This window comes from uncultured Ramlibacter sp. (assembly GCF_936925435.1).
Classification (GTDB): Bacteria; Pseudomonadota; Gammaproteobacteria; order Burkholderiales; family Burkholderiaceae_C; genus Ramlibacter.
Genome location: NZ_CAKZHQ010000035.1, coordinates 1 through 53,842 on the forward strand (window position 1 = coordinate 1; position 53,842 = coordinate 53,842).

Consider the following 53,842-nt stretch of genomic DNA (forward strand, 5'->3'; position numbering starts at 1 on the left):
GCATGCTAGCACCATCCACTTGGAATATCATCAGGCCGGACATCGTGGTCGGGCGCTGGGGGTGGCGACGAGTCCGGGTTCGGCGCGCTCAATCTCACCCATCACTTTCAGTGCAGTCGCCAAGTCCTTATTTTTGAACGTTTTTATTCCTGGCGACCGTGAGAAATGCCGCCTAAGTAGTTGATTTCATTGATTTTTTCTTACAACTTCGTTGACCGGGAAGGGGTCATCGGCTAAAGTGGCGCAAAGTGCACTTTAGTGGGATTTCGTGGCGAACATCGTGTTTCAGGGGCCCTCGGCCCTGACGCTGGACAACAAGGGCCGCATCGCGATGCCCGTGCGCCATCGCGATGTCCTCACGGCCATGGGTGCGAGCAAGGTCACGATCACGAAAAACCCGCCGGGCGGCCTGCTGGTGTTTCCGCCCGCGGCCTGGGAAGACTTCTCGGCCCGCGTGTCCGCGCTGCCGATGGAATCGTCGGGCTGGAAGCGGCTGTTCCTCGGCAATGCGGTGGAGGTCGAATTCGACGCCTCGTCGCGCCTGCTGATCGCGCCGGAGCTGCGCGAATTCGCCGACCTCTCGCGTGACGTGATGCTGCTGGGCATGGGCAACTTCCTCGAACTCTGGGACAAGCGCCGCTACGACGAGCACGAAGCGCAGGTAGTGGCGTCTGCCATGCCCGAATCGATCAAGAACTTCATCCTCTAGTCCGGATGAACAGCAACCAGGCATGGCAACACACCACTGTACTGCGGGCCGAGGCGATCGATCACCTCGTGACCACGCCGGACGGTGTGTACCTGGACGGCACCTTCGGCCGGGGTGGCCACACGCGCGAGCTGCTCTCGCGGTTGTCGGCGAAGGCGCGGGTGATCGCGATCGACCGCGACCCGCAGGCGGGGGAGGCGGCCCCCACCGGCGAAACGCGGCTCGACGATCCGCGTTTTTCCATTCACCACACCGCGTTCGCGCAGATGCTGCCGACGCTCGCCGCGATCGGCATCGCGCACGTGGACGGCCTGCTGCTCGACCTGGGCGTCTCGTCACCGCAGATCGACAACCCCGAGCGCGGGTTCAGCTTCCGTTTCGACGGCCCGCTGGACATGCGCATGGACACCACGCGCGGCCAGAGCGTCGCCCAATGGCTGGAGACGGCCGAAGTTTCCACCCTTGCGGAGGTCATTCGTGAATATGGCGAAGAACGGTTTGCTGGGCAGATTGCAAAGGCGATTGATCGTCGCCGACAGGAGCGGGGCCCTATTGGAACCACCGCTGAACTGGCCGAAGTCGTGGCTGGCGCGGTCAAAACCCGCGAGCCGGGCCAGGACCCTGCAACGCGCACATTTCAGGCTTTTCGGATTTTCATCAACGCCGAGCTTGAAGAGCTGCAACAGGCGCTAGAGGCCAGCTTGGACGTCCTGCAACCCCAAGGCCGGCTTGTCGTGATCAGCTTCCATTCGCTGGAAGACCGCATCGTCAAGCAGTTCATCGCCGCGAACTCACGCGAGGTCTTCGACCGCCGCGCGCCGTTCGCCCAGCCCAAGGCGATGAAGCTCAAGGCCCTGGACAGGACCAAGCCCTCGGAAGCCGAGATCAAGGCCAACCCCCGCTCGCGCAGCGCGATCATGCGCATTGCTGAAAGGACGGACGCATGACCAGGCTCAACCTGGTCCTGCTGCTGGCCGTGCTGGCCAGCGCGCTGTACCTGGTGCGCACCCAGTACGAGTCGCGCCGCCTGTTCACCGAGAACGACAAGGCGCTGAGCGAGTCGCGCCGGCTGGAGGTCGAGCACGAGCGCCTTCAGGCGGAAAAGCGTGCCCAGGCGACGCCCCTGCGGGTGGAGAAGCTGGCCAAGGAGCAGCTGCAGATGCGCAGCGCCACGCCGGCCATCACCCAGTACGCCACGCAGCGCGCCGCCTCGGCACCGGCGGGAGGCGCCTCGCGATGAGCGCTGCGCTGAACCGCTTCAAGCAAGCTCGCGCCCCCTTGGGGGGCAGCGCAGTACACGCAGTGACCAGCGTGGGGGCCCTATGACCCGTAGCGTCGCCTACACCTCCAGCCCGCTGCTGGCCAGCCGCACACCGGTCTGGCGCAGCAAGCTGATTGTCGCGGCCATCGCGCTGGGCTTCGCCGGCCTGGCTGCGCGCGCGGCCTGGGTGCAGGTGTTCGGCAACGCCTTCTTCCAGCGCCAGGGCGAGGTGCGCTTTGCCCGCACGCTGGAGCTGCCGGCCAACCGCGGCCGGGTGCTGGACCGCAATGGCCTGCTGCTGGCCACCAGCGTGCCTTCGCCCAGCATCTGGGCCATCCCGGAGGACGTCGAGGCCGACAAGGCCCAGTTGGCCCAGCTGGCCCGCCTGCTGGAGATGCCGCTGGCCGAGTTGAACAAGAAGCTGGCCGACGAGGACAAGACCTTCGTCTGGCTGCGCCGCCAGCTCGATGAGCCGGTGGCCCAGCAGATCGCCGCGCTGGGCATCAAGGGCGTCTACCAGCGCAAGGAATACAAGCGCCAGTACCCCGAGGGCGAGGCCGCGGCCCACGTGGTGGGCTTCACCAACGTGGAAGACCATGGCCAGGAAGGCGTGGAGCTGTCCTTCAACAAGGACCTGGCCGGCCGCGCCGGCTCGCGCCGCGTCATCAAGGACCGCCTGGGCCGCGTCGTCGAGGACGTGGGCGAGCAGGTGCCGCCTGTGGACGGCAAGGACCTGCAGTTGTCGATCGACTCCAAGGTGCAGTACTTCGCCTACCAGAAGCTGCGCGATGCGGTGGTGCAGAACAAGGCCAAGGCAGGCAGCGTGGTGGTGCTCGACGCCATCACCGGCGAGGTGTTGGCGCTGGCCAACTACCCCAGCTACAACCCGAACCGCCGCCACAACCTCAGCGGCGAGCAGCTGCGCAACCGCGCGCTCACCGACACCTTCGAGCCGGGCTCGACGATGAAGCCCATCACCGTGGCCGCGGCGCTGGAGCTGGGCCTGGTCAAGCACAACACCATCATCGACACCACGCCGGGCCGCTACAACATCGGCGGCTTCACCATCAACGACACGCACAACTACGGCGTGCTCGACGTCGACGGCGTGATCCAGAAGTCCAGCAACGTCGGCGCCCTCAAGATCGCCCTGAAGATGAGCCCGCAGGAGATGTGGGACGTGTTCGCGGCGCTGGGCTACGGCCAGAAGCCGCAGATCGCCTTCCCTGGCGCGGTCTCGGGCAAGCTGCGGCCCTGGAAGACCTGGAAGCCGGTCGAGCAGGCCACCATGTCCTATGGCTACGGGCTGTCGGCATCGCTGTTCCAGATGGCGCGCTCGTACACGGCCTTTGCGCACGACGGCCAGATCATCCCGGCCACCATGCTCAAGAGCGCCGAGCCCGCCGTCGGCACCCAGGTGTTCTCGGCCGAGAACGCGGCGCGCGTGCGCCACATGCTGTGGCTGGCCGCCGGCCCCGGCGGCACCGGCCAGAAGGCGCAGACCCTGGGCTATTCGGTCGGCGGCAAGTCGGGCACGGCCCGCAAGCAGGTCGGCAAGGGTTACGCGTCGGGCAAGTACCGCGCCTGGTTCACCGGCATGGCGCCCATCGACAAGCCGCGCATCATCGTGGCGGTGATGATCGACGAGCCCGGCGCCGGCGCTTACTACGGCGGCACGGTGGCCGGTCCGGTGTTCAGCGAAGTGGTGCAGCAGACCCTGCGCCTGCAGGGCGTGCAGCCCGACATGAGCGTCAAGCCGCAGATCGTCGTCAACGCGGTGGAGGAGTCGTTCTGATGCACGACCTTCACACCCCATCTGAGGCCGCCCAGTGGCTGCGTGGCCGCGTCACCGGCACGCTGCACTGCGACAGCCGCAAGGTCGGCGCCGGTGACGGCTTCATCGCCTGGCCCGGCGCGGCGACCGACGGCCGCAAGCATGTGCCCTCGGCTCTGGCCCAGGGCGCCGCGGCCTGCGTGGTCGAGCGCGAAGGCGTCCAGGCGTTCGGATTCGCCGCGCCGCAGATCGGCAGCTACGCGCAGCTCAAGGCGGCCACCGGCCTGATCGCCGCAGCCTACTTCGAGCAGCCCAGCGAGCGGCTCGACGTGCTGGCCGTCACCGGCACCAACGGCAAGACCTCGACGGCCTGGTGGCTCGCCCTGGCGCTATCGAAAGTAGAGCAGCCCGGGCCCATTCCATGCGCTCTGGTGGGTACTTTGGGCGTTGGCATGCCGCCGCAGGTGGAGTTCAACGGCCTGACCACACCGGACCCGGTGCTGCTGCAGCGGCATCTGCGCCAGTTCGCCGACGGCGGCATCAAGGCCTGCGCCATCGAGGCTTCCTCGATCGGCCTGGTCGAGCGCCGGCTGGCCGGCACCCACATCCGGGTGGCGGTGTTCACCAACTTCAGCCAGGACCACCTGGACTACCACGGCACGATGGATGCCTACTGGCAGGCCAAGGACGAATTGTTCCGCTGGCCCGGCCTGGGCGCGGCCGTGGTCAACATCGACGACCCCAAGGGCGAGCAGCTGGCCGGCCAGCTCGGTGGCGGCACGCTGGACCTGTGGACCGTCTCCTGCGAACGCGCCGCGCGGCTGCAGGCGCTGGAAATCGGCTACGGCGACCAGGGCCTGCGCTTCACGGTCGCCGAGGGTCAGGAGCGCCACCTGCTGGAGACCCAGGTGGTCGGCCAGTACAACGTGGCCAACCTGCTGGGCGTTGTTGGCGCCATGCGCGCCCTGGGTGTGCCGCTGGCGGCCGCGGTGCGCGCCTGCGCCGACCTGCTTCCCGTCCCGGGCCGGATGGAACGCCTGCACGTTGCGGGCCAACCTCTGGTCGCGGTGGACTACGCCCACACGCCCGACGCCCTGGACAAGGCCTTGCAGGCGCTGCGGCCGCTGGCCACGCAGCGCGGCGGCCAGCTGTGGTGCGTGTTCGGCTGCGGCGGCGACCGCGACGCCACCAAGCGCCCGCTGATGGCCGCGGTGGCTGAAAAGAACGCCGACCGGATTGTCGTGACCAGCGACAACCCGCGCAGCGAGAAGCCCGAGACCATCATCAGCCAGATCCTGCTGGGCCTGTCGCACAACGAGTGCGTGCAGGTGCAGGCCGACCGCGCGCAGGCGATCGCGCAGACGGTGGCAGCCGCCGCGCCGCAGGACGTGATCCTGCTGGCCGGCAAGGGCCACGAGGACTACCAGGACATCGCCGGCATCAAGCACCCCTTCGACGACAGGCTCCAGGCGCGCTTCGCGCTGGACGCAAGGAGGCAGCCATGACGATGTTCACGCTGGCGCAGGCATTGCAATGGATTCCCGGCGGCACCCTGGTGGGCGACGGCGGCACGCCCATAGAGCGCGTCCACAGCGACACCCGCAGCTTGCAGGCGGGCGACCTGTTCATCGCGCTCAAGGGCGAGCGCTTCGACGCCAACGACTTCCTGGCCGATGCCGTCGCCAAGGGCGCGGCGGCGGTGCTGGCGCAGCGCGGCCGCATCCCGCCGGGTCTGTCGGGCATCGAAGTCGACGACACCCGGCTGGGCCTGGGCCTGCTGGCCGGTGGCTGGCGTGCCCAGTTCGCCCTGCCGCTGATCGCGGTGACCGGCAGCAACGGCAAGACCACGGTGACGCAGATGATCGCCTCCATCCTGCGCGCCTGGCATGGCGACGCGGCGCTGGCCACCCAGGGCAACCTGAACAACGACATCGGCCTGCCGCTGACCCTGCTGCGCTTGCGTGAGAGCCACCGCATCGCCGTGCTGGAACTGGGCATGAACCATCCCGGCGAGATCGCCTACCTGGCGCAGATCACCCGGCCCACCGTGGCCATGGTCAACAACGCCCAGCGCGAGCACCTGGAGTTCATGGCCACGGTGCAGGCCGTGGCGCGCGAGAACGGTTCGGTGCTGGAGGCGCTGGCGCCCACCGGCGTGGCTGTGTTCCCGGCGGGTGAGGAGTTCAGCCCGCTGTGGACCCATCTGGCGGGCGTGCGCGCCTGCATGACTTTCGGCGGCGCCGCTGCGGGCGACGCCGACATCGGTTTGGCCGGGACTGAATGGCACGGGGGCCACTGGCAGGTGAGCGTGACAACGCCCGCCGGCCCGCTGGCTTTCCGACTCCATATCGCCGGCCGCCACAACGTGCGCAACGCACTGGCCGCCATCGCCTGCACCCTGGCCGCCGGCGTGCCGCTGGCCACCATCGCCAGGGGCCTGCAGGCCTTCGAGCCGGTCAAGGGCCGCTCGCGCGCGCTGGCCGTGGCGCTGGGCGGGCGCAGCCTGACCCTGGTGGACGACAGCTACAACGCCAACCCGGATTCGGTGCGCGCCGCCATCGACGTGCTGGCCGAACTGCCCGGCCCGCGCCTGCTGGTGCTGGGCGACATGGGCGAGGTCGGCGACCAGGGCCCGCAATTCCACGCCGAGGTCGGCGCCCATGCGCGCGAGCGCGGCATCGAGAACCTGTTCACGCTGGGCGAGCAGTCGCTGGCCATGCAGGGCCGCCACTTCGCCGGCATCGAGGCGCTCAATGCCGCCGTGCTGGCCCAGTTGCCGCAGGTGGCCAGCGTGCTGGTCAAGGGCTCGCGCTTCATGCAGATGGAACGGGTGGTCCAGGCCATCGCTGCGCAGGGACAACAACAAACAGAACAAGAGAAGGAGACATTCCATGCTGCTTAGCCTGGCCACCTGGCTGCAGACCCTGTCGCCGGAGTTCGGCTTCCTGCGCGTCTTCCAGTACCTGACCTTCCGCGCCGTGATGGCCGCCATGACGGCGCTGCTGCTGGGGCTGGCCGCCGGCCCCTTCGTGATCCGTCGCCTGGCCGAGCTCAAGATCGGTCAGCCGGTGCGCGGCTACGGCATGGAGAGCCACCTGTCCAAGAGCGGAACGCCCACCATGGGCGGCGTGCTGGTGCTGCTGTCCATCGCCATCTCCACCCTGCTGTGGTTCGACCTGTCCAACCGCTTCGTCTGGATCGTGCTGACGGTGACACTGGGCTTTGGCGCCATCGGCTGGGCCGACGACTGGCGCAAGGTGGTGCGCAAGGACCCCGAGGGCATGCGCTCGCGCGAAAAGTACTTCTGGCAGTCGGTGATCGGCCTGCTGGCCGCCCTGTACCTGGTGTTCAGCATCTCCGAGAGCTCCAACTTCAAGGTGGTGGAGCTGTTCTTCACCTGGGTGCGCTCAGGCTTTGACGTCAACCTGCCGCCCAAGGCCGGCCTGATGCTTCCCTTCTTCAAGGAAGTGAGCTACCCGCTGGGCGTGATCGGTTTCGTCGTCATGACCTACCTGGTCATCGTCGGCTCCAGCAACGCGGTGAACCTGACCGACGGCCTGGACGGTCTGGCCATCATGCCGGTGGTGATGGTGGGCTCGGCCCTGGGCGTGTTCGCCTATGTCACCGGCAGCGCGGTCTACTCCAAGTACCTGTTCTTCCCCTACATCCCCGGCTCGGGCGAGCTGCTGATCTTCTGCTCGGCGATGGCCGGCGCCGGCCTGGCCTTTCTGTGGTTCAACACCCATCCGGCCCAGGTCTTCATGGGCGACGTCGGCGCACTGGCGCTGGGCGGCGCGCTGGGCACCATCGCCGTGATCGTGCGCCAGGAGATCGTGCTGGCCATCATGGGCGGCATCTTCGTGGTCGAGGCGCTGTCGGTGATGGCCCAGGTGCTGTACTTCAAGTACACCAAGAAGAAATACGGCGAGGGCCGGCGCATCCTGAAGATGGCGCCGCTGCACCACCATTTTGAAAAGAGCGGCTGGAAGGAGACCCAGGTGGTCGTGCGCTTCTGGATCATCACCATGCTGCTGTGCCTGGTCGGCTTGTCGACCCTGAAACTGCGATGAACCCGAGCGACCCGCAAGACCTCAGCCCCGAAGATGGCATGGCCGACCAGCCTGTGCCGGAAGCGGTGCAGCCGCCCGTTGCAGCGCCCGCAGCCGCGACGGCTGCGACGGCTGCGACGGCTGCGATGGTGCCGCCGGCGTTGACCGCTGCCAAGGATGCCGCGGCCTTTGTCGCCCGCATCTTCATGGACAGCAGCGCCGAAGCGCCGGCCGCCGAGGAAGCGGCCACCCCCGGCGAGGGCCTCGTCGCAGTCCCCGTCGAAGCCGGCGTGACGCCCGTGCCTGCCGGCTGGCCGCTGGAGGGCGCAAAGACCTGGCAGGGCCAGAACGTGCTGGTGCTGGGCCTGGGCGCCTCCGGCCTGGCCATGGTGCGCTGGTGCGCGCGCTGCGGCGCGCAGGTGACCGTGGCCGACACCCGCGAGGTCCCGCCGCAGCTGGCGGCCTTGCAGGCCGAGCTGCCGCAGGTGCGTTTCGTTGCCGGCGCTTTCGGCGCCGCGTTGCTTGAAGGCCAGGCGCCGGCCGCGGTCTACCGCTCGCCGGGCCTGAGCCCGGCCGATGTCGCGACCGTGCTGGCGGCGGCCGCAGAGGCAGGCATCCCCGTGGGCAATGAGGTGGACCTGTACGCCAGCGCGCTGCAGGCTCTGCATGCGAACCATGGCTACGCGCCGGACGTGCTGGCTGTTACCGGCACCAACGGCAAGACCACGGTCACGGCCCTGGCCGGCCTGCTGGTGGAGCAGGGTGGCAAGAGCGTGGCGCTGGCCGGCAACATCGGCCCGGCGCTGCTGGACACGCTGGCTGCCCACATCGACGGCGGCACGCTGCCGCAGGTCTGGGTGCTGGAGCTGTCGAGCTTCCAGCTCGATGGCGTGAGCGGCTTCGAACCCACAGCGGCCGCCGTGCTGAACCTGACCCAGGACCACCTGGACTGGCACGGCGACATGGCGGCCTACGGCGCCGCCAAGCAGCGCGTCTTCGGCGCGCAGGGCCTGATGCTGCTCAACCGTGAAGACCCGCTGGTGATGAAGATGCTGCCTGAGCCCGTCAGACTCAAAGGCGGCAAGTACGAGCAGCGTGCCCATGCCACCTTCGGCGGCGACATGCCGCAGCGCCCGGGCGACTGGGGCATCGAGGTGGTCAATGGCATGGCCTGGCTGGTGCGGGCCCAGGAAGCCGACGAAACACAGAAAAAGCGCAAAGGCGAGGAAGAAGAGATCTTCATCCAGCGCCTGATTCCGGCCGACGCGCTGCGCATCCGCGGCCGCCACAACGCGGTCAACGCGCTGTCGGCGCTGGCGCTGGCCACGGCAGCGGGCTGCCCGCTGGGTCCCATGTTGTATGCCCTGCGCGAGTACAGGGGCGAGCCGCACCGGGTCGAGCCGGTGGGCATCGTCAATGGCATCGAGTACTTCGACGACAGCAAGGGCACGAACGTGGGCGCCACGGTGGCGGCCTTGCAAGGTTTGGGGGCCGAGCGCAAGCTGGTCGTCATTCTGGGCGGTGACGGCAAGGGCCAGGACTTCTCACCGCTGGCGCAGCCGGTGGCGCGCCACGCCCGCGCCGCCGTGCTGATCGGCCGCGACGCGCCGCTGATCCGCGCCGTGCTGGAGCCGGCCGGTGTTCCGCTGCTGGAGGCCGCCTCGATGGACGAGGCCGTCAAGCTGGCGACCCAGCGCGCCCATGCCGGTGACGCCGTGCTGATGTCGCCGGCCTGCGCCAGCTTCGACATGTTCCGCAACTACCCGCACCGCGCCGAGGTGTTCCGCGCCGCGGTGCAGGCCGTGGCGGACGACGCCGGCACGTCGCTGGAGGGCACGGAGTGAATTTCACAGCCACCATCGCCGGCTGGTTGCCGGGCCGCTCTGCCGAGGCCAAGCCGCTGCGCTCCACCGTGCCGGCCCGCGTGGCCGGCTTTGACCAGGCCCTGCTGTGGGTCACGGTGGCCCTGCTGGTTTTCGGCCTGGTGATGGTGTATTCGGCCTCCATCGCCATGCCCGACAACCCCAAATTCGCGCGCTACGCCCACACCTATTTCCTGACGCGCCATGCCATCTCCCTGTGTGTGGCCTTCGTGGCCGCGCTGCTGGCCTTCCAGGTGCCGGTGGCCACCTGGGAGAAGGCCGCACCCTGGCTGTTCGTGGCCTCGCTGATCCTGCTGATCGCGGTGCTGGTTCCGCACGTGGGCGTGGTGGTCAACGGCGCGCGCCGCTGGATCTCGCTGGGCTTCATGGGCTTCCAGCCCTCGGAGCTGGCCAAGTTCGCGGTGCTGCTCTATGCGGCCGACTACATGGTGCGCAAGATGGAGGTCAAGGAGCGCTTCTTTCGCGCCGTGCTGCCGATGGCGGTTGCGGTGGCGGTGGTGGGCTCGCTGCTGCTGGCCGAACCCGACATGGGCGCCTTCATGGTGATCGCGGTGATCGCCATGGGCATTCTGTTCCTGGGCGGCGTCAACGCCCGCATGTTCTTCCTCATCGCGGCGGTGATGACCATCGCCTTCATGCTGATGATCGCCCTGTCGGACTGGCGGCGCGAGCGCATCTTCGCCTACCTCGATCCCTGGAGCGAGAAGCACGCCCTGGGCAAGGGGTACCAGCTGTCGCACTCGTTGATCGCCATCGGCCGCGGCGAGATCTTCGGTGTCGGCCTGGGCGGCAGCGTGGAAAAACTGCACTGGCTGCCCGAGGCCCACACCGACTTCCTGCTGGCGGTGATCGGCGAGGAGTTCGGCCTGGTGGGCGTGCTCACCGTGATCGGCCTGTTCCTGTGGATGACCCGCCGCATCATGCACATCGGCCGCCAGGCGATCGCGCTGGACCGGGTCTTTGCCGGCCTGGTGGCGCAGGGCGTGGGCATCTGGATGGGGTTCCAGGCCTTCATCAACATGGGCGTGAACCTGGGTGCGCTGCCGACCAAGGGCCTGACCCTGCCGCTCATGAGTTATGGCGGCTCGGCCATCCTGATGAACCTGGTGGCGCTGGCCGTGGTGCTGCGCATCGACTTCGAGAATCGCCAGATGATGCGCGGAGGGCGCGCGTGATGGCCAAGACCGCACTCGTCATGGCAGGTGGTACCGGCGGCCATATCTTCCCCGGCCTGGCCGTGGCCGAAGAATTGCGCGCGCGCGGCTGGACGGTGCACTGGCTGGGCGCGCCCGAGAGCATGGAGAGCCGCCTGGTGCCGCCGCGCGGCTTTGCTTTCGAGACCATCGATTTCTCGGGTGTACGCGGCAAGGGCTTGCTGACCCTGGCCTTGCTGCCGCTGCGCCTGCTCAAGGCCTTCTGGCAAAGCATCCAGGTGCTGCGCCGTGTGCGGCCCGACGTGGTGGTCGGCCTGGGCGGCTACATCAGCTTCCCGGCCGGCCTGATGAGCGTGCTGCTGGGCAAGCCGCTGGTGCTGCACGAGCAGAACTCGGTGGCCGGCATGGCCAACAAGCTGCTGGCCAGTGTGGCCGACCGGGTCTTCACCGCCTTTCCCAACGTGATCCGCAAGGCCGTCTGGGTCGGCAACCCGCTGCGCGCCGGCTTCCTGCAGCAGCCCGGTCCGCAGCAGCGCTTTGCTGGCCGCGAAGGCCCGCTGAAGTTGCTGGTGGTGGGCGGCAGTCTGGGCGCGCGCGCCCTCAACCAGATCGTGCCCCAGGCCCTGGCCCTGATCCCACCCGATCAGCGGCCGCTGGTGGCCCACCAGAGCGGCGCCACTCAGCTCGAGGCGCTGGAGGCCAACTACGCGGCGGCCGGCGTCGAGGCCGACCTCACGCCCTTCATCGAGGACACGGCCCATGCCTTTGCCGAGGCCGACCTCATCGTCTGCCGCGCCGGTGCCAGCACGGTGACCGAGATCGCCGCCGTGGGCGCGGCCGCGGTTTTCGTGCCCTTCCCCTCGGCGGTGGACGACCACCAGACCAGCAACGCGAAGTTCCTGACCGATGCCGGTGGCGGCTGGCTGGTGCAGCAGAGCGATCTGCAGCCCCGGTGGCTGGCCAATTTGCTACAAAAAACAGAGCGCTCCGAGCTGATTCGGCGGGGGCTACAGGCCAAAACAATGGAAAAAACGAACGCGACGGCCGAAGTGGTCGCCGCCTGCGAGGAGTTGGCCCGATGAAGCACGCGGTCAAACACATCCACTTTGTGGGCATTGGCGGCGCCGGCATGTCGGGCATCGCCGAGGTGCTGCGCAACCAGGGCTATCTGATCTCGGGCTCCGACCTGAACGACAGTCCCACGCTGCAGCGCCTCAAGGGCCTGGGCATCAAGACCTGCCTGGGCCACCAGGCCAGCCACATCGTCGGCGCCGACGTGCTGGTCACCTCCACCGCCGTGCAGGCCGACAACCCGGAGGTGCTGGCGGCGCGCAAGCGCAAGATCCCGGTCGTGCCGCGGGCCATGATGCTGGCCGAGCTGATGCGCCTGAAGCAGGGCATCGCGATCGCCGGCACCCACGGCAAGACCACCACCACGTCCCTGGTGGCCAGCGTGCTGGCCGAGGGCGGCCTCGATCCCACCTTCGTCATCGGTGGGCGCCTCAACAGCGCCGGCGCCAACGCCAAGCTGGGTGCGGGCGACTACATCGTGGTGGAAGCCGATGAATCGGACGCCTCGTTCCTGAACCTGATGCCGGTGATGGCGGTGGTGACCAACATCGACGAAGACCACATGGAGACCTACGGCCATGACTTCGGCAAGCTCAAGGCCGCCTTCCTGGACTTCCTGCACCGCATGCCCTTTTACGGCACGGCCATCCTCTGCGTGGACGACCCCGAGGTGCGGGCCATCGTGCCCGACGTGCAGTGCCCGATCACCAGCTATGGCGTGAGCGAGGACGCCCAGGTGCGCGCCGTCAACATCCGCGCCGTCGGCGCCCAGATGCACTTCACGGTGCAGCGGCGCAACGGTGTCACCCTGCCGGACATGGATGTGGTGCTCAACCTGGCGGGCCACCACAACGTGCTCAACGCGCTGTCGGCGATCGCCGTGGCGGTTGAACTGAACGTGGCGGACGCGGCGGTGCAAAAGGCCCTGGCGGAGTTCACCGGCGTCGGCCGGCGCTTCCAGAGCTACGGCCAGGTGGCGGCGCGCCCGGCCAACGGCGGCGGCAGCTTCACCGTGATCGAGGACTACGGCCACCACCCGGTGGAGCTTGGCGTGACGCTGGAGGCGGCCCGCGGCGCCTTCCCGGGCCGGCGCCTGGTGCTGGCCTTCCAGCCGCACCGCTACACCCGCACGCGCGACTGCTTCGAGGATTTCGTCAAGGTGCTGGGCCATGCCGACGCCGTGCTGCTGGCCGAGGTCTATGCGGCCGGCGAGGAGCCCATCGTGGCCGCCGACGGCCGCTCGCTGGCGCGTGCCGTGCGCGTGGCGGGCAAGGTTGAGCCGGTCTTTGTCGACGCCATCCTCGCCATGCCCGAGGCCATCCTGGACATGGCCCGCGACGGCGACGTGGTGATGTGCATGGGCGCCGGCTCCATTGGCGGCGTGCCGGCCAAGCTGGTGGAACTGGGAGGCGTTGCATGAAGACGCAGAACGATTTCGGCAAAGTGGCCGTCCTCATGGGCGGCAAGTCCGCCGAGCGCGAGGTCTCGCTGATGTCGGGCGCGGGCGTGCTCAAGGCCTTGCAATCCAAGGGCGTCAACGCCCATGCCTTCGACCCGGCCGAGCGCGACCTGTCCGAACTCAAGCGCAAGGGCTTCAAGCGCTGCTTCATCGCCCTGCACGGCCGCTACGGCGAGGACGGCACCGTGCAAGGTGCCCTCGAACTGCTGGGCATTCCCTACACCGGCTCGGGCGTGATGGCCTCGAGCATCGCCATCGACAAGGTCATGACCAAGCGGGTCTGGCTGGCCGAGGGCGTGCCGACGCCGAAGTTCCAGCTGCTGCACCGCGGCAGCTACGACCGCCACGCCGTCATCGCCATCCCCGACGAACTGGGCCTGCCGGTGATCGTCAAGCCGGCGCGCGAGGGCTCGTCCATCGGCGTGGCCAAGGTCCAGGGCTACTCGCAGATGCAGGCCGCGGTCGACGCCGCGGCGGCACTGGACGCCGACGTGCTGTGCGAACAGTTCATCGCCGGCGACGAAGTCACCTGCCCGGTGCTGGGCACGGGCGCCGACGCCCGCGCGCTGCCAGTGATCCGCATCGTCGCGCCCGAGGGCAATTACGACTACCAGAACAAGTACTTCACCGACGACACCAAGTACCTCGTGCCCTGCGGCCTGCCCGAAGGCGAGGAGGCCGCCATCCAGGACATCGTGCTCAAGGCCTACCGGGTGCTGGGCTGCCGCGGCTGGGGCCGCATCGACGTGATGATCGACTCCGTCACCCGCAAGCCCTCGCTGCTGGAGATCAACACCTCGCCGGGCATGACGGGCCTTTCGGTGGTGCCCTTGTCGGCGCGCGCGGCTGGCATCAGCTACGAGGACCTGTGCGTCCAGCTGCTGGCTTCGGCCAGCCTGGACCATGCCCAGGAGGGTGCGGGCGCATGAACGCCACCATGCCAGCACCGTTGGACGTCAGGCTGATGAACATCACCGCCACGGTGCTGTTCGCCGCCTGCGCTGCCATGCTGCTGGCGGCGCTGTCCTGGTGGGCGCTGCGCCATCCGCTGTTCGCCGTCGGCGCCATCTCGGTGCAGGGCGAGGTCAGCCACAACAGCGCGGCCACGCTGCGCGCCAACGTGGCGCCGCGGGTCGCGGGCAACTTCTTCACCGTCAACCTCGATGCCGCGCGCAAGGCCTTCGAGGACGTGCCCTGGGTGCGCCAGGCCGTGGTGCGGCGCGAGTTTCCGAACCGCCTGCGCGTGCTGCTGCAGGAGCACCATGCCGCCGCCTACTGGGGCGCCGAGGGTGAGGCCCAGCGCCTGCTCAACACCTATGGCGAGGTCTTCGAGGCCAACGTGGGCGACGTCGAGCAGGACGAGCTGCCGCGCCTGAGCGGGCCCGATGGCGAGTCGGCCACGGTGCTGGCCATGTTCCAGGTGCTGCAGCCGCTGTTCGACGGCCTGGACCTGGGGCTCGAGCAACTGGCGCTGACCAGCCGCGGCAGCTGGCAGATCGCGCTGGACAACGGCGCCCAGGTGGAACTGGGCCGCGGCACACCCGACGAGGTGGCGCTGCGCGCCCAGCGTTTCGTGCAGACGCTGAGCCAGGCCGCTTCCAGGTACAGCCGCCGGCCGCAGGACCTGGTCTCGGCCGACCTGCGCCACAGCGATGGCTATGCGATCCGGTTGAGGGGCGTCAGTACCACGAGTGCGGACGCACAAAAGAAATAGAGGACACCAAATGGCAAAAGAATACAAGGACCTGGTCGTCGGCCTGGACATCGGCACCGCCAAGGTGATGGTGGTGGTGGCCGAGGTGATGCCCGGGGGCGAGCTCAAGCTCGCCGGCCTGGGCGTGGCGCCGTCCAACGGCCTCAAGCGCGGCGTGGTGGTCAACATCGACGCCACCGTGCAGAGCATCCAGCAGGCCCTCAAAGAGGCCGAGCTGATGGCCGACTGCAAGATCACCCGGGTCTACACCGGCATCACCGGCGCCCACATCCGTGGCATCAACTCCAGCGGGATGGTGGCGGTCAAGGACAAGGAAGTGACGCCGGCCGACGTGGCCCGCGTGGTGGAGACGGCGCGCGCCATCAACATCTCGACCGACCAGCGCCTGCTGCTGGTCGAGCCGCAGGAGTTCGTGATCGACGGCCAGGACGTCAAGGAGCCCATCGGCATGAGCGGCATCCGGCTGGAGGCCAAGGTCCACATCGTCACCGGCGCCCAGAGCGCGGCCGAGAACATCATCAAGTGCGTGCGCCGCTGCGGCCTGGAGGTGGACCAGCTGCTGCTCAACCCGCTGGCCTCCAGCCTGGCGGTGCTGACCGAAGACGAGCGCGAACTCGGTGTCGCCCTGGTCGACATCGGCGCCGGCACCACCGACGTGGCGATCTTCACCAACGGCGCGATCCGCCACACGGCGGTGATCCCGATCGCCGGCGACCTGATCACCAGCGACATCGCCATGGCGCTGCGCACGCCGACCAAGGACGCCGAGGACATCAAGGTCGAGAGCGGCTTTGCCAAGCAGCTGCTGGCCGACCCCGACCAGCAGGTCGAGGTGCCTGGCCTGGGCGACCGCGGTCCGCGCATGCTGAGCAAGCAGGCCCTGGCCGGCGTGATCGAGCCGCGCATCGAGGAGATCTATTCGCTGGTGCAGCAGGTGGTGCGCGAGTCGGGCTACGAGGAGGTGCTGTCCTCGGGCATCGTCATCACCGGCGGCAGCTCCATCATGCCGGGCATGGTGGAGCTGGGCGAGGACATCTTCCTCAAGCCCGTGCGCCGCGGCATTCCCAAGTACGCCAGCTCCCTGTCGGACATGGTGGCCCAGCCGCGCGCCGCCACCGTCATGGGCCTGCTGGAAGAAGCGCGCATGGCGCGCCTGCGCGGCTTCAAGGTGGCGCAGAAAAACGGTTCCATGAAGACGGCCTTCGGGCGCTTTCGCGACTTCATCGTGGGGAATTTCTGATGAAGACCTGTCTCTTGATGTTCGCGCGCGCCGGGCCGCGCAGAAAGGAGCGATGGCGGTGCACCGATCCGCCCTCGTGAACATCTCTGGTCAGCAACAACAAATCCAGCAATCGGCAACTGCAACACGAATTCAGGAGAAAGAACATGAGCATCGAAATGATTGAGGTCGAAGAGTTCCACCTGGGCACGCAGATCAAGGTGATCGGCGTCGGCGGTGGCGGCGGCAACGCGGTCGAGCACATGATCGAGCGCGCTGTGCAAGGCGTGGAGTTCATCTGCGCCAACACCGACGCGCAGTCGCTCTCGCGCAGCCCGGCGCACAAGACCATCCAGCTGGGCGGCAGCGGCCTGGGCGCCGGCAGCAAGCCCGAGAAGGGCCGAGAGGCGGCGGAGCTGGCGGTGGACGACATCCGCCAGGCGATCGCCGGCGCGCACATGCTGTTCATCACCGCCGGCATGGGCGGCGGCACCGGAACCGGCGCCGCGCCGGTGATCGCCCGCATCGCCAAGGAGATGGGCATTCTCACGGTGGGGGTTGTCACCAAGCCGTTCGACTGGGAAGGCGGGCGCCGCATGACCAACGCCGACAACGGCCTGGCCGAGCTGGAAGCCAACGTCGACTCGCTGATCGTGGTGCTCAACGAGAAGCTGCTGGAAGTGCTGGGCGACGACATCACCCAGGACGAGGCCTTCGCCCATGCCAACGACGTGCTCAAGAACGCCGTCGGCGGCATCGCCGAGATCATCAACGTGCCCGGCCATGTGAACGTCGACTTCGAGGACGTGCGCACCGTCATGGGCGAGCCCGGCAAGGCCATGATGGGCACGGCCGTGGCCAACGGCCCGGACCGCGCCCGCATCGCCGCGGAGCAGGCCGTGGCCTGCCCGCTGCTCGAGGGCATCGACCTGTCGGGCGCCAAGGGCGTGCTGGTGCTGATCACCGCGGCCAAGGGCAGCCTGAAGCTGTCGGAGTCCAAGCTGGCGATGAACACCATCCGCGCCTATGCCTCGCCCGACGCCCACGTGATCTACGGCACGGCCTACGACGACAGTCTGCAGGACGAAGTGCGCGTCACCGTGGTGGCCACCGGCCTGTCGCGCCAGGGCATGCGCCGCACGGCTCCGCCGCTGCAGGTGCTGCGCACCGGCACCGACAACGTGCCCTTCCACGTGCCGACGGTGAACAATGCCGTCGCCGGCCCGGGCGCCATCGTCACCAGCAACGGCCAGAGCAGCCAGCCCGACTACCACGGCATGACCGTGCCCAGCGTCTGGCGCACCAACCGCACCCAGGCCGCGGCCAAGGTCGACGCGCTGTCTTCGGGCGGCATGGACGACTTCGAGATCCCGGCTTTCCTGCGCAAGCAGGCGGACTGATTCTCCGGGTGTAGGCAAGGGGGCGGACGCCAGCCGGGTCCGCCCCCTTTTTTCTGAGGGGGCTGCATGAGAGTTGCGTTGTTCCTCGCGGCCGTGCTGGCCGCCGGCCTCGCCCAGGCGCAACAGGCCAGGCCCGAGCAGGCCGAGGCCGTCGGCTGGCCGAGCATGCTGTGCGCTGGCACGCCGGTGGTGTGCAACCGCCTTGAAGCACGCGGCTTCCTGTTCGCCACCCCTGGCGCGACCAGGGTGGTGATGATCTCTCACGGATCGCAGGGCATCGACAGCCGCATGTACGACTATGTCGACAGCCTGCAAAAAGACGGCTTCGCGGCCCTGGTGATCGACCACTGGAAGCCGCGCGGCATCGGTGTGACGCACGACGACTACCGGGCCGCCGGGCTTCGCGGCGGCAATGAGATCAACATGGCGGCCGACAGCCTGACGGCGGCCCAGTGGTTGCGCTCGCGCGGCTACCAGAAGGTCGGCAGCATCGGCGAGTCCCAGGGGGCCAGCGCGGCCATCACGCTGCAGCAGAAATGGGCCCACACCATGGTGGAGCGCAACATCCGGCGCATTCACGGCAGCGACTTTCGCGTCCAGCCGGCCGATGCCGTGGTGGCCATGTACGGCTTTTGCGGCTTTCGCCATGCCAGCCGCGACGCCTATGTGGACACGCCCTTCCTGTTCATCACCGGCGAGGTCGACGACGAGACGCCCAGCAGGTACTGCGAGCGCTACGTGCCCTGGATGAACGAACGCGGCGGCAGCGCCAGCATCGTGGTGCTCGAAGGCGAGGGCCACAGCTTCGACGCGCCCTACAAGCGCCAGCGCAACTTGTTCGGCCCGCATTACGCAAAGTGCGACATCCTGGTCGACGATTCCGGCGTGACCGAGTTGAACAGCGGCATGAAGGAGCCCGGTGCGACCAACATCAACGCCATGCTGACCCGCTGCGTCAGCAAGGTCTACCACTCGGGTTACTGGAAAGACCGTTTCATCGCCGTCCCCCACTGGATGGGGTTTTTCCGCAAGCACCTGTAGCCGCCGGCCATGCAACTTAAAATGCACACATGCTTCAGCAACGCACCCTCAAGTCCCTGACCAAGGCCGTCGGCGTCGGCCTGCACAGCGGCCAGCGGGTCGAGCTGACGCTGCGGCCGGCCCAGCCGGACACCGGCATCGTCTTTCGCCGGGTCGACCTGGCCCAGCCGGTGGACATCCCGGTCTCGGCCGAGGCCGTCACCGACACCCGCATGGCCTCGACCATCTCCAACGGCGGCGCCAAGGTCTACACGGTGGAGCACCTGATGTCGGCCTGTGCCGGCCTGGGCCTGGACAACCTGTACGTGGACATCACGGCCGAGGAAGTGCCCATCCTGGACGGCTCGTCGGCGTCCTTTGTCTTCCTGCTGCAAAGCGCCGGCATCGCGCTGCAGAACGCGCCGCGCCGCTTCATCCGCCTGCTCAAGCCGGTGGAGGTGCGCGAAGGCGAGGGCGATAACCTCAAGTGGGCCCGCCTGGACCCCTACCACGGCTACAAGCTCAGTTTCGAGATCGACTTCGCCCACCGGGTGGTCGACTCCACCGGCCAGAGCGTGGTGTTCGACCTGGGCACGGGCTCTTATGCGCGCGACATCGCACGGGCCCGCACCTTCGGCTTCACCAAGGACGTGGAGAACATGCGCGCCAGCGGCCTGGGCCTGGGCGCCGGCATGGACAACGCCATCGTGATGGACGACTACCGGGTGCTCAACTCGGACGGCCTGCGCTACGACGACGAGCTGGCCAAGCACAAGATCCTGGACGCCATGGGCGACCTGTACCTGGTGGGCAAGCCGCTGCTGGCCGCCTACAGCGCCTTCCGCTCCGGCCACGCCATGAACAACAAGCTGCTGCGCGAGCTGCTGGCCCAGCGCGATGCCTGGGACGTGGTGACATTCGAGGACGAAAAGCAGGCGCCTGTCGGCTTTGCCCAGCCTGCCAGGGCCTGGTAAAAGCACCGCATGCTGCTGTTTCGCTGGACCATCATGCTGCTGCTGCTCACGGCAGCGGTCTGCTTCGCTTTCTATGCGGGCACCGGCCAGCCGCGCTTCAAGCGCTTTGGCTTCATCACCCTGAAGTGGACGCTGATTGCGGCGTTCGCCTTCTTTGCCGTGTTGATTCTCGAGCGGCTGGCCTGAGCGTTCTTTCTCAGTTCGTCCTGCCCCGCTTGTACATGCTGCTGGTCGTGCGCGTCGTCGTGGTCGCAGCGGCAATCCGCGCAATGGCCGCGCCGGCGTGGGCATGGGTGATGGCCAGGCCCAGCGCATCGGCGGCATCCTTGCCGGGCAGGGCGGGCAGCTTCAAGAGGCGCTTGACCATCTCCTGCACCTCGGCCTTGCCGGCCTTGCCGTAGCCGGCCACGGCCTGCTTCATCTGCAGTGCCGTGTACTCGGCGACCGGCAGGTCGCAGGACACCAGGGCCGTGATGCAGGCGCCACGGGCCTGGCCCAGCAGCAGTGTGGCCTGCGGGTTGACGTTGACGAAGACGATCTCCACCGCCGACGTGTCCGGCTGGTAGCGGGCCTTGACCTCGCAGATGCCATCGAACAGTACCTTGAGCCGGGCCGGCAGGTCGCCGCGCGGCAGGTGGGTGGTGGTGATGGTGCCGCTGGCCACATAGCGCAGGGCCTGGCTGTCGACATCGATCACGCCAAAGCCCGTGGTCTGCAGGCCGGGGTCAATGCCGAGGATGCGCATTTGCTATCAATTCAAGAGCTGCTCAGGTCCGTTGGACGGGGGCTAGACCCCGAAATACCAGCGAACCGAGTGAAAGAAGATGGGCGCGGCAAAGCACAGGGCGTCGACCCTGTCCAACAGGCCGTTGGCGCCGGTGACCGAGACCCGCTTGCCCCAGCTGGTGATGCCGCGGTCGCGCTTGAGGGCTTTCATCACCAGGTGGCCCATGGAGCCGGCGACGCAGGCGATGAAGGCCATGGCCACCGCCTGGCCCGGCTTGAACGGCGTGATGAAGGACAGCAGGCCGCCCACCACGCTGCCCAGCAGCATGCCCAGGCTCCAGCTGGTCCAGTTGAAGCTGCGGCTGATGGCCGGCAGGCTGGGCGGGCGCTCCAGCCGCCGCGTCAGCAGGTGCTGCACCACCATGCAGGTCTGCACCACGAAGACCAGGAAGAACACCAGGAAGGCGCCCTTGCCCGCGTAGTGGGGGAAGTCCAGCAGCAGCAGGGCCGGTACATGGCTCATGCCATAGATGCACACCACGATGCCCCATTGCAGCTTGGCGTTGCGCTCCAGAAAGCGCTGGGTGTCGCCGGCCAGGGCGCTGGCCACGGGAATAGCGAAGAACACGTAGACCGGGATGAAGACGGTGAACAGGTCGAAGTGTTCGGTGCCCACCAGCCAGAACTGGATGGGCAGCACCACGAAGAAGGCCAGTACCAGGCTGCGGTGGTCGCCGCGCCGGGTCGGCGACAGGGTGATGAACTCGCGCAGGGCGAAGAACGAGATCAGCGCGAACAGCACGGTGGCCGCTGTCTCGCCGGCTGTCCACCCCATCCAGAACAGCACGGCCATCAGCCAGGAGGTGCCCAGCAGCTTGCGGAAGTCCTCCAGCTTCTCGTGTCGCGCCTCGTCGTCGGCATCGACGTTCTTGCGCAGGGTCAGCAGGAAGGCGACGGTGCTGATCACGGCCAGCAGGCCGAAGACGATCAGGAACAGGGCGCCGACCTGCTGGCCGGGCGTGAGGCTGCGCAAAAACTGGTTCATCGCGGTCTCAGACGTCGCGCAAGGCGATCACGGCCAGCCGGGCCCGGTCCAGGAAGGCGCGGCGCTCCTCGCCCTCCTGCAATTGCAGCGGCGCGCCGAAGGTCACCGAACACAGGATGGGCACGGGCACGACCTCGCCCTTGGGCATGACGCGCTGCACGTTGTCGATCCAGGCCGGCACCAGCACCACGTTGGGAAACTTCAGCGCCAGGCTGTACAGGCCCGACTTGAAGGGCTGGGGCTCCTCGGCGTGGCCGCGCGTGCCCTCTGGGAAGATGATGATGGAGTCGCCGCTGTCCAGCGCCTCGACCAGCGGCGCCAGCGGATCCGGCTCGTTCGCGCCTTCTTCGCCCTTGGGCCGGGCCCGCTCGACATAGACGGCGTTGAAGACCCGAGTGGTGATCCACTGTTTGAGCGGCGTCTTGGTCCAGTAGTCCCTGGCGGCAATGGGACGGGTGATGGAGCGCAGCTCCTGCGGCAGGGCCGCCCAGATCATCACCAGGTCGGCGTGGCTCTGGTGGTTGGCGAAATAGATGCGCTGTTCGGCCTTGGGCGGGCAGCCGTACCAGCGTGCCTGGGCGCCGGTGAGCAGGCGCACAAACCCCAGCAGAAACAGACCCATGGCCTTGGCAAGCATGGCCGCGATGATACGGCCAGCGGCGAGGCGGCCGGCGGCGCCTTCAGCTGGGGGCGTGCACGCCCGGCAGGGTGAAGAAGAAGGTCGCGCCCTTGCCCGGCGTGGCCTCGGCCCAGACCCGGCCGCCCTGGCGCGAGATGGCGCGCGCCACCGTCGCCAGGCCGACGCCGGTGCCGGGGAACTCGTCCTCGCGGTGCAGGCGCTGGAAGGTGCCGAACAGCTTGTCGGCGTAGGTCATGTCGAAGCCGGCGCCGTTGTCGCTGATGAAGAATTCACCGCGCTCGCTGTCGCAGCCGACGATGATCTCGGCGCGCTCCTGGCGGGCGGTGAACTTCCAGGCGTTGCCCAGCAGGTTTTCCAGCACCGAGCGCATCAGCCGGGCGTCGCCGGTGACGGCCAGGGCCGGCTGCACCTGCCAGGTCACGCGGCGCTGCGGCTGGTCGGCCTGCAGCTGGGCCAGGACGTCCTGGGCCATGGCGCTGATGTCGACCACGCTGCTGTCCATGGGCTGCTTGGACACCGTGGCCAGCGTCAGCAGGCCGTCGATCAGGTCGGACATGTGGCGCACGTTGGCCTGGATGCGCGACAGGTAGTGGCGCGCCTTGCTGTCGGGCGTTGGCTGGATCTCGCTTTCCAGCAACTGGGCGAAGGAGGCGACCCGCTGCACCGGCGAGCGCAGGTCGTGCGAGACCGAGTAGGAGAAGGACTCGAGCTGCTCGTTGGCCAGCCGCAGCGCGGCCTCGTTGGCCATGATGTCGGTGACGTCGCTGTCGATGCCGACCCAGAAGATCGCGCTGCCGGCGGTGTCGAGCACCGGGGTGGCCCGGTAGATGGTGGTGTGCCAGCTGCCGTCCTTGGCGCGCAGCCGCCGCGTGCCGCCAAAGCCGCTGTGCTTGTCGCGCGCATCGCGCCACCTGGCGCGTACGCCGGGGAGGTCGTCGGGGTGCACCAGCTCCATCCATTCGCGGCCGTACCACTGGCCGGGTACGCCGCCCACCAGCTCGTACCAGGCGCGGCTGAAGAAGGTGACCTTGCCGTCGGTGTCGATGGTGCGGATCGGCAGCGGGGCCTGTTCGGCCAGCGCCCGGAACAGCGCCTCCTGGCGCGCCAGCTCGCTGGTGCGCTGGTTGACTTTCTCTTCCAGGCCGGCGTTGAGGGCCTTGATCTCGGCCACCATCTGGACCCGGTCGGTGATGTCCTGTTGCGCCCCCTGGATGGCGATGATGCGGCCTTCGGCGTCGCGCACCGGCTCGCCGATGGAGCGCATCCAGATCCTGTGGCCGCGCGCGGTGAACATCTCGATCTCCACATCGAAGGGCGTGCCTTCCACCGCGCATTGTTCCAGCCGCAGCTGGCTGTAGGCCTTGGAATCGGGTGTGAACAGCTCCGAGATGCTGGCGCGCGGGTGGATGCCCGGCGCCAGGTCCAGCACGGCGGCGGCCTCGGGCGAGTATTCGACCACCTGGCGCACCAGGTCCAGCTTCCAGCCGCCCATGCGGGTCAGCCGGCCGGCCATGGCCAGCAGGTCGGCTTGGGCGTTCAGGCGCGTGTGGGCCTGCTTGAGCGCGTCGATCTCGGTGGCCGTGCCGTACCAGGACTGGACCTGGCCAAGCACGTCGTAGCTGGGCACGGCGCGCACCAGCTGCCAGCGGTAGCTGCCGTCGCGGTAGCGCAGGCGCGCCTCGTGCCGGGCCTCGGTGCCCGTCTGCACCGCGCTGCGCAGTGCCTGCGCGGTGGCGTCGCGGTCGTCGGGATGGACCTCGCGTAGCCAGCCCTTGCCCAGCGCATCGCGCACCGGCCGGCCGGTCGCTTCGCTCCAGTGCGTGTTCATGAATTCGACCGCGCCGTCGGGCCCGCAGACGAAGACGATCTGCGGCATGGCCTGGGCCAGCTGGCCCAGCCGCAGCTCGGTGGTCTGGCGTCTGCGCTGCTGGCGCTGCAGCTGCACGGCCAGGCCGGCGCCGCCGGCCACGGCGATCAGCCAGCAGATGGCGGCCAGGCCGGCGAAACGGGTCCAGTTGTCCAGCACGCTGTCGTAGGACACGCCCGTCGCGATCACCAGATCGGGGTAGGTCGGCAGGATGCGGAAGGCCGCCATCCGCTCCACGCCGTCGAGCGGGCTGCGCGAGCGGTAGACGCCATCGGAGGACCGGGACAGGTGTTCCTTGAACAGCGTCGAGCCGGCAAAACTCGAGCCCACGCTGCCCTCCCGCGCGGGCGCGCGCGCCAGCACCTGGGCCGTGCCCCGGTTGACCAGGGAGACAGCGTGCAGGGTGCCCATGCCCACCCCGCTCCACATGGTCTCGAAGTACGCCGGATCGATGATGGCGACGATGACGCCCTGGAAGCTGCCGTCGGCACCGTGCATGGGCTGCGAGGCGCTGATGGCCCAGGAGCCGGTGCGGCGCGTGCGCACCGCCGGGCCGACGTAGAAGCCGGTCTCGGGCGCGCGCTGGTAGACCTGGAAGTACTCGCGGTCGGCCACAGACTGGCCGGGGGCTTCAGCGTCCGAGCCCAGGGTGACCGTGCCGACGCGATCGGTCACCAGCAGGGCGCGCACATAGGGCAGGTGCTGCAGCTGCTCGCGCAGCATCAGCCGGCCGGAGTCGGCGTCCAGGCCGAGGCCGGAGCGCAGTGCCTGGAGGTGCGTTTCGGTGATTTCCAGCCGCTGGTCGATGGTCTGGAAGGTGCGGATGGTCTGCTCGGAGATGACGTGGGCCAGCGACTGGGTGCGCAGTTCGGCCACGCGCAGGGCTTCGTCGCGCAGAAATGACAGCGCCACGGCCAGCAGCGCAGCCGAGACCAGGGCAAACAGCAGGACCACGCGCAGCGCCGGTTGGCCCGCCGGCAGCGGGGCGGGCTGGAAACTGCTGTTGCGGAATGTCTGGCTATCGCCTTGGCCGGGCCAGCGCATGGTTCTCCTTGCAAGCACCTTCAGCCATGATGCACTGCCGGGCAGGAATCTGCGCAACTTTCGTGCTCAGGGTAATTCCGAATCGCGCATGCGCGCCACGATGGTGCCGGCGCGGCTGGCCAGGTAGCCCGAGTTGGGCAGCTTCTCGAAGTAGCGCGGGCGCGGCAGCATGACGGCCAGGCGGGCCGCCTCGTAAGGTGTCAGGCGCGAGGCCGGCTTGCGGTAGTAGTGCCAGGCCGCGGCTTCGGCGCCGAACACGCCCTCACCCCATTCCACGCTATTGAGGTAGATCTCCAGGATGCGTTGCTTGCCCAGCATCTTTTCCAGCGCAAAGGCCAGGACGATCTCCTGCCCCTTGCGCAGCAAGGTGCGCTCACCCGACAGCAGCAGGTTCTTGGCCAGTTGCTGGGTGATGGTGGAACCGCCGACGACCTTGGCCGGCCTGGCGTCGGGCCGCAGCTGGGCGCGCCGCGCCGCCTGTTCCTCGGCCTTGGCGTTGCGCGACCAGGCTTTTTCCAGCGCTTCCCAGTCCACGCCCTCGTGGTTGCTGAAGCTGCCGTCCTCCGAGGCGATCACCGCGCGCTTGAGATTGTCGGAAATGGCGCCGTAGTCCACCCATTGCTGGCGCCAGCGCAGCTGGCCGCTGGTGGTGCTGATGCGCCAGGCCTCGGAGCGCTGGAACGTGGTGGACTGCGGAGCCATGGCCGCCATCACGGCGATGCGCGCCAGGAAGAACAGCTGCAGCACGGCCGCAGCCACCAGCACCAGGGCGATCCAGCGCAGGACGGACTTCATGGTGGGCTCAGTCCAGGATGGCGCGCAACTCGGCCAGCACCTGGGCCGAGGGCGGGCGCACGCCGCGCCAGAACAGGAAGGCCTCGGCGGCCTGCTCCACCAGCATGCCCAGGCCGTCGCGCGGCTGCGCGCCGTGGGCGCGCGCCCAGTCCATGAAGCCCTGGGCCGCAGGCCCGTACATCATGTCCACCGCCAGCGCGCCGGGGCGCAGCACCGAGGCCGGCACGGGGATGCCGGCGCCGCCCAGGCTGCTGGCCGTGGCATTGATCACGAGCGCGTGGCTTTCCCGCACGGCATGCAGCTCGGGCGCTTCCAGCCGCACGCCGTGCTGCTGCGCCAGCGCCTCGTGGCGCGCCACCAGCACCGCGGCCTTGGCCTGGGTGCGGTTGGCCACCACGATGCGACGCGGCCGCGTTTCGATCAGCGGGCCCAGCACGCCGGCGGCGGCGCCGCCGGCACCGATCAGCAGCACGTCCAGCCCGGCCAGCGTGACGCTGGCATTGACCTGGATGTCGCTGACCAGGCCGATGCCATCGGTGTTGTCGGCGTGCACGGCATCGCCATCGAAGCGCAAGCAGTTGCAGGCGCCCGCCAGCTGGGCGCGCGCGCTCAGCTGCGTGGCCAGCGGCGCGGCTTCGAACTTGAAGGGCACGGTGATGTTGCAGCCCTTGCCGCCTTCCAGGCGAAAGGCCCGCACAGCCTCGGCGAAGCCGTCCAGCGGGATTAGGCGGCGGCCGTAGTGCAGGTCCTGGCCCGTGAGCTGGGCAAAGCGGGCATGGATCCAGGGCGAGCGGCTGTGCTCCACCGGGTTGCCCATCACACAGTAAGAGTCCATCAGCGATTGGTGAGTTTGGTTTCCAGGGTCTCGTCGCGCGTGAAGCGAAAGCGCGAGACCACCACGATCTGGTCGGCCTGGCGGCGCATCGCGTCGCTGAAGCGGCCGAAGGGCGCGGCCGCCAGGGCGATGGTCTGCGCCCGCCTGTCCAGCGTCAGGTTGCCCGAGGTTTCCACCACTTCGGTGGCCAGCACTTTGCCGTCGTGGTTGACGGTGACGATCATGGTCAGCTCGCCGTACAGCTTTCTGCCGGCCAGCTCGGGGAAATTGAGCGTGCCGCGGTCCTCGATCTTGCGGCGCAGCGTGTCGTAATAGACCGCATAGACCTCTTCACGCGTGGCCGGGCTGATGTAGCGCTTCTTGGGCCGCGCGTTTTCCTCGTTGATGCGCCGCTCGATCTCGGCCAGCAGCTTGATCAGCTGGCGGCGCCGGTCCTCGCGGGACTGGGCCTCGGGCGTGTTGCTCGGCTGCTTGGGGTCGGGCGGGGGCAGGGCGGCCAGCTGCTTGCGCAGCTGGGCCAGCATCACCATCTGCTGCTCCTGCATGGCCTCGATCTTCTTTTGCGAATCCTCCGAGGCGTCGCCCAGGTCGGTCAGGGCCGAGGGCGGCAGCGGCGAGGTGGCGCGGCCGGTGGCGGCCTCGCCGCCGCCGGCCAGCGAGCTCTGGGCGATGGCCTGGGCCTTCTCGGGCCGCTCGTTGGTTTTGGCGTTGACCAGCACCACCTCCAGCGGCGTGTCCTTGAAGACCCGGTTGAAGCCCTCGGGGTCGACGAAGCGCACCGTCAGCAGCACGGCATGGACGGCGACGGACACGCCGAGCGCGATCTGCAGGGTGCTGAAGGACTTCAGGTTCACGAGGGTTGATTATCGGCCGGCGCGCCGGCTTCGGCCTCGTTGACGTCGACCGCGATGGCGATCGGGCCGGCGGCTTCTTCGTCGTCGCCGCCTTCGTCTTCGGTCGCGGCTTCGGGTGCGGCGTCCAGCCGCTCAATCACCGTTCCGTGCACATCCAGCGTGATCTCGTCGATGGCGCCGAGCTTGACCCGCACCCGGGCGCCGCGCGGCAGCTCGTTGCCGCCCAGCACGCCCAGCACCAGCGGGAGCTCGTCGGCGCGCGCCAGGCCTTCGCGGAACATGGTGGCCGTCAGCTCGGTGATGCCCTGCTGGCGGATGTGCGTGAGCGTCCAGAAGCGCTCCATGCCGGCCTGGTAGCCGTTGTAGGCGGAGTAGGCCGCGTCGAAGCCCGAGATGATGGAAAACAGCTCGGCGTCCTTGGGCTTGAAGGGCGCGGCCAGCGCCGCGGTCTTGCCGTGGCGCGCGGCGGCGATGATCTGCCACTGGTTGACCAGGTCGGTGTAGCGGCGCAGGGGCGAGGTGCTCCAGGCATAGCTCTTGACGCCGATGCCGGCGTGCGGCGCGGCCTTGGTGCCCATGCGCACCTTGACGCCGGGCGCCAGGCTGGCCTGGCTGCGGTAGATGCCGGGCACGCCCAGCTCGTGCAGCCAGTTGCCCCAGCTGCTGTTGGCCAGGATCATGGCCTCGGCCACGATCAGGTCCAGCGGCGCGCCGCGCCGGCGCACGCTGATCTGCACCGTCTCGTTGCCCACAGGCTCGGCGCCGTCGTTGCCCACCAGGCGGAAGTTGTAGTCGGGCCGGTTGAAGTTCTCCGGCTTGCCGCGCACGATCTCGCGCTGGGCCTTCAGCTGGCGTGCCAGGCGGTATAAAAATGAGAGCGGCTCACGCAGACCGGAAGGGGGCTGCGGGCCTGTTTCGTTCTCAATCGAGGGATCGAGCAGCCAGTCTTCGGTGACCGCGCCATCGAGCTGGTCGTGGCGCAGGTTGTGGGCGATGGGCACGCGCTCGAGCCGGGTCTGCGTGTCTTTCAGGGCCAGCGTTTCCTCGTCGAAGCTGGCATAGAGCGACACCGCCGGGCAGTCGCGCCCTTCGAGCAGGGTGTAGGCCTGCACCACCTCGTCGGGCAGCATGGTGATCTTGTAGCCCGGCATGTAGACGGTCGACAGGCGCTGCCGCGCAACGTTGTCGATGGCCGTGGCCGGCTGCACCGCCAGGCCGGGCGCTGCGATGTGGATGCCCACCGTCACCGTGCCGGTGCCCAGGCCCTGCACCGACAGCGCGTCGTCGATCTCGGTGGTGCTGGAGTCGTCGATGGAGAAGGCCTGCACATCGGCCAGCGGCAGTTCGTCCCCGATGGCCGGCGCCTGCAGCGGCGGGAAGGCCGTGCCCTTGGGGAAATTCTCGAACAGGAAGCGCTTCCAGTGGAACTGGTAGGCCGAATCGATGGCGCCGGCCTTTTGCAGCAGGTCCAGCGGCGCGGCCTGGGCCTTGCGCGAGGCCTCGACCACGGCCTTGTATTCAGGCGCGTTCTTGTCCGGCTTGAACAGGATCTTGTACAGCTGCTCGCGGATGGCAGGCGGGCAGCTGCCGGCCACCAGGTCCGCCGCCCAGCCTTCGATCTGTGCCTGCACGGCCTTTTTCTTCTCGATGGCGGCCAGGGCCTGCTGCACGATCTCGGCCGGCGCCTTGCGAAAGCGCCCCTTGCCGGCGCGCCGGAAGTAGTGCGGCGCCTCGAACAGGCGAAACAGTGCGCCCGCCTGCTGGGCCAGCGTGGCCTTGTCGCTGAAATAGTCGCGCGCCAGGTCAGCGAAGCCGAACTCCTCCTCGGGCGCGAATTCCCAGGCCAGTTCCAGCTCGATGGACGATGCCAGCGCCTGGGCTTCGCGCACCAGGTCGGCCGGCGCCGGCTTGTCGAACTTCAGCAGGACGTTGGCGGCCTTGACCTTGACACGCTTGCCGCTGTCCAACTCGATCTGGGACGAGGCTTCTGCCTCCGACAGGACGCGGCCAGCCTGGAATTTCCCGGCCTCTTCAAACAATGCAAACATGGGGTGATTGTCCCATGCGTCCCGGCGGCGGCCGCCGGGCTGGGCTCCCTACAGCCCCAGGAAGCCCAGGACCTCGCCGATGTGGGCGTCGAAATCCGACAGGGCGTGGTCGCCGCCTTCGAGCAGCTTGTGGTGTGCGCCGGGGTAGCGGTCCGCCATCTCGCGCCAGTCCAGCACCTCGTCGCCTTTGGCGATGACGGCGAAATAGCGCTGCGGATCGGCCACCGGCCCGTGCTGCAGGGCGCGCAGTTCGTCGACGAAGGCCGGTGCGAAGAAAAAGCGCTCTTCGGGCGCGTGCCAGGAAGCCTGCTCGCCGATGTACTTGGCCAGGTCGCGCGCCGGGTCCACCGCCGGATTGAGCAGCACCGCCGGGCAGCCGGTGGTCTCGGCCACATGGGTGGCATAGAAGCCGCCCAGCGAGGAGCCGATCACGCCCATCGTGTGCTGCGGCCAGCCGGCGATGCCCTGCAGCATCAGCTGGGCGGCCGTCCGTGGCGAGGGCGGCAACTGGGGGCACCACCAGACCACCTCGGGATGGCGCTGCGCCATCCGCGCGGCCACCTGGCGGGCCTTGGCCGACTGGGGCGAGGAGCGGAAGCCGTGCAGGTAAAGAAGGTGGGTGACGGGCGTGCCGGAAGCCATGGGCCGCGATGCTACCGGAGATAATCGCCCGATGTCCGCCGTCTTCGAACAACCGTCGCTGCGCCGCCGCGTCGCCCCCATGCTGGAAGGCTTCGACGGGCCGCTGGCCTTTGCCGTCTTCCTGCTGGCCTGCGCCGGCCTGCTGACCATGTACTCCTCGGGCTTCGACCACGGCACGCGCTTCGTCGACCACTGCCGCAACATGCTGATCGCCGGCGCCATCATGTTCGTGGTGGCGCAGATCCCGCCGCAGCGCCTGATGACGTTTGCCGTGCCGCTGTACGTCCTGGGCGTCTCGCTGCTGATCGCGGTGGCGGTGTTCGGCATCACCAAGAAGGGCGCGCGCCGCTGGCTCAACCTGGGCGTCACCATCCAGCCCAGCGAGATGCTCAAGATCGCCATGCCGCTGATGCTGGCCTGGTGGTTCCAGAAGCGCGAAGGCCAGCTGCGGCCGCTGGACTTCATGGTTGCCGCAGCGCTGCTGGTGCTGCCGGTGGGCCTGATCATGAAGCAGCCCGACCTGGGCACCGCCATCCTGGTGCTCACGGCCGGCCTGGCGGTGATCTTCTTCGCCGGCCTGTCCTGGAAACTGATCGCGCCGCCGGTGATCGTCGGACTGGCGTGCGCGGTGCTGCTGGTGGTGTTCGAGTCGCAGCTGTGCGCCCAGGGCGTGCGCTGGCCCATCCTGCACGACTACCAGCAGCAACGCATCTGCACCCTGCTGGACCCCGGCAAGGATCCGCTGGGCAAGGGCTTCCACATCATCCAGGGCATGATCGCCATCGGCTCGGGCGGCCTGTTCGGCAAGGGCTTCATGCAGGGCACGCAGACCCACCTGGAGTTCATCCCCGAGCGCACCACCGACTTCATCTTCGCCGCCTACTCCGAGGAGTTCGGCCTGGCCGGCAACCTGTGCCTGATCGCCGCCTTCATCTTCCTGATCTTGCGCGGCCTGGCCATCGCATTGGATGCTTCCACCCTGTTCTCGCGCCTGCTGGCCGGCGCGGTGACCATGATTTTCTTCACCTATGCCTTCGTCAACATGGGCATGGTCAGCGGCATCCTGCCGGTGGTGGGCGTGCCCCTGCCCTTCATCAGCTATGGCGGCACGGCGATGGTGACGCTGGGTGCGGGCCTGGGCATCCTGATGTCCATCTCCAAGGCCAAGCGGCTGGTGCAATCCTAGATGACCGCCGCCCGCACGGTTGGGGTTGTGGGCGTCGGCAACATGGGCGGCGCCATGGCGCAGCGCCTGCTGGCGCAGGGCTGGCGCGTGCAGGTTTGCGACCTGGATCCAGCCAAGCTCGCCGAGTTTGAGGGATTTGGGGCTGTGGCCCGCTCCACACCGTCGCAGCTTGCTATTGATTCTGTAGCGATCATCGTCTGCGTGGTGGATGCGGACCAGGCCCGTGAGGTGCTTTTCGGCGAGCACGGCGCGGCCGCCGCGCTGCAGCCGGGCCAGGCCGTGCTGCTGTGCCCGACCATCGCGCCGCAGGATGTGGAAGACATCGCCGCGCGGCTGGCGCTGGGCGGCATCGCCACCATCGACGCGCCCATGTCGGGCGGTCCGGCACGCGCGCGCGACGGCTCCATGAGCCTGATGCTGGCCTGCGCCGACGCAGTGTTCGAGCGCCACCGCGCCCTGCTCGAGGCGCTGAGCAGCAAGATCTTTCGCATCAGCGAGCGGCCCGGCGATGGCGCCCGCACCAAGCTCGTGAACAACCTGCTGGCCGGCATCAACCTGGTGGGCGCGGCCGAGGCCATGGCCCTGGCCCAGCGGCTGGGGCTGGACCTGGGCCGCACGCTGGAAGTGATCGAGCAGTCCAGCGGCCAGAGCTGGATCGGCAGCGACCGCATGCGCCGGGCCATCGCCGGCGACTACGCGCCGCGCGCCCATGTGAGCCTGCTGCAAAAGGACACGCGGCTGGCGCTGGGCGCCGCCGAAGCGGCCGGTTTCAGCGGCCCGCTGGGCGCGGCGGCGCACGATGCCTTCGAGCGCGCCGCGCAGCAGGGCCTGGCCGGCCTGGACGACGCGGCCCTGTTCAAACTGCTGTCGCGCTCCTAGACTCGGCGGCATGACCGAGCCGCACCGCGCCATCGAGACAGCCGCCGAGTTGCTGCGTTACCGCACGATGGTGGAGCACGCGGCCGAGGGCATCTGCGTCGGCCAGGGAGGGCTGCTGCGCTTTGCCAACCAGCGCTGCCTGGCGTTGCTGGGCGCGACGCGCGAGACCATGGCCTTGCGCCAGATGATCGACTACGTGCACCCCCAGGATCGCGCCTTCGTCAGCCGCCAGCGAGAGCGGCGCGACCGCGGCGAGCAGGTGCCGGCCTTCGAGGCGCGTTTCCTGCGCCCGGGCGGCGAGGTCTCCTGGGTCGAAATCAGCGGCGTGGTGGTGGAGTGGGACGGCGCGCCGGCCAACCTGTTCCTGCTCAAGGACACGACCGAGCGGCACGCGCTCCATGAATCGCTCAAGAGCGCCCTGGCGCAGCGCGAGGCCATCCTGGAGACCGCCACCGTCGGCGTCACCTTCCTGGTCGAGCGACGCCACCAGTGGCTCAACCGCACGCTGGCGCGCATGCTCGGTTACGAGCCGGCCGAGCTGCTGGGCCAGGAGACCCGCATGCACTACGCCAGCGACGCCGACTTCGAGGCCGTGGGCAGGCGCGCCTACAGCGAGATCGACCTGAGTGGCCACTGTTCTTCCGAGGTGCAGATGAAGCGCAAGGACGGCAGCCTGCTGTGGGTGCAGGTCGACGGCACGGCCATCACCCAGGGGCCGATGCGCGGCACGGTCTGGACCTATGTCGATGTCACCCAGCGCCGGCTGGCCGAGCAGGAACTGAGCCGCGCGCTGGCGCGCGAGCGCGAGCTGGGCGAGCTCAAGTCGCGCCTGCTGTCGATGGCCTCGCACGAGTTCCGCACGCCGCTGGCCGCCATCCTGTCCTCGGCCGAACTGATCGGTCACTACGGCGACCGCATAGCGCCGGACGAGCAGCGCAGCATCATGGCCGACCTGGTGGCGGCGGCGCGCCGCATGCAGCTGATGCTCGAGGACACGCTCACCCTGAGCCAGGCCGAGGCCGGCCGGCTGGAATTCCAGGCGCGGCCGGTGGACGTCGAGGCGGCCTGCCGCCAGCTGCTGGGCGAGGTGCGCTCGGCGCAGCAGGGTCACGCGCTCAAGCTGGAAGTCCAGGGCATCGGCACGCGGCTGCTCGACGCCCGTCTGCTGCAGCACATCCTGGCCAACCTGGCGACCAATGCCTGCAAATACTCGCCGGCCGGCAGCCAGGTGCTGGTGCGCATCGAGGGCGATGCGCACAGCCTGACCCTGGAGGTGACCGACCAGGGGATCGGCATCGCGCCGGCCGATCTGCCGCGCCTGTTCGACAGCTTCCACCGTGGCGGCAACGCCGGCCAGCGGCCCGGCTCCGGCCTGGGCCTGGCGATCGCCATGCACTGCGCGCGCCTGCACGGCGGGCAGATCGACGTGGTCAGTAAACTCGGTGCCGGGAGCACCTTCCGCGCGACGCTGCCGGCGCCGCCGGCGGCCGCGCCCGCACCGCCGCCATGACCACCATCCTGATCGTCGAGGACGACGATGCCATCCGCAACAACATCACCCGCCTGCTCAAGCTGGAGGGCTATGACATCGTCTCCGCGGTCAACGGCCGCCAGGGCCTGGAGCGCCTGCGCGAGGTGCGGCCCGACCTGGTGATCTCCGACGTCGGCATGCCGGAGATGGACGGCTTCGAGCTGCTGGAGGCGGTGCGCGCCGAGCGCGGCCTGGCCGCCACCCCGGTCATGCTGCTGACGGCGCTGGACGACCGCGCCAGCATGCGCCGCGGCATGACGGCCGGCGCCGACGACTACCTGGCCAAGCCCTTCACCCGGGTCGAGCTGCTTGAGGCGCTGGCAGGCCTGTTGAAGAAAAAGGGCCGCATCGAGGACAGCATCGAGTCGGCCGTGGCCGAGCGCGAGGCGCATCTGCGGCGCGCCTTCGGCGAAAGCCTGGACGGCAAGGCCCTGTCCGACAAGTTCGCGCTGGCGGCGCCGGCCGGCGCGGTGCCCGACCAGGTGATCGAGGCCACGGTGCTGTTCTCCGACATCCGCAACTTCACCTCGCTGGCCGAAAAACTCGATTCGGCCGAGGTGGCGGAGCTGCTGACCGAATACTTCGAGCGCAGCTGCGAGCCGGTGCTCAAGAACGGCGGGCGCCACCTGAAATTCATCGGCGACGGCTTGATGGCGGTGTTCGCCGACACGCTCAGCGGCGGCTCGCCGCTGCCGGCGCCGCGCCGCGCCATCTCGGCGGCGCTGGCCATGGCGCTGGCCACCCACGAGTTTCGCGCCTGGCTGGACCAGCGCTTCGCCGACCGCGGCCTGCCGCCGTTTGCCATCGGCGTGGGCGTGCACAGCGGCGAGGTCACGATCTGCCGGCTGGGCTCGGCGCACAACAAGGAGACCACGCCGATTGGCGACACCGTCAACGTGGCGGCGCGGCTCGAAGGCGCCAGCAAGGAGCTGGGCTGGACCGTTGTGGCCAGCAATGCCGCGCTGCAGGGCGCCGGCGGTGGCATCCAGACCGGCGGCATGACGGCGCTGGCGGTGCGCGGCAAGAACGGCTTCATCGACGTGGCCGAGATCACCGGCCTGGTCACCGACCTGGAGGACAGGCGCCACGGCATGGCCACGCTGACCGAGCGTGCCGCCGAGGTGCGCGCCGCGGTGGAGATCAATTCGGCGATCACCGCCCGCGCCGTCAAGGGCGCGCTGCAGTCCAAGCTCAGCGCGCTCAAGGGCCACCAGTTCACCGAGGGCGAGGAGCCGCTGCGCCTGAAGGGCTACCGGCTGTCGCGCAAGATCGGCTCGGGCGGGATGACCGAGGTCTACCTGGCCCAGCGCGAGAGCGACGGCCTGCCGGTGGTGCTCAAGGTGCTGGACGCCAGCGGCCAGGCCGCCAGCGCCCAGCTGGCGCGCTTCATCCAGGAATACACACTGCTGTCGAGAATCGAGCATCCGCATGTGATCCGCATCTACGACCAGGGCTTCACCGACGACCACGCCTACATCGCGATGGAGTATTTCGAGCAGGGCGACCTGCGCTCCGAGCTGCGCGCCGGCATGGACCAGCGGCGCGTGCTGGAGGTGGTGCGCCAGGTGGCGCAGGCGCTGGACGCCATCCATGGGCGCGGCGTGATCCACCGCGACCTCAAGCCCGAGAACATCATGCGCAGGGCCGACGGCAATGTGGCCCTGGCCGACTTCGGCATCGCCAAGTCCATGCAGCGGGAAGGCGGTCTGGACCTGACCCAGACCCACCACGGCGACGTGGTGGGCACGCCCTACTACCTGAGCCCGGAGCAGGCCGCGGGCGATGCCATCACCCCGCTGTCGGACCTGTACAGCCTGGGCGTGATGATGTTCGAGATGCTGGCCGGCCAGCGGCCCTTCCGCGCCGAATCGCTGGCCCTGTTGCTGGCCCACCATGTGTCGGCGCCGACGCCGCAGCTGCCCCAGGCGCACCGGGCCCTGCAGCCGCTGGTCGACAAGTTGATGGCCAAGGCGCCGCAGGAGCGCCATGCATCGGCAGCCGCCTTGCTGGCCGACCTGCAGCAGCTGACCCTGCAGCGAACCGTGGCCGGGCCGCAAGCCTAGAATGGGACGATGATCTCCCGCGAACCGACCATCGAGCGCCTGGCCACAGCGCGCAGCCTCCTGCTGGAACCCTTCGGCCTGGACGAAACCCATCTGGCCAAGGCTCTGGCCGAAATCCGGGCCCACAAGGTCGACGACGCCGACCTGTATTTCCAGTACACCCGCAGCGAGGGCTGGAGCCTGGAAGAGGGCATCGTCAAGACCGGCAGCTTCAGCATCGACCAGGGCGTCGGCGTGCGCGCCGTCAGCGGCGAGAAGACCGCTTTCGCCTATTCCGACGACATCTCCGAGGCCTCGCTGCTGGACGCGGCCCGCACCGTGCGCTCGATTTCGTCCGCAGCGCGCGCCGGCAAGGTCCGGATTCCGCCGCGCAAGATCGCTTCGAGCCGCTCGTTGTATGCCGGTGTCGATCCGATCGCCACGCTGGACAGCACGGCCAAGGTGGCCTTGCTGGGCCGGGTCGAGAAGCTCGCGCGGGCCAAGGATCCGCGGGTGGCGCAGGTGATGGCCGGCCTGGCCAGCGAATACGACGTGGTGCTGGTGGCACGCGCCGACGGCACGCTGGCGGCCGACGTGCGGCCGCTGGTGCGGCTGTCGGTGACGGTGATCGCCGAGCAGAACGGCCGGCGCGAGATCGGCTCGGCCGGCGGCGGCGGCCGCTTCGGCCTGGCCTATTTCGACGATGCCCAGGTCGAGACCTATGTGAACGAGGCGGTCAAGGCCGCCCTGACCAACCTGGAGTCGCGTCCCGCCCCGGCCGGCGAGATGACCGTGGTGCTGGGCGCCGGCTGGCCCGGCATCCTGCTGCACGAGGCCATCGGCCACGGCCTGGAGGGCGACTTCAACCGCAAGGGCTCGAGCGCCTTTGCCGGGCGCATCGGCAAGCGCGTGGCGGCCAAGGGCGTGACGGTTCTGGACGACGGGACGATTGCCGACCGGCGCGGCTCGCTCAACGTCGACGACGAGGGCCATGCCAGCCAGCGCAACGTGCTGATCGAGGACGGCATCCTGCGCGGCTACATCCAGGATTCGCTCAATGCGCGCCTGATGGGCGTCAAGCCCACCGGCAATGGCCGGCGCGAAAGCTACGCCCACATCCCGATGCCGCGCATGACCAACACCTACATGCTCGGCGGCGACCGGCAGCCCGATGAGATCGTGGCGAGCATCAAGAAGGGCCTGTACGCCACCAACTTCGGCGGTGGCCAGGTCGACATCACCTCGGGCAAGTTCGTCTTCTCGGCCAGCGAAGCCTACTGGGTGGAAAACGGCAAGATCCTCTACCCGGTCAAGGGCGCGACCATCGTGGGCAACGGCCCGGACGCGTTGACCCGCGTGACCATGATCGGCAACGACATGAAGCTCGATAGCGGCGTGGGCACCTGCGGCAAGGAAGGCCAGAGCGTGCCGGTGGGCGTGGGCCAGCCGACGCTGCGCATCGACGGTCTGACCGTGGGCGGGACGGCGTGACATGCCGTCCAAGCGCAATTCGCGCCTGACGATCGATCCTTCGACCAATCTGCCGAACATTGACGGCTTCGGCGCGCTGAGCAACTTCCTGCGTGCCTCGGTCTCGGACGAGGACAGCCGCCAGGTGTCCGAGAGCATGGGCCAGCTGGCCGCCCACATCGAGACCATCATCGCCAGCCTGCGGCGCAACCGCACGCGTGCCGACAACGCGCCCATGCTGGTGGACCTGCTGACCGTGCTGCGCACCCACCGCAATCTGGTGGTGGGCCTGGGCCTGCCCTGGCGCGGCCTGTACGAGTACGCCGCCTACCTGCAGTCGCTCAACAACTTCCGCGTGCTGATCGGCCAGTGGTTGATGGGGGCGGGCCCGCGCAGCGCGGAACTGCTGGTCACCGCCGAGGACTTCGAGCTGGTGGCCTGGCGCACCCTGGGTGACGGCTCCCTGCTGCTGGACATGCACGAGCAATGGGCGGCGCGCGAGGAGCCCGATGAGGTCTCGGCGCTGGGCGCGCTGCAGGAGCCCCAGGTCGAGCGGGCCCTGCAGTGGTGGAAAAAGCTGCGCCTGTGAGAGCGCCGGGCTGTGCTACATTGCACTTCATGCGTTCCACCCGCGTCTATTTTTTTGGCTACTTTTGGGCTTTCCCGTCCCCCGGCGGTCGAGAGAACTGAGCGCATCCAGAAAAACGCGACAGAACTCCCCACAAACCGCCGGCACCCCCGGCGGTTTTTTTATGCCCATTTGATCCGCAACCGAGAGGAAACCACGATGACCGCTTCGAACACCGCCAGCGACGCCTGGTATGCGCACCCCGTCGACAAGACCAGCCAGACCGACGACGAACGCATCAAGGACATCACCGTGCTGCCTCCTCCCGAGCACCTGATCCGCTTCTTCCCGATCCGCGGCACCGCGGTGGAGCAGCTGATCACCCAGACCCGCAAGAACATCCACAACATCATGGCTGGCCAGGACGACCGGCTGCTGGTGGTGATCGGCCCCTGTTCCATCCACGATCCGGCAGCGGCGCTGGACTACGCCCGCCGCCTGAAGGAGGTGCGGGCGCGCTTCAGTGACACGCTGGAGATCGTGATGCGGGTCTACTTCGAAAAGCCCCGCACCACCGTCGGCTGGAAGGGTCTGATCAACGACCCCTACCTGGACGAGAGCTTCCGCATCGACGAGGGCCTGCGCATCGCGCGCCAGCTGCTGATCGAGATCAACCGCCTGGGCCTGCCGGCGGGCAGCGAGTTCCTGGACGTGATCTCACCGCAGTACATCGGCGACCTGATCTCCTGGGGCGCGATCGGCGCGCGCACGACCGAAAGCCAGGTGCACCGCGAACTGGCCTCGGGCATCTCGGCGCCGATCGGCTTCAAGAACGGCACCGACGGCAACATCCGCATCGCCACCGACGCCATCCAGGCGGCGGCCCGCGGCCACCATTTCCTGTCGGTGCACAAGAACGGCCAGGTGGCCATCGTCCAGACCAATGGCAACCAGGACTGCCACGTCATCCTGCGCGGCGGCAAGACGCCCAACTACGATGCGGCCAGCGTCGCGCAGGCCTGCACGGACCTGCAGGCGGCCAAGCTGCCGGCCACCCTGATGGTCGACTGCAGCCATGCCAACAGCAGCAAGCAGCATGAAAAGCAGATGGATGTGGCGCGCGACATCGCCGGCCAGATGGCAGGCGGTTCGCGCAGCGTGTTCGGCCTGATGATCGAGAGCCACCTGCAGGCCGGCGCCCAGAAATTCACGCCGGGCAAGGACGATGCGGCTGCGCTGGCCTACGGCAAAAGCATCACCGATGCCTGCCTGGGATGGGAAGAATCCGTGGCAACACTGGACCTGTTGGCTCAGGCCGTGAAAAATCGCCGGATTTTGTAACTGATGTCTGAATTTACTTACATAAAGTAACAGAGCCCTTTATATTGGCCGCTGATGCCATTTGGCATTGCCAAAACACCATCAGCACCATGTCGATCGAACTGCCTGTCCTGCGTCTGGGCCTGGTCGGTTTCTCTGCCGAACAGCACGAGCGCATCGCCAGATTGCTGGTCAGCCCGGCTGCCGGCGGCATGGTGTGGCAGACCGGCAAGTTCAGCGAAGCCGATGCCTGGTGCGTCAATAGCGCGCGCACCCAGTCCCTGGCCGATGGCACCTTGCGCGTCGCCTCGGGCCTGCCCTCGGGCCGCTCGGTGCAGTTCAACCTCGAGGAAGTCGACCGACCGATCGCTTTCTCGATGCCGCCGGCGGCGTGCGAACTGGTCTCGACCTACCGTTTCGACCTGGACTCCGATGCCAGCATCCGCGCCGTGCTGGCCAGGTTCGAGAGCTGGCTTCAGCCGCTGACGGCGCAGTTCTACCTGGCTTCGCACATCATCGACAACGAGAGCGCCCTGGGCCGCGGCGTCTACCACGTGATCGCCCACGGCAGGCTGCTGGCGGTGGTGGACCTGCAAGGCGAGGTCGGTGTGCTGCCTACCGCTGGTCCGGGCGACTTCGAAGATGCCTTGTGGACTGCGCGGCCGGCCTCGGCCGCCGGGATCCCCGAGGGTTTCGTGCGCGCCAGCCTGTCTCAGCTGATGTGGCAGTACGCCGTGCGCACCCTGCGCGATGCGCTGCCCAAGCGCTACCGCAGCGGCCCGCTGTACTTTCGCCGGCTGCCGCGCCTGCCGCAGCGCCTGCTGACCGACTCGCACCTGCTGCTGCTGCGAGAGTTGGCGGGCGGACCGGCCAGCTTCGAGGACCTGCAGCAGCGTACCGGTCTGGGCGACAAGCCGCTGGCCCGCAGCCTGACGGCGCTGTACCTTGTCGGCTCCATCACCTCCAACCCCAAACGCGCCGGCGCCTGCCGCATCGCGTCGCGCCCGGCCGAAGACCCTGATTCGGCCCACGGCATCGGGCACAGCCTGTCGCCTTTGGGCATGGACTCGCAGCCGGTGAGCAACCGGCCCCGGCCGGCGCCGTCGGACCTGACCGCGCCCGCGCCGCTGTCGCTCGAATAGGCTGGAGCGCAGCTCAGCCGCGCTCCAGTGCCTGCAGCAGCTTCGCGTGGAAGCCGCCGAAGCCGCCGTTGCTCATGCACAGCACATGGTCACCGGGGCGGACGGCGCCGCGCACCTGCTGCACCAGTTCATCGATGGTGTCGGCCACCAGGGCGCGCTCACCCATGGCCGCCAGCGCCTCGCGCGGGTCCCAGCCCAGGCCGCCGCTGTGGCAGAAGGCCAGGTCGGCCTGCTCCAGGCTCCAGGGCAGCTGCGACTTCATGGCGCCCAGCTTCATGGTGTTGCTGCGCGGCTCGAACACCGCCAGGATGCGCTGCGTCCCGATCTGGCGGCGCAGCCCGTCCACCGTGGTGCGAATCGCCGTGGGGTGGTGGGCAAAGTCGTCATAGACAGTGACGCCGCTCACCGTGCCGCGCACCTCCATGCGCCGCTTGACGTTGCGAAAACGCGCCAGGGCCTGGGCCGCGACCACGGGCGCCACGCCCACATGGTCGGCTGCCGCGATCGCCGCCAGCGCATTGAGCTGGTTGTGCACACCGCCCAGCTCCCATTGCACGCGGGCCACCGCGACGCCGCCTTGCATCACCTGGAAGTCACCGGGTTCGCCTTGCGCCCAGAAGTCGCTCACCGCGGCACCGAAACTTCGCACAGCGCTCCAGCAGCCCTGGTGAAGTACCCGCGCCAGGCTGTCCTCCAGGCCGTTGGCCACCACCCGGCCCGAGGCGGGCACGGTGCGCACCAGGTGGTGGAACTGGCGCTCGATGGCCGCCAGGTCGTCGAAAATGTCGGCGTGGTCGAACTCCAGGTTGTTGAGCACGGCCGTGCGCGGCCGGTAGTGGACGAACTTGCTGCGCTTGTCGAAGAAGGCCGTGTCGTATTCGTCGGCCTCGATGACGAAGTGGGTGCCGGTTCCCAGCCGTGCAGAGACGCCGAAGTCCAGCGGCACGCCGCCGATCAGAAAGCCCGGCGCCAGGCCGGCCTGCTCCAGGATCCAGGCCAGCATCGAGCTGGTGGTGGTCTTGCCGTGAGTGCCGGCCACTGCCAGCACGTGCCGGCCTTGCAGCACGTGCTCGGCCAGCCATTGCGGGCCGCTGGTGTAAGGCGCTCCGGCGTCCAGGATGGCCTCCATCAGCGGGTAGCGGGGCGAGCCGTCGGCCTGGCGGGCGCGCGAGACCACGTTGCCGATGATCCAGACGTCGGGCTGGAGCGCCAACTGCTCCGCGCCGTAGCCCTCGATCAGCTCGATGCCCAGGCCGCGCAGCTGGTCGCTCATGGGTGGATAGACGCTGGTGTCGCAGCCCGTGACCTTGTGACCAGCCTCGCGGGCCAGCGCGGCCAGCCCCCCCATGAACGTACCGCAGATGCCCAGAATGTGAATGTGCATGGCCTGATTATCCCGTCGGTCAAAGCCGTACCGCGGACCGGGCGCGCCGTTGCATGCAGAATCGGCGGATGGACAGCCTGAAGTCGGAGATCGCGGCCACAGCGGCGCGCATGGTGGTGGAAGAAGGCCTGGAATGGGGCCCGGCCAAGCGTCGGGCGGTGCGTCAGCTGGGGCTGGCTGCGCGCACTGCGCTGCCGGACAACGAGATGCTGGAAGACGCCGTGCGCGAATACATTGAATTGTTCTGCGCTGACACCCAGCCGCTTGAACTGCTGGCCCTGCGCCGGCTGGCGCTGACCTGGATGGAGCGGTTGGCCCAGTTCCGGCCCTATCTGTGCGGGGCGGCATGGCATGGCACTGCCACGCGGCTGTCCGACATCTATCTGCAGTTGTTCTGCGACGACCCCAAGTCAGCCGAGATCGCCCTGATCGAGCACGGCGTGGCCTATGTGCCGCGCACTGTGACCGGTTTCAATGGCGAGGCCGTCGATGCCCTGAGCCTGTCCAGCCGTTGCCCCGAACTGAACGACATGATCGGCGTCCATCTCATGATCCACGACCTTGACGACGTGCGCGGGGCGCTCAAGCCCGATGCGCGCGGGCGGTCCCCGCGCGGCGACCACGCCGCTGTGCTGACGCTGGTGCGGGCTGCGGAGCATGTCCAATGAGCCGCCGGCAGGCCTTGGTCTATGGCGGTGTCGCCGCCGCGGCGGCCCTGGCTGGCGGCGGCCTGGCCTGGTGGCGGCTGGCGCCCGGGGAGGTCGCGGACAGCGCGGTGCAGCAGCTTTGGAGCCTGGAGTTCCAGACCCCGGCAGGCACCACCCTGTCCATGGCCAGCCTGCGCGGCAAGCCCTTGCTGATCAACTTCTGGGCCACTTGGTGCCCACCTTGTGTGGAAGAGTTGCCGCTACTTGACGGGTTTTACAAGGAACATGGGGGCAAAAGCTGGCAGGTCATCGGCCTGGCCATCGACCAACCCAGCGCCGTGCGCAGCTTTCTGGCGCGCACACCTGTGAGCTTTCCGGTGGGGCTGGCGGGTCTGGGCGGCACCGAACTGGGCAAGGCGCTGGGCAACCTCAGCGGAGGTCTGCCCTTCACCGTGGTGCTGGCTGCCGACGGCACTGTGCGGCAGCGTAAAATGGGCAGGCTGACGACAGCCGATCTGGCCCAACTGGTGTCTGGGTCCTAGCAGCGGGCCCGCTTCAGGTCTTGACGCCACTTTGCTTTTGTCAAGGCAAAGCGTGGAAATAATCGAAAAATAAGCGAAGAACCGGTAAGTAAGCGAATTTTGCGGTAAATTCGCCTTCCTTTCTGGAACGCGTTGGAGACCCCATGGATTTGCGCAAACTCAAGACCTTGATCGACCTCGTCTCCGAGTCGAATGTCTCGGAGCTTGAAATCACCGAAGCCGAAGGCAAGGTCCGCATCGTCAAAGGCGGCGGCGCCGTGGTGCAACAGTACGCTCCCGCCACGATGGCAGCTCTGGCCCCGGCCGTGGCCGGCCCCGCGCCCGCAGCCGCTGCCCCGGTGGCAGCAGCTCCGGCCGAAGCCGACAGCGGCCATGTGGTCAAGTCGCCCATGGTTGGCACCTTCTACCGCTCGGCCAGCCCGGGTGCCAAGCCCTTTGTGGAGATCGGCAGCACCATCAAGGAAGGCGAGACCATCTGCATCGTCGAGGCCATGAAGATCCTCAACGAGATCGAGGCCGACAAGTCCGGCACCGTCACCCGCATCCTGTGCGAAAACGGCCAGGCCGTGGAATACGGACAGCCGATGTTCGTGATCGAGTGACGTTGGGCCCGACGCCAGATGTTTAAAAAAATCCTAGTTGCCAACCGCGGCGAGATCGCCCTGCGCATCCAGCGCGCCTGCCGTGAGCTGGGCGTCAAGGCGGTGATGGTGTATTCCGAGGCCGACCGCGAGGCCAAGTACGTCAAGCTGGCCGAAGAGGCCGTCTGCATCGGCCCGGCGCCTTCGCCCCTGAGCTACCTGAACATGCCGGCCATCATCTCGGCGGCCGAAGTGACGGACGCCGAGGCCATCCACCCCGGTTACGGCTTCCTGAGCGAAAACGCCGACTTCGCTGAACGGGTGGAAAAAAGCGGCTTCCAGTTCATCGGCCCGACGCCCGAGAACATCCGCACCATGGGCGACAAGGTCTCGGCCAAGCAGGCCATGATCAAGGCCGGTGTGCCTTGCGTGCCGGGCTCGGAAGGCGAGCTGCCGGACGATCCTGTGGTGATCCGGCGCACGGCCAAGGCGGTGGGCTATCCGGTGATCATCAAGGCCGCCGGTGGCGGTGGCGGCCGCGGCATGCGGGTGGTCCACACCGAAGCGGCGCTGGTCAACGCGGTGCAGATGACCAAGGCCGAAGCTGGCGCGGCCTTCGGCAATCCGGCGGTCTACATGGAGAAATTCCTGCAGAACCCGCGCCACATCGAGATCCAGATCCTGGCCGACAAGCACAAGAACGTGGTCTACCTGGGCGAGCGCGACTGCTCCATGCAGCGGCGCCACCAGAAGATCATCGAGGAAGCGCCGGCGCCGGGCATTCCGCGCAAGCTGATCGAGAAGATCGGCGAGCGCTGCGTTGCTGCCTGCAAGAAGATCGGCTACCGCGGCGCCGGCACCTTCGAGTTCCTGTACGAGAACGGCGAGTTCTATTTCATCGAGATGAACACCCGCGTGCAGGTCGAGCACCCGGTGACCGAGCTGATCACCGGCGTGGACATCGTGCGCACCCAGATCATGGTGGCGGCCGGCGAGAAGCTGCCCTTCACCCAGCGCGACATCAGCATCCGCGGCCATGCCATCGAATGCCGGGTCAACGCCGAGGACCCGTACAAGTTCATTCCCTCGCCAGGCCGCATCACGACCTGGCACGCCCCCGGTGGCCCTGGCGTGCGCGTGGATTCCCACGTCTACAACAACTACTTCGTGCCGCCCAACTACGACTCCATGATCGGCAAGATCATCGTCCACGGCGACACCCGTGAGCAGGCCCTGGCGCGCATGCGCACGGCGCTGCTCGAGACCGTGGTCGAGGGCATCAACACCAATATCCCGCTGCACCGCGAGCTGATGGTGGACGCCAAGTTCATGGACGGCGGCACCAACATCCATTACCTGGAAGAGTGGCTGGGCCACCACAAGCGCTAGATGTTTGAACTGAGACTGCTCTGTCCTGAGGACAAGGTCGAGGTCCTGAGCGAGGCCCTGGACGCACTGGAAGCCCTGAGCGTCTCGGTCGAGGACGCCGACGCCCTGACCGATGCCGAGCAGGCCTTGTTCGGCGAGCCGGGCATGCCGCCGCCCAAGGATGGCTGGCAGCGCTCGCTGCTGATGGCCCTGTTCCCGACCGAAGCGGCTGCCGGCGAGGCTGCGGTGCTGCTGCAGGCGCAGGACTTTTTTGCCGGCTGCAAGCTGCTGGCCATTGCGCCCGTGCCCGAGCAGGACTGGGTGCGCCTGACCCAGTCGCAGTTCGCGCCGGTGGACATCACGCCCGAGTTCTGGATCGTGCCGACCTGGCACGAGCCGCCGGCCCAGGCGCGCCAGGTGATCCGGCTGGACCCGGGCCTGGCCTTCGGTACCGGCACCCACCCGACCACGCGCATGTGCCTGCGCTGGATCGCCCGCAACCCGCCGCAAGGCCAGCGCGTGCTCGATTACGGCTGCGGCTCGGGCATCCTGGCCATCGGCGCGGCCAAGTACGGTGCGGCCCAGGTCGACGCGGTCGACATCGACGAAGCGGCCGTGCAGTCTACGCAGGCCAACGCCTTGGCCAACCACGTGGACCTGCAGGTCGGCCTGCCCGACAAGGCTCAGGGCCGCTACCAGACGGTGCTGGCCAACATCCTGGCCACGCCGCTGAAGATGCTGGCGCCCTTGCTGTGCGCCCACGTGGCGCCGGGCGGCTCGCTGGTGCTCGCCGGCATCCTGGAGCGCCAGGCCGACGAGCTCAAGCAGGCCTACGCCGGCCTGGCACGGCTGGAAGTGGCCGACGCGCAGGACGGCTGGATCCTGATGACCGCCACGCTCTGAGGCGGCGCGCCGGCGCCGCTGGCTACAATCGCCCGCACATGAGCCTGATCACCTGCTGCCCGGCCTGCGGGACGATGTTCAAAGTCGTACCCGACCAACTCAGGATCTCGGAGGGCTGGGTGCGCTGCGGCCATTGCGCTGAGGTATTCGACGCCAGCGCACACCTGCACGATGGCGCGATGCCCGTCAGCGGGCCGCCGGCCGCACCGCCGCCGCAAGCGCAAATCCCGCAGCAGCCCGAGCCCTTGCCCGAAACCTTGGCAGACGCAGCGTCGGGCGAGCCTGCCGCAGACGCGCAAGCGGACGACGGCGATTCGCTGGCCCCGCTGCCGCAGCCGCAAGACCTGTCCTATCCGCCGTTTGCCCTGAGCCACGCCGATGGCTCCGACGACGATGGCGCTGCCGTGGCGGCGCCAGTCGATTCGGCCTGGGATGCGCCGCCTGAAGCCGATCTGCAGGACGTGTCCTTTGTCCGCCAGGCCCGGCGCAAGGCCTTCTGGCGGCGCCCCGGCGTGCGTGCCGTGCTGGTGCTGGCGGGGCTGGCGCTGGCCGCCTTGCTGGCGGCGCAGCTGGCCATCCACGACCGCGACCGCCTGGCCGCATCGCAACCGGGCTTGCGGCCGCTGCTGGAGGCGCTGTGCGATCCGCTGCATTGCTCCGTCGGCACGCCGCGCCAGATCGAGGCGGTGGTGATCGACAGCTCTTCCTTCAACAAGCTGCGCAGCGATGCCTACCGGCTGAACCTGACCCTGAAGAACCAGACCGCCATGCTGATCGCCATGCCGGCGATCGAATTGACACTGACCGATTCGCAGGACCAAGCCGTCCTGCGGCGGGTTTTGACGCCCGCCGACATGGGCGCCAGCGCCGGCGTGATCGGCGCAGCGTCGGAGTGGACCGGCTCGCTCGCCCTGAGCGTGGCACCGGGCTCCAGCGCCGGCCGGATCTCGGGCTACCGCCTGCTGGCCTTCTATCCCTGAACCTCACCGCGAGAACATTCCCATGGCTGCCGTCATCTGTGGTTCCCTGGCCTTCGACACCATCATGAATTTCGAGGGCCGCTTCTCGCAGCAGATCCTGCCCGAGCAGTTGCACATCCTCAATGTCTCCTTTCTGGTGCCCTCGCTGCGGCGCGATTTCGGCGGCTGCGCCGGCAACATCGCCTACAGCCTCAAGCTGCTGGGCGGCACGCCCCTGCCCATGGCCACCGTCGGCAGCGACGGCGCCGGCTACGTGGCGCGCCTCAAGGAACTGGGCATCAGCACGGAATTCGTGCGCGAGGTGGCCGACAGCTACACCGCCCAGGCGATGATCATGACCGACCTGGACAACAACCAGATCACCGCCTTTCACCCCGGCGCCATGATGCAGGCCCACGTCACCAAGATCGCGGCGCGGCCCGACATCAAGCTGGGCATCATCTCGCCGGATGGGCGCGACGCCATGCTGGAGCACGCCGCCCAGTTCGCCGCCGCCGGCATCCCCTTCGTCTTCGATCCGGGCCAGGGCCTGCCGATGTTCGACGGCAAGGAGCTGGCGAACTTCATCGCCCAGTCCAGCTGGGTCACGGTCAACGACTACGAAGGCAAGATGCTCAGCGAGCGCACCGGCTGGAGCAGCGCCGAGATCTCACGCAAGGTCAAGGGCCTGGTGGTCACGCTCGGCGGCGAGGGCTGCGAGGTCTGGACCCATGGCGAGAAGGCCGTGGTGCCGCCCGTCAAGGCCGCTGCGGTGGTCGATCCCACCGGTTGCGGCGACGCCTGGCGCGGCGCCCTGCTGCACGGCCTGGAGCAGGGCTGGGAGCTGGCGCGCTGCGCCGAGCTGGGCAACAAGGTCGGCGCCCTGAAGATCGCCAGCCGGGGCCCGCAGAATTACACGCTCTAGCCTCTCGCGAGGGTGACGCCGCCGTCGACCACGATGGTCTGTCCGACCACGTAGTCGCCGGCGCGCGAGGCCAGGTAGATCGCCACGCCTGCCATGTCCTCGTCGCTGCCGATGCGGCCGGAGGGAATGCGCCTGGCCACCTCGTCGCCATGGTCGCGCGCCACCTTGTTCATCTCGGAGGCGAAGGCGCCCGGCGCGATGCCGCTGACCACGATGTTGTCCTGCACCAGGCGCAGCGACATGCGCTTGATCAGGTGGATCAGGCCGGCCTTGCTGGCCGCGTACGAATAGGTCTCCAGCGGGTTGACCGAGACGCCGTCGATCGAGGCGATGTTGATCACCTTGGCCGGGCGCTGCTGCGCGGCGGCCTTGAGCTGCACGTGCAGGGCCTGGGTCAGGAAGAAGGGCGATTTGAGGTTCAGGTCCATCACCTTGTCCCAGCCCTTTTCGGGGAAGGTCTCGAAGCTCTCGCCCCAGGCCGCGCCGGCGTTGTTGACCAGGATGTCCAGCGCTCCCTCCCTGGCCGCATAGGCGGCGGCCAGGCTGTGCGCGCCCTCCACAGTGGAGACGTCGGCCGGCAGCGAGAAGCAGGGGCCCATGGATGAGAGCTCCCTGGCCGTGGCATCGCAGGCATCGGCCTTGCGCGACGAGATGTAGACGCGCGCGCCCTGGGCCAGAAAGCCCGTCGCGATCATGCGGCCGATGCCGCGCGAGCCGCCGGTGACCAGGGCGGTGCGGCCCTGCAGCGAGAAAAGATCCTTCATGCCTGCTCCTTGGTTGTTTGGCGGCAGGTTAGCGCCAACCATGGGTGCGGCCAATCACCTGCATGACAGCTGCGGGGCGTGGCGCCAGCTTTCAGGAGGCGTTGCGCGCGCGGCGCCGTTCCAGCCAGGCGTGGAGCTCACCGACCACGCCCTTGCGGAAGGCCAGCACGCAGACCACGAAGATCACGCCGATGATGACGTTGACCCAGGCGCCGACCTTGTCGGCCAGCATGTCCTGCAGGGCGATGACGATGCCGGCGCCGAACACCGGGCCGAAGAAGGTGCCCACGCCGCCCAGCAGCCCCATCAGGATGACCTCGCCCGACATCGACCAGTGCACGTCGGTCAGCGTGGCGAAACCCATCACCAGGGTCTTCAAGCTGCCCGCCAGGCCGGCCAGCGTGGCCGAGAGCACGAAGGCCAGCAGCTTGTACTTGTCGACCTCGTAGCCCAGCGAGATGGCGCGCGGCTCGTTCTCGCGGATCATCTTGAGCACCTGGCCGAAAGGCGAGGTGACGATGCGCGAGATCGCCAGGAAGCAGGCCACGAAGACCGCCACCACCACGTAGTACATGGTGGTGTCCGACGCCAGCGAGAGCAGGCCCAGCAGGCTGCCGCGCGGCACGCCCTGCAGGCCGTCCTCGCCGCCGGTGAATTTGGCCTGCAGGCAGATGAAGAAGACCATCTGCGCCAGCGCCAGGGTGATCATGGCGAAATAGATGCCCTGGCGGCGGATGGCCAGCAAGCCGACCACCAGGCCCATGGCCGCGGCGACCAGGGCGCCGGCCAGCACGGCCAGCTCCGGCGTGGCGCCCAGCGACTTGACGCACCAGCCGGTGACATAGGCGGCAAAGCCGAAGAAGGCGGCGTGGCCAAAGGACAGCAGGCCGGTAAAGCCCAGCAGCAGGTTGAAGGCGCAGGCGAACAGGGCGAAGCACAGCAGCTTCATCACGAACACCGGGTACAGGCCCAGCAACGGCGCCACTAGCAGCAGCACCAGGACGGCCAGGTAGGTCGGGCGGGTCAGTTTGGAAAGATCTTTCATGCTTCTTTCCCGAACAGGCCCGCCGGACGCAGGATCAGGACGATGACCATCACCACGAACACCACTACGCTGGAGGCTTCCGGGTAGAACACGCGGGTCAGGCCCTCGATCACGCCCAGGCCCAGGCCCGTGATGACCGAGCCCAGGATGGAGCCCATGCCGCCGATCACCACCACGGCGAAGACCACGATGATCAGGTTGGACCCCATCAGCGGCGTGACCTGGATGATGGGCGCGGCCAGCACGCCGGCCAGGGCGGCCAGGGCGGCGCCAGCGCCGTAAGTCAGGCAAACCATCAGCGGCACGTTGACGCCGAAGGCCTGGACCAGCTTGGCGTTCTCGGTGCCGGCGCGCAGGTAGGCGCCCAGCCGGGTGCGCTCGATCAGGAACCAGGTGCCCAGGCACACGACCAGCGAGGCCAGCACCACGAAGGCACGGTAATTGGGAAGGACCATGAAGCCCAGGTTGGTGGCGCCCGACAGCAGCTCGGGCACCGGGTAGGACAGGCCGGAGACGCCGTACTGCTCGCGCAGAACGCCCTCGAAAATCAGCGACAGGCCGAAGGTCAGCAGCAGCCCGTACAGCGGGTCCAGCCCGTACAGGTGCTTGATCATGGTGCGCTCAATGACCACACCCAGCAGGCCCACCACCAGCGGCGCCAGCACCAGTGCGATCCAGAAGTTCACGCCCCAGGTGTCCAGCATGAACCAGGCGGCGAAGGCACCCAGCATGTACAGGGCGCCGTGGGCGAAGTTCACGATGTCCAGCAGGCCGAAGATGACCGCCAGGCCCAGGCTGAGCATGGCGTAGAAGGCGCCATTGACCAGGCCCAGCATCAGCTGGCCGAGGAAGGCCTGGTGGGGAATGCCGAAGATTTCCATACACAAAAAGGGAGCCGGCCCCGGTGGGTCCGGCTCCTCAGGTGGCCTTTTTTATTTCTTGAGCAGCGAGCACTTGGACTCGGCGACGGTGGTGAAGGCCTGATCGCCCGGCACCTTGGCGATCTGCTTGTAGTAGTCCCAGGGCGTGTTCGATTCCTTGGCCGACTTCACCTGGAACAGGTACATGTCGTGGACCATGCGGCCGTCCGCGCGGATCTTGCCCTTGGTGTAGAAGTCGTTCATCTGCACGCTCTTGAGCTGGGCCATCACCTTGTCGGCGTCGGTCGTGCCCACCGTCTTGACGGCTTGCAGGTAGTTCCAGGCGGCGGAGTAGTCGGCCGCCTGCAGGCTCGACGGCATGCGCTTGTACTTGTCGAAGAAGCGCTTGGCGAACTTGCGCGATGCGTCGTCCTGGTTCCAGTACCAGCTGTCGGCCAGCTGCAGGCCCTCGGCATTGGCCACGCCCACCGCGTGCACGTCGTTGATGAACACCAGCAGGCCGGCGACCTTCATGGTCTTGTTGATGCCGAACTCCTTGGCGGCCTTCATCGCGTTGATGGTGTCGCCACCGGCGTTGGCCATGGCCAGGATGTCGGCCTTGGAGCCCTGGGCCTGCAGCAGGAAGGACGAGAAGTCCGAGGCGTTGAGCGGGTGCTTGACCGAGCCGACCACCGTGCCGCCGTTGGCCTTGACCACATTCGAGGCATCGGATTCGAGCGAGTGGCCGAAGGCGTAGTCGGCCGTCAGGAAGTACCACTTCTTGGCGCCGGCCTTGATCAGCGCGCTGCCGCCCACCTTGGCCAGGGCCACGGTGTCGTAGGCGTAGTGCACGGTGTAGGGCGAGCAGTCCTCATTGGTCAGGCGGGCCGAGCCGGCGCCAATGACCAGGAAGGGACGCTTCTTTTCCTTGGCAACGCCGCTCATGGCCAGGGCGGTGCCCGAAGAGGTTCCGCCCAGCAGCAGGGCCAGGTTTTCCTTGTCGATCCACTCGCGCGCCTTGGAGCCGGCCACGTCGGCCTTGTTCTGGTGGTCCGCGGTCAGCACCTCGATGGGACGGTCCAGCACCTTGCCGCCGAAGTCCTGCACCGCCCAGCGGATCATCTCGGCGCCGGCCGGGCCGTCGATGTCGGCGTACAGGCCCGACATGTCGGTGATGAAGCCGATCTTGACCGGGCCGGTCTGCGTCTGCGCCAGGGCACTGAAGGAGCCCAGGCCGACGGCCAGTGCTGCAACGAGGGTCTTGAGTTTCATGGTGGAGGTCTCCTGTGGAAGGTTTGTCGGGACGGGAACTAGACGCCGAGGTATTCCTGCAGCATGGCCTTGTTGCCGGCCAGCTCGGACTGCGCGAACTGCTTGACGATGCGGCCGTGCTCCATGATGTAGAAGCGGTCGGCCAGGGGCGCGGCGAAACGGAAGTTCTGTTCCACCAGGACAACGGTGTAGCCCTTGGCCTTGAGCGTGCGGATCATTTCGGCCAGCTTTTGCACGATGACCGGCGCCAGGCCTTCGGAGATCTCGTCGAGCAGCAGCAGGCGCGCGCCGGTGCGCAGGATGCGGGCCACGGCCAGCATCTGCTGCTCGCCGCCGGACAGGCGCGTGCCGGGGCTGGAAGCGCGTTCCTTCAGGTTGGGGAACATCGCGTAGATCTCGTCGATGGCCATGCCGCCCGGGGCGATCACCGGCGGCAGCATCAGGTTTTCCTCGGCCGACAGGCTGGCGAAGATGCCGCGCTCTTCCGGGCAGTAGCCCACGCCCAGGCGGGCCACCTTGTGCGGCGGCAGCTTGATCGCTTCCTCGCCGTGGATGCGGATCGAGCCCTTGCGCGCGCCGGTCAGGCCGACGATGGCGCGCATGGTGGTGGTGCGGCCGGCGCCGTTGCGCCCCAGCAGGCAGACCACCTCGCCCTCGTTCACCGTCAGGTCGACTCCGTGCAGGATGTGCGACTCGCCGTACCAGGCGTTCAGGCCTTCGATGCGAAGCAGTTCTTTCGTCATCAATGCGCCCCTTGCAGCTCGGTGTCGGCCGTGCCCATGTAGGCCTCGATGACCAGCGGGTTGGCCGAGACTTCGGCGTAGGGGCCGTCGGCGATGATGGCGCCGCGCTGCAAGACGGTGATGCGGTCGGCGATCGACGCCACCACGTTCATGTTGTGCTCCACCATCAGGATGGTGCGGCCGGCCGAAACCTTCTTGATCAGCTCGGTGACGCGGTGCACGTCCTCATGGCCCATGCCCTGGGTGGGTTCGTCCAGCAGCATCAGCTCGGGCTCCAGCGCCATGGTGGTGGCCAGCTCCAGGGCGCGCTTGCGGCCATAGGGCAGGTTGACGGTCAGTTCATCGGCAAAGCCTTGCAGGTCGACCGTGGCCAGCAGCTGGCGGGCCCGTTCGTGCAGGTGGGCCAGGCTGGACTCCGGCTTCCAGAAGTGGAAGGAGGTGCCCAGGTTGCGCTGCAGGGCGGCGCGCACGTTCTCCAGCACGGTCATGTGCGGAAACACGGCGGAGATCTGGAAGGAGCGGACGATGCCGCGGCGGGCGGTCTGGGCCGGCGCCTCGGCAGTGATGTCCTCGTCGTTGTAGGTGATGGTCCCCGAGGTCGGGTGCAGGAACTTGGTCAGCAGGTTGAAGAAGGTGGTCTTGCCAGCGCCGTTGGGCCCGATCAGGGCGTGGATGTGGCCACGCCGCACCTTGAGGTCCACCTGGTTGACCGCGACGAAGCCCTTGAACTCCTTGGTCAGGCCTTTCGTCTCCAAAATGAACTCAGCCGGCAAATTGTTCTCCGTCCTGCAAAGACTGCGAATCCTAGGGACGGGTGCTGCACTGCGGTAGGGGGTAAGACCTTAAGTAGTTTTGCGGGCACGCAGGAAGGCTGTCAGAAGGCTGACGCGCCAGCCCCCTACATGTTGCGGCGGTACTGGCCGCCGACCTCGAACAGGGCGGCGGTGATCTGGCCCAGCGAACAGACCCGCACCGCGTCCATCAGCACCTCGAAGACGTTGGCGTTGGCAATCACGGCCTGCTGCAAGCGCTGCAGCATGGCCGGGGCTTCGGTTGCGTTGCGGGCATGGAAGTCCTGCAGGCGGGCCAGCTGGCTTTGCTTTTCTTCCTCGGTGCTGCGCGCCAGCTCCAGCTTGTCCTGCACGGCGTCGCCGTGCGGATTGCGGAAGGTGTTGACCCCCACGATGGGCAGCTCGCCTGTGTGCTTGAGCATCTCGTAGTGCATGCTCTCGTCCTGGATGCGGCCGCGCTGGTAGCCCGTCTCCATCGCGCCGAGCACGCCACCGCGCTCGGCGATGCGCTCGAACTCGGCCAGCACGGCTTCTTCCAGCAGCTCGGTCAGCTCCTCGATGATGAAGGCGCCCTGGCCGGGGTTTTCGTTCTTGGCCAGTCCCCACTCGCGATTGATGATGAGCTGTATCGCCATCGCGCGCCGCACCGAATCTTCCGTCGGCGTGGTGATGGCCTCGTCGAAGGCGTTGGTGTGCAGCGAGTTGCAGTTGTCGTAGATGGCGATCAGCGCCTGCAG

51 protein-coding genes are annotated in these 53,842 nt (G+C 68.1%); 34 read left to right on the plus strand and 17 right to left on the minus strand.

Going from position 1 to position 53,842, the window contains the following annotated elements:
• The 19 genes from Q0632_RS15165 to Q0632_RS15255 all read left to right on the plus strand — a co-directional run.
• Positions 1-184 (plus strand): hypothetical protein (locus Q0632_RS15165; protein WP_298931628.1); only part of this gene is annotated, 184 nt, incomplete at its 5' end.
• 96 nt (positions 185-280) lie between these two features.
• Complete coding sequence (locus Q0632_RS15170) at positions 281-709, plus strand: division/cell wall cluster transcriptional repressor MraZ (protein WP_298931723.1); 429 nt, start codon at positions 281-283, stop codon at positions 707-709.
• Between the two features lie 5 nt (positions 710-714).
• Positions 715-1,656 carry a 16S rRNA (cytosine(1402)-N(4))-methyltransferase RsmH gene (gene rsmH, locus Q0632_RS15175; protein WP_298931630.1) on the plus strand — a complete coding sequence of 314 codons (942 nt, stop codon included), beginning with the start codon at positions 715-717 and terminating at the stop codon, positions 1,654-1,656.
• A complete protein-coding gene (ftsL, locus tag Q0632_RS15180) occupies positions 1,653-1,949 on the plus strand; it encodes a cell division protein FtsL (protein WP_298931632.1) in 297 nt (98 codons plus the stop codon). The genes rsmH and ftsL overlap by 4 nt, the downstream gene beginning before the upstream one ends.
• A gap of 82 nt (positions 1,950-2,031) precedes the next feature.
• Positions 2,032-3,765 (plus strand): penicillin-binding protein 2, encoded by a 1,734-nt coding sequence (locus Q0632_RS15185; protein ID WP_298931634.1) that lies wholly within the window; start codon positions 2,032-2,034, stop codon positions 3,763-3,765.
• Positions 3,765-5,249, plus strand: coding sequence for a UDP-N-acetylmuramoyl-L-alanyl-D-glutamate--2,6-diaminopimelate ligase (locus tag Q0632_RS15190; RefSeq protein ID WP_298931636.1), 1,485 nt, complete (start codon positions 3,765-3,767; stop codon positions 5,247-5,249). Before Q0632_RS15185 ends, Q0632_RS15190 begins: the two co-directional genes overlap by 1 nt.
• 2 nt (positions 5,250-5,251) lie before the next feature.
• Complete coding sequence (murF, locus tag Q0632_RS15195; protein ID WP_298931725.1) at positions 5,252-6,646, plus strand: UDP-N-acetylmuramoyl-tripeptide--D-alanyl-D-alanine ligase; 1,395 nt, start codon at positions 5,252-5,254, stop codon at positions 6,644-6,646.
• Positions 6,636-7,814 carry a phospho-N-acetylmuramoyl-pentapeptide-transferase gene (gene mraY, locus Q0632_RS15200; protein ID WP_298931638.1) on the plus strand — a complete coding sequence of 393 codons (1,179 nt, stop codon included), beginning with the start codon at positions 6,636-6,638 and terminating at the stop codon, positions 7,812-7,814. The genes murF and mraY overlap by 11 nt, the downstream gene beginning before the upstream one ends.
• Positions 7,811-9,637, plus strand: coding sequence for a UDP-N-acetylmuramoyl-L-alanine--D-glutamate ligase (murD, locus tag Q0632_RS15205; RefSeq protein ID WP_298931640.1), 1,827 nt, complete (start codon positions 7,811-7,813; stop codon positions 9,635-9,637). Before mraY ends, murD begins: the two co-directional genes overlap by 4 nt.
• A 26-nt stretch (positions 9,638-9,663) precedes the next feature.
• Positions 9,664-10,851, plus strand: coding sequence for a putative lipid II flippase FtsW (ftsW, locus tag Q0632_RS15210; RefSeq protein ID WP_298931727.1), 1,188 nt, complete (start codon positions 9,664-9,666; stop codon positions 10,849-10,851).
• Entirely contained in the window at positions 10,851-11,912 is a 1,062-nt protein-coding gene (gene murG / locus Q0632_RS15215) for an undecaprenyldiphospho-muramoylpentapeptide beta-N-acetylglucosaminyltransferase (protein WP_298931642.1), read from the plus strand. The genes ftsW and murG overlap by 1 nt, the downstream gene beginning before the upstream one ends.
• Positions 11,909-13,321, plus strand: coding sequence for a UDP-N-acetylmuramate--L-alanine ligase (gene murC, locus Q0632_RS15220; RefSeq protein ID WP_298931644.1), 1,413 nt, complete (start codon positions 11,909-11,911; stop codon positions 13,319-13,321). Before murG ends, murC begins: the two co-directional genes overlap by 4 nt.
• Complete coding sequence (locus Q0632_RS15225; protein ID WP_298931645.1) at positions 13,318-14,289, plus strand: D-alanine--D-alanine ligase; 972 nt, start codon at positions 13,318-13,320, stop codon at positions 14,287-14,289. The genes murC and Q0632_RS15225 overlap by 4 nt, the downstream gene beginning before the upstream one ends.
• Positions 14,286-15,074: a cell division protein FtsQ/DivIB gene (locus Q0632_RS15230; protein WP_298931647.1), complete on the plus strand. Its 789-nt coding sequence runs from the start codon at positions 14,286-14,288 to the stop codon at positions 15,072-15,074. Before Q0632_RS15225 ends, Q0632_RS15230 begins: the two co-directional genes overlap by 4 nt.
• A gap of 10 nt (positions 15,075-15,084) precedes the next feature.
• Positions 15,085-16,314 (plus strand): cell division protein FtsA, encoded by a 1,230-nt coding sequence (gene ftsA / locus Q0632_RS15235; RefSeq protein ID WP_298931648.1) that lies wholly within the window; start codon positions 15,085-15,087, stop codon positions 16,312-16,314.
• Between the two features lie 146 nt (positions 16,315-16,460).
• Positions 16,461-17,693 carry a cell division protein FtsZ gene (ftsZ, locus tag Q0632_RS15240; RefSeq protein ID WP_298931650.1) on the plus strand — a complete coding sequence of 411 codons (1,233 nt, stop codon included), beginning with the start codon at positions 16,461-16,463 and terminating at the stop codon, positions 17,691-17,693.
• 66 nt (positions 17,694-17,759) lie between these two features.
• A complete protein-coding gene (locus tag Q0632_RS15245; RefSeq protein WP_298931653.1) occupies positions 17,760-18,734 on the plus strand; it encodes a hypothetical protein in 975 nt (324 codons plus the stop codon).
• Between the two features lie 29 nt (positions 18,735-18,763).
• Positions 18,764-19,687, plus strand: a complete 924-nt coding sequence (lpxC, locus tag Q0632_RS15250; protein ID WP_298931655.1) for a UDP-3-O-acyl-N-acetylglucosamine deacetylase — start codon at positions 18,764-18,766, stop codon at positions 19,685-19,687.
• 9 nt (positions 19,688-19,696) lie between these two features.
• Positions 19,697-19,873: a hypothetical protein gene (locus Q0632_RS15255; protein ID WP_298931657.1), complete on the plus strand. Its 177-nt coding sequence runs from the start codon at positions 19,697-19,699 to the stop codon at positions 19,871-19,873.
• Positions 19,874-19,883: 10 nt separating this feature from the next.
• Here Q0632_RS15255 and ruvC read toward each other — a convergent pair whose 3' ends face one another.
• From ruvC to Q0632_RS15300, 9 genes are all read right to left on the minus strand, one after another.
• Complete coding sequence (ruvC, locus tag Q0632_RS15260; RefSeq protein ID WP_298931659.1) at positions 19,884-20,432, minus strand: crossover junction endodeoxyribonuclease RuvC; 549 nt, start codon at positions 20,430-20,432, stop codon at positions 19,884-19,886.
• Between the two features lie 42 nt (positions 20,433-20,474).
• Complete coding sequence (locus tag Q0632_RS15265) at positions 20,475-21,458, minus strand: phosphatidate cytidylyltransferase (RefSeq protein WP_298931661.1); 984 nt, start codon at positions 21,456-21,458, stop codon at positions 20,475-20,477.
• 7 nt (positions 21,459-21,465) lie between these two features.
• Positions 21,466-22,095, minus strand: coding sequence for a 1-acyl-sn-glycerol-3-phosphate acyltransferase (locus Q0632_RS15270; protein WP_298931664.1), 630 nt, complete (start codon positions 22,093-22,095; stop codon positions 21,466-21,468).
• Positions 22,096-22,138: 43 nt separating this feature from the next.
• Positions 22,139-25,009 carry a PAS domain-containing protein gene (locus tag Q0632_RS15275; protein ID WP_298931666.1) on the minus strand — a complete coding sequence of 957 codons (2,871 nt, stop codon included), beginning with the start codon at positions 25,007-25,009 and terminating at the stop codon, positions 22,139-22,141.
• Positions 25,010-25,075: 66 nt separating this feature from the next.
• Positions 25,076-25,804: a monofunctional biosynthetic peptidoglycan transglycosylase gene (gene mtgA / locus Q0632_RS15280; RefSeq protein ID WP_298931668.1), complete on the minus strand. Its 729-nt coding sequence runs from the start codon at positions 25,802-25,804 to the stop codon at positions 25,076-25,078.
• A 7-nt stretch (positions 25,805-25,811) separates the two neighbouring features.
• Positions 25,812-26,639, minus strand: coding sequence for a shikimate dehydrogenase (aroE, locus tag Q0632_RS15285; protein WP_298931670.1), 828 nt, complete (start codon positions 26,637-26,639; stop codon positions 25,812-25,814).
• Positions 26,639-27,487: a TonB C-terminal domain-containing protein gene (locus Q0632_RS15290; RefSeq protein WP_298931729.1), complete on the minus strand. Its 849-nt coding sequence runs from the start codon at positions 27,485-27,487 to the stop codon at positions 26,639-26,641. The genes aroE and Q0632_RS15290 overlap by 1 nt, the downstream gene beginning before the upstream one ends.
• Positions 27,488-27,489: 2 nt before the next feature.
• Complete coding sequence (locus Q0632_RS15295) at positions 27,490-29,541, minus strand: RNB domain-containing ribonuclease (RefSeq protein ID WP_298931672.1); 2,052 nt, start codon at positions 29,539-29,541, stop codon at positions 27,490-27,492.
• Between the two features lie 48 nt (positions 29,542-29,589).
• Positions 29,590-30,183: a YqiA/YcfP family alpha/beta fold hydrolase gene (locus Q0632_RS15300; protein ID WP_298931674.1), complete on the minus strand. Its 594-nt coding sequence runs from the start codon at positions 30,181-30,183 to the stop codon at positions 29,590-29,592.
• Positions 30,184-30,214: 31 nt separating this feature from the next.
• On the opposite strand from Q0632_RS15300, the gene rodA reads away from it, so the two are divergent.
• The 8 genes from rodA (at position 30,215) to Q0632_RS15340 (ending at position 40,321) form a co-directional block, all read left to right on the plus strand.
• Positions 30,215-31,369, plus strand: coding sequence for a rod shape-determining protein RodA (rodA, locus tag Q0632_RS15305; RefSeq protein ID WP_298931676.1), 1,155 nt, complete (start codon positions 30,215-30,217; stop codon positions 31,367-31,369).
• On the plus strand, positions 31,370-32,248 hold the full coding sequence (locus Q0632_RS15310) for an NAD(P)-dependent oxidoreductase (RefSeq protein ID WP_298931678.1): 879 nt from the start codon (positions 31,370-31,372) through the stop codon (positions 32,246-32,248).
• A gap of 10 nt (positions 32,249-32,258) precedes the next feature.
• Positions 32,259-33,758, plus strand: a complete 1,500-nt coding sequence (locus Q0632_RS15315) for a PAS domain-containing sensor histidine kinase (protein WP_298931680.1) — start codon at positions 32,259-32,261, stop codon at positions 33,756-33,758.
• Entirely contained in the window at positions 33,755-35,842 is a 2,088-nt protein-coding gene (locus Q0632_RS15320) for a protein kinase (protein WP_298931682.1), read from the plus strand. Before Q0632_RS15315 ends, Q0632_RS15320 begins: the two co-directional genes overlap by 4 nt.
• 9 nt (positions 35,843-35,851) lie before the next feature.
• Positions 35,852-37,312, plus strand: a complete 1,461-nt coding sequence (tldD, locus tag Q0632_RS15325; RefSeq protein WP_298931684.1) for a metalloprotease TldD — start codon at positions 35,852-35,854, stop codon at positions 37,310-37,312.
• 1 nt (position 37,313) lies between these two features.
• Positions 37,314-37,880 (plus strand): hypothetical protein, encoded by a 567-nt coding sequence (locus Q0632_RS15330; protein ID WP_298931686.1) that lies wholly within the window; start codon positions 37,314-37,316, stop codon positions 37,878-37,880.
• A gap of 198 nt (positions 37,881-38,078) precedes the next feature.
• Positions 38,079-39,200: a 3-deoxy-7-phosphoheptulonate synthase gene (locus tag Q0632_RS15335; protein WP_298931688.1), complete on the plus strand. Its 1,122-nt coding sequence runs from the start codon at positions 38,079-38,081 to the stop codon at positions 39,198-39,200.
• Positions 39,201-39,289: 89 nt separating this feature from the next.
• Positions 39,290-40,321, plus strand: coding sequence for a hypothetical protein (locus Q0632_RS15340; protein WP_298931690.1), 1,032 nt, complete (start codon positions 39,290-39,292; stop codon positions 40,319-40,321).
• 13 nt (positions 40,322-40,334) lie between these two features.
• On the opposite strand, the gene mpl is transcribed toward Q0632_RS15340, so the two are convergent.
• Complete coding sequence (gene mpl, locus Q0632_RS15345; RefSeq protein ID WP_298931692.1) at positions 40,335-41,705, minus strand: UDP-N-acetylmuramate:L-alanyl-gamma-D-glutamyl-meso-diaminopimelate ligase; 1,371 nt, start codon at positions 41,703-41,705, stop codon at positions 40,335-40,337.
• A gap of 68 nt (positions 41,706-41,773) precedes the next feature.
• Between mpl and Q0632_RS15350 the strand changes: the two genes are divergently transcribed.
• From Q0632_RS15350 to Q0632_RS15380, 7 genes are all read left to right on the plus strand, one after another.
• Positions 41,774-42,373, plus strand: a complete 600-nt coding sequence (locus Q0632_RS15350; RefSeq protein ID WP_298931694.1) for a hypothetical protein — start codon at positions 41,774-41,776, stop codon at positions 42,371-42,373.
• Entirely contained in the window at positions 42,370-42,894 is a 525-nt protein-coding gene (locus Q0632_RS15355; protein WP_298931695.1) for a TlpA disulfide reductase family protein, read from the plus strand. Before Q0632_RS15350 ends, Q0632_RS15355 begins: the two co-directional genes overlap by 4 nt.
• A 143-nt stretch (positions 42,895-43,037) precedes the next feature.
• Positions 43,038-43,496 carry an acetyl-CoA carboxylase biotin carboxyl carrier protein gene (gene accB / locus Q0632_RS15360; protein ID WP_298931697.1) on the plus strand — a complete coding sequence of 153 codons (459 nt, stop codon included), beginning with the start codon at positions 43,038-43,040 and terminating at the stop codon, positions 43,494-43,496.
• Positions 43,497-43,514: 18 nt separating this feature from the next.
• On the plus strand, positions 43,515-44,864 hold the full coding sequence (accC, locus tag Q0632_RS15365; RefSeq protein ID WP_298931699.1) for an acetyl-CoA carboxylase biotin carboxylase subunit: 1,350 nt from the start codon (positions 43,515-43,517) through the stop codon (positions 44,862-44,864).
• Positions 44,865-45,746: a 50S ribosomal protein L11 methyltransferase gene (prmA, locus tag Q0632_RS15370; RefSeq protein ID WP_298931701.1), complete on the plus strand. Its 882-nt coding sequence runs from the start codon at positions 44,865-44,867 to the stop codon at positions 45,744-45,746.
• 38 nt (positions 45,747-45,784) lie between these two features.
• A complete protein-coding gene (locus Q0632_RS15375; RefSeq protein ID WP_298931703.1) occupies positions 45,785-46,726 on the plus strand; it encodes a DUF3426 domain-containing protein in 942 nt (313 codons plus the stop codon).
• Between the two features lie 22 nt (positions 46,727-46,748).
• Entirely contained in the window at positions 46,749-47,630 is an 882-nt protein-coding gene (locus tag Q0632_RS15380) for a carbohydrate kinase family protein (protein ID WP_298931705.1), read from the plus strand.
• Here the strand turns inward: Q0632_RS15380 and Q0632_RS15385 are convergent.
• From Q0632_RS15385 to Q0632_RS15415, 7 genes are all read right to left on the minus strand, one after another.
• Positions 47,627-48,394 (minus strand): SDR family oxidoreductase, encoded by a 768-nt coding sequence (locus Q0632_RS15385; RefSeq protein ID WP_298931707.1) that lies wholly within the window; start codon positions 48,392-48,394, stop codon positions 47,627-47,629. The genes Q0632_RS15380 and Q0632_RS15385 overlap by 4 nt on opposite strands.
• A gap of 91 nt (positions 48,395-48,485) precedes the next feature.
• Positions 48,486-49,439 carry a branched-chain amino acid ABC transporter permease gene (locus Q0632_RS15390; protein WP_298931709.1) on the minus strand — a complete coding sequence of 318 codons (954 nt, stop codon included), beginning with the start codon at positions 49,437-49,439 and terminating at the stop codon, positions 48,486-48,488.
• Positions 49,436-50,320: a branched-chain amino acid ABC transporter permease gene (locus tag Q0632_RS15395; protein WP_298931711.1), complete on the minus strand. Its 885-nt coding sequence runs from the start codon at positions 50,318-50,320 to the stop codon at positions 49,436-49,438. The genes Q0632_RS15390 and Q0632_RS15395 overlap by 4 nt, the downstream gene beginning before the upstream one ends.
• A 51-nt stretch (positions 50,321-50,371) precedes the next feature.
• Positions 50,372-51,571: an ABC transporter substrate-binding protein gene (locus Q0632_RS15400; protein WP_298931713.1), complete on the minus strand. Its 1,200-nt coding sequence runs from the start codon at positions 51,569-51,571 to the stop codon at positions 50,372-50,374.
• A gap of 38 nt (positions 51,572-51,609) precedes the next feature.
• A complete protein-coding gene (locus Q0632_RS15405) occupies positions 51,610-52,314 on the minus strand; it encodes an ABC transporter ATP-binding protein (protein ID WP_298931715.1) in 705 nt (234 codons plus the stop codon).
• Entirely contained in the window at positions 52,314-53,087 is a 774-nt protein-coding gene (locus tag Q0632_RS15410; protein WP_298931718.1) for an ABC transporter ATP-binding protein, read from the minus strand. The genes Q0632_RS15405 and Q0632_RS15410 overlap by 1 nt, the downstream gene beginning before the upstream one ends.
• A 125-nt stretch (positions 53,088-53,212) precedes the next feature.
• On the minus strand, positions 53,213-53,842 hold a 630-nt coding region (locus tag Q0632_RS15415; RefSeq protein WP_298931720.1), incomplete at its 5' end, for a methylmalonyl-CoA mutase family protein.

Excerpts from the sequence above, each read along its gene's own strand:
- rsmH (WP_298931630.1), top strand. The coding sequence starts at position 715 with ATGAACAGCAACCAGGCATGGCAACACACCACTGTACTGCGGGCCGAG.
- ftsL (WP_298931632.1), top strand. The coding sequence starts at position 1,653 with ATGACCAGGCTCAACCTGGTCCTGCTGCTGGCCGTGCTGGCCAGCGCG.
- Q0632_RS15185 (WP_298931634.1), top strand. The coding sequence starts at position 2,032 with ATGACCCGTAGCGTCGCCTACACCTCCAGCCCGCTGCTGGCCAGCCGC.
- Q0632_RS15190 (WP_298931636.1), top strand. The coding sequence starts at position 3,765 with ATGCACGACCTTCACACCCCATCTGAGGCCGCCCAGTGGCTGCGTGGC.
- murF (WP_298931725.1), top strand. The coding sequence starts at position 5,252 with ATGTTCACGCTGGCGCAGGCATTGCAATGGATTCCCGGCGGCACCCTG.
- mraY (WP_298931638.1), top strand. The coding sequence starts at position 6,636 with ATGCTGCTTAGCCTGGCCACCTGGCTGCAGACCCTGTCGCCGGAGTTC.
- murD (WP_298931640.1), top strand. The coding sequence starts at position 7,811 with ATGAACCCGAGCGACCCGCAAGACCTCAGCCCCGAAGATGGCATGGCC.
- murG (WP_298931642.1), top strand. The coding sequence starts at position 10,851 with ATGGCCAAGACCGCACTCGTCATGGCAGGTGGTACCGGCGGCCATATC.
- murC (WP_298931644.1), top strand. The coding sequence starts at position 11,909 with ATGAAGCACGCGGTCAAACACATCCACTTTGTGGGCATTGGCGGCGCC.
- Q0632_RS15225 (WP_298931645.1), top strand. The coding sequence starts at position 13,318 with ATGAAGACGCAGAACGATTTCGGCAAAGTGGCCGTCCTCATGGGCGGC.
- Q0632_RS15230 (WP_298931647.1), top strand. The coding sequence starts at position 14,286 with ATGAACGCCACCATGCCAGCACCGTTGGACGTCAGGCTGATGAACATC.
- ftsA (WP_298931648.1), top strand. The coding sequence starts at position 15,085 with ATGGCAAAAGAATACAAGGACCTGGTCGTCGGCCTGGACATCGGCACC.
- ftsZ (WP_298931650.1), top strand. The coding sequence starts at position 16,461 with ATGAGCATCGAAATGATTGAGGTCGAAGAGTTCCACCTGGGCACGCAG.
- Q0632_RS15245 (WP_298931653.1), top strand. The coding sequence starts at position 17,760 with ATGAGAGTTGCGTTGTTCCTCGCGGCCGTGCTGGCCGCCGGCCTCGCC.
- lpxC (WP_298931655.1), top strand. The coding sequence starts at position 18,764 with ATGCTTCAGCAACGCACCCTCAAGTCCCTGACCAAGGCCGTCGGCGTC.
- Q0632_RS15255 (WP_298931657.1), top strand. The coding sequence starts at position 19,697 with ATGCTGCTGTTTCGCTGGACCATCATGCTGCTGCTGCTCACGGCAGCG.
- ruvC (WP_298931659.1), bottom strand. The coding sequence starts at position 20,432 with ATGCGCATCCTCGGCATTGACCCCGGCCTGCAGACCACGGGCTTTGGC.
- Q0632_RS15265 (WP_298931661.1), bottom strand. The coding sequence starts at position 21,458 with ATGAACCAGTTTTTGCGCAGCCTCACGCCCGGCCAGCAGGTCGGCGCC.
- Q0632_RS15270 (WP_298931664.1), bottom strand. The coding sequence starts at position 22,095 with ATGCTTGCCAAGGCCATGGGTCTGTTTCTGCTGGGGTTTGTGCGCCTG.
- Q0632_RS15275 (WP_298931666.1), bottom strand. The coding sequence starts at position 25,009 with ATGCGCTGGCCCGGCCAAGGCGATAGCCAGACATTCCGCAACAGCAGT.
- mtgA (WP_298931668.1), bottom strand. The coding sequence starts at position 25,804 with ATGAAGTCCGTCCTGCGCTGGATCGCCCTGGTGCTGGTGGCTGCGGCC.
- aroE (WP_298931670.1), bottom strand. The coding sequence starts at position 26,639 with ATGGACTCTTACTGTGTGATGGGCAACCCGGTGGAGCACAGCCGCTCG.
- Q0632_RS15295 (WP_298931672.1), bottom strand. The coding sequence starts at position 29,541 with ATGTTTGCATTGTTTGAAGAGGCCGGGAAATTCCAGGCTGGCCGCGTC.
- Q0632_RS15300 (WP_298931674.1), bottom strand. The coding sequence starts at position 30,183 with ATGGCTTCCGGCACGCCCGTCACCCACCTTCTTTACCTGCACGGCTTC.
- rodA (WP_298931676.1), top strand. The coding sequence starts at position 30,215 with ATGTCCGCCGTCTTCGAACAACCGTCGCTGCGCCGCCGCGTCGCCCCC.
- Q0632_RS15310 (WP_298931678.1), top strand. The coding sequence starts at position 31,370 with ATGACCGCCGCCCGCACGGTTGGGGTTGTGGGCGTCGGCAACATGGGC.
- Q0632_RS15315 (WP_298931680.1), top strand. The coding sequence starts at position 32,259 with ATGACCGAGCCGCACCGCGCCATCGAGACAGCCGCCGAGTTGCTGCGT.
- Q0632_RS15320 (WP_298931682.1), top strand. The coding sequence starts at position 33,755 with ATGACCACCATCCTGATCGTCGAGGACGACGATGCCATCCGCAACAAC.
- tldD (WP_298931684.1), top strand. The coding sequence starts at position 35,852 with ATGATCTCCCGCGAACCGACCATCGAGCGCCTGGCCACAGCGCGCAGC.
- Q0632_RS15330 (WP_298931686.1), top strand. The coding sequence starts at position 37,314 with ATGCCGTCCAAGCGCAATTCGCGCCTGACGATCGATCCTTCGACCAAT.
- Q0632_RS15335 (WP_298931688.1), top strand. The coding sequence starts at position 38,079 with ATGACCGCTTCGAACACCGCCAGCGACGCCTGGTATGCGCACCCCGTC.
- Q0632_RS15340 (WP_298931690.1), top strand. The coding sequence starts at position 39,290 with ATGTCGATCGAACTGCCTGTCCTGCGTCTGGGCCTGGTCGGTTTCTCT.
- mpl (WP_298931692.1), bottom strand. The coding sequence starts at position 41,705 with ATGCACATTCACATTCTGGGCATCTGCGGTACGTTCATGGGGGGGCTG.
- Q0632_RS15350 (WP_298931694.1), top strand. The coding sequence starts at position 41,774 with ATGGACAGCCTGAAGTCGGAGATCGCGGCCACAGCGGCGCGCATGGTG.
- Q0632_RS15355 (WP_298931695.1), top strand. The coding sequence starts at position 42,370 with ATGAGCCGCCGGCAGGCCTTGGTCTATGGCGGTGTCGCCGCCGCGGCG.
- accB (WP_298931697.1), top strand. The coding sequence starts at position 43,038 with ATGGATTTGCGCAAACTCAAGACCTTGATCGACCTCGTCTCCGAGTCG.
- accC (WP_298931699.1), top strand. The coding sequence starts at position 43,515 with ATGTTTAAAAAAATCCTAGTTGCCAACCGCGGCGAGATCGCCCTGCGC.
- prmA (WP_298931701.1), top strand. The coding sequence starts at position 44,865 with ATGTTTGAACTGAGACTGCTCTGTCCTGAGGACAAGGTCGAGGTCCTG.
- Q0632_RS15375 (WP_298931703.1), top strand. The coding sequence starts at position 45,785 with ATGAGCCTGATCACCTGCTGCCCGGCCTGCGGGACGATGTTCAAAGTC.
- Q0632_RS15380 (WP_298931705.1), top strand. The coding sequence starts at position 46,749 with ATGGCTGCCGTCATCTGTGGTTCCCTGGCCTTCGACACCATCATGAAT.
- Q0632_RS15385 (WP_298931707.1), bottom strand. The coding sequence starts at position 48,394 with ATGAAGGATCTTTTCTCGCTGCAGGGCCGCACCGCCCTGGTCACCGGC.
- Q0632_RS15390 (WP_298931709.1), bottom strand. The coding sequence starts at position 49,439 with ATGAAAGATCTTTCCAAACTGACCCGCCCGACCTACCTGGCCGTCCTG.
- Q0632_RS15395 (WP_298931711.1), bottom strand. The coding sequence starts at position 50,320 with ATGGAAATCTTCGGCATTCCCCACCAGGCCTTCCTCGGCCAGCTGATG.
- Q0632_RS15400 (WP_298931713.1), bottom strand. The coding sequence starts at position 51,571 with ATGAAACTCAAGACCCTCGTTGCAGCACTGGCCGTCGGCCTGGGCTCC.
- Q0632_RS15405 (WP_298931715.1), bottom strand. The coding sequence starts at position 52,314 with ATGACGAAAGAACTGCTTCGCATCGAAGGCCTGAACGCCTGGTACGGC.